We start from the raw sequence: 54823 nt of genomic DNA, 5'->3' as shown, positions 1-54823 counted from the left end.
TGTCAGTTGTTGCCCCGTGCCAGTGAAGCTCGTCCGGGGCGAACCATATTGCATCGCCGGTTCTGACTTCCTCGACGGGTTCACCCTCCCGCTGCACGACACCGACACCGGAGAGGACATAAAGAAGCTGGCCGCGCGGATGCGTATGCCAGTGTGTGACCGTGCCGGGATCGAGGGTTGCGCGCATGGCGGTGTTCTCGCCATCGATCTCACTGTCGAGCAGGATTTCGACCCAGAAGGGTGCATTCGAAATGCCTTCGGGAGAACGGACGGCACTGCCGGGACGGCGGATCGTCATCGTCCTCGGATTGGCGGTGCTCATGCCGGAACTCCCCTGGCGCGCGCTTCCCATCCGGGTTCGGCCATCTGCGCCAAGCCGTCGCCGAAGGACCATTCGTCCGGTTCGCTGGTCGAGATGACGATCATCACGTCTTCGGGGCGCAAGCCGGGCGATTGTTGGAGCAATTCGACGGTTCGGCGGAAGAGAGCCTTGCGCATTTCCGTTGTGCGCGGCTTGCCGGTCGTGATCGAAATCAGCACGAAATCATCCGAGCGCGGACCGGCAAGGTAGTTGCGATCGAAGATCAGCTCGCCCGGCTCGTGCTGGTGGATGATCTGGAAGCGGTCGGCCGGCGGCACATTGAAGGTCTCGACCATGGCCTTGTGGATATTGTCCGAGAGCGCACGCAGATAGTCCGGCGATTTGCCCTTCAGAAGGGAAATGCGAGCGAATGGCATTGGATGCCTCCTTGTTCTTTGTCTTGACAGGAGAAGCATGCCACGACACCATGGTGCGGAAAATCAGAATTTTATGGATGAATTATCCTGGAAATCGGGATCGTGAAATGCGACGGATTACATTCGACCTGGATGTCCTGAGGACATTCGCGACCGGCATGGATCTCGGCAATTTCGCCAGGGCGGCGGATCGCCTGGGGCGCTCGACCTCGGCGGTCAGCGCACAGCTTAAGAAGCTGGAGGAGCAGGCTGGCACGCCGATTTTCCGCAAATCCGGGCGCGGACTGGCGCTGACGGAAGCCGGAGAGATGATGCTTGCCTACGCCCGGCGATTGCTCGATCTGAACGACGAGGCAGTCGCTGCGATGCAGAGTGTCGAGCTGGAAGGCTGGGTGCGGCTCGGCCTGCAGGAGGACTTCGGTGAGAACTTGCTACCCGAGGTGCTCGGACGCTTTGCTCGAGCGCATCCGAAGGTGCGGATCGAAGCGCGTGTGGTGCGCAATGCCGAGCTTCTGGAACGGGTGACGACGGGCAAGCTCGATCTTGCGCTCGCCTGGAGCGCCGGCACTTTGACCGCCCATTGCGAGCATATTGCCGACGTGCCGATGCGCTGGATCGGCCCGGTGAATGGCTTGCCGACATGGGCGACTGGAAGCGGTGAGCCGATGCAGCTTGCCTCGCTCGAGGCGCCCTGCCTGCTCAGGAATGCCGCGACGAATGTGCTGGACGAGGCCGGTATCTCCTGGCGGCTGTCCTTCGTCAGTCCAAGCCTCAGCGGCCTCTGGGCGGCAACCGCTGCAGGACTGGGTATTACGGTGCGCACGCCTATAGGGCTGCCTGCCAAGGTGCGGATGCTGGCGTCAGGCGAAGCCGGCCTGCCGGAACTGCCGAAGCTGGGGCTGGTCTTGCATCGAGCGGAAGCGGAGCCGGATTCTGCAACGAGCCGGCTGGCGGAACTGGTGCTGCAGTCGGTGCACGAGGCAGTGCGAGATATTTCTATTCCCTCCGATCAGGAGAAGGCGCTGCGAAGGTTCGGGTGAAGTGTTGACCCTCCCCTTGGAAGCCGGTAGCCTCCCATCGCTATGAAAATGATCGCTCTCAATATCGCTACGGTCTTCTTCTTGAGCCTCTAAGGCTCTGCCCTCGGGCAAAGAGAAGGTGCGGCCGCTTCACCAGCCTCCTAGCTGGTACGTTGCCGTGGACTGTAACCACCCTGAATTCGGCCGATGGACCGTGCCGGCAGGGTTTGGCGATAGAGAGATATTTCATGACATCCACTGGTTACCCGCCGGCGCTGAGCGCCGTGCAGATCGAGCAATTCATCGAGGACGGCTTCGTACGTGTCGATGATGCTTTTCCCCGCGATGTGGCCGAGGAAGCCCGCGCCATCATGTGGCGGGATATTCCCTTCGATGCCGACGATCCGAAAAGCTGGGTGCGGCCGGTTGTGCGGCTTGCCGGCTATGGCGGCGGGCCGTTCGAAACGGCGGTCAACACGCCCCTGCTGCATTCGGCTTTCGATCAGCTCGTCGGCAAGGGACGCTGGGAGCCGCGCAGCGGTCTGGGCAGCTTCCCGGTCCGCTTTCCGCATCCGGACGATCCCGGCGATGCCGGCTGGCATGTGGACCTGAGCTTTCCGGGGGACGAAGGCGATCCGAATGAACAGCGGGATTTTTCCGTCTGGCGGGTGAACATCACCTCGCGCGGACGGGCACTCCTGATGCTTTTCCTGTTCTCTGATGTCGGGGAGAACGATGCGCCGACGCGTATCCGGGTCGGGTCGCACAAGGATATCGCGAAGCTACTGGAGCCGGCTGGCGAAGCTGGCATGGCGCATCTGTGGCTGGAGCATGTCGGTGAGGAGAGGCCGCTTGCTCTTGCAACGGGGCAGGCGGGCACGGTCTATCTGTGCCACCCGTTCCTGATCCATGCCGCGCAGATGCATCACGGCAAGGAACCGCGCTTCATGGCGCAGCCCGGCCTTGCGCCTTCAGAACCCTTGCGGCTTACGCGTGAGGACGGCGCCTACTCACCTGTCGAGATCGCCATCCGCAGGGCGCTTCAACAAGGCTAGGACAGAGAAGATGCATCCGGCTTTGCCGGGTGCATCACGCCAGCAGTTCCTGCTGTGCCGCCCGGCGAATCGCTTGTGGCGGCTGGCCAAAAGCCCGCAGGAAGGCGCGTCGCATGCGCTCGCGATCGGCAAAGCCGGTCTCGCGGGCGACGACCTCGATCGGATGGCGGCCCTGCTCCATCATCAGGCGGGCCGCCTCCAGCCGCAGGTTCTCGACTGCTTTAGCGGGGGACTGACCTGTTTCGGCGCGGAAGGTACGACTGAACTGGCGGGGGCTCAGATGTGCAGCCTCGGCCAGTTCCTCGACCGAGAGGGTGGATTTCAGATTGCTGCGGGCATGCGCAAGCGCCTTCTGGATGCGGTCGGATTTCGGCTCCAGTTCCAGAAGGGCGGAAAACTGCGACTGGCCGCCGGCGCGACGATGATAGACGACCAGCTTGCGGGCAACAGCGCGGGCGATCTCCAGGCCACGATCTTTCTCGACCATGGCCAGAGCCAGATCGACACCCGCCGTCATACCTGCCGAGGTCCAGACGGAACCGTCGATGATGTAGATGCGGTCCTCTTCCATCCTGATTTCAGGGTAACGGCTCTGCAGTTCGCGGGCGCGATACCAGTGGGTCGTGGCGCGGCGGCCATCAAGAACGCCGGCATCGGCAAGCAGGAAGGCGCCGGTACAGATCGAGGCGAGGCGGCGGACAGCGGGGAGGGCGGCGCGAATGAAATCCGCCTCGGCTTCGTTGGGCAGCTTGATGTCAGGCGCGCCGGCGACGATCAGTGTGTCGAAACCGGGATCGCCGAAGGCTTCCGTTTCGACGATCATGCCCAGCGAATTGGCGATGGGACCGCCGGTCTCCGAGAGATAATGGATGTCGTAGACTTTCTCGCCGATCTCGATATTGGCGAATTCGAAGGCCGAGACGGCGGCAAGGCTCATGATCTGGAAGCCGGGAAAGAGCAGGAAGCCGATTTGCTGCATGGTCATCGTGTCCTGAAAGTGGATGTCCTAAAAGGTGGTATATATGACATTTAGGACGTCGGCAATCGGGCGTAAAACTCTCCTCAAGCGCAAGGCATCGGGCCGGCGTACGAAATGGAGAAACGATCATGGCACATGAAGACAAGGGTACGGCACTGGTGACGGGCGCCTCTTCGGGCATTGGCGCGATCTATGCACACCGGCTGGCGAGGCAGGGCTACAATCTCATCCTCGTCGCCCGCAACGGTGATCGGCTGAAGGCACTGGCAAGCCGGCTGACCGATGAGACGGGCCGGACCGTAGAGACGCTGTCCGCCAATCTCGGCAAGAAGGACGATCTTGCCAAGGTCGAGAAGGTGCTGAAGGAAGATCAGAGCATTACCCTGCTCGTCAACAATGCCGGCTTCGGCGGCACGGCGCCGCTGCTCGCGTCCGACGTCGACAAGATGCAGGAAATGATCGAGCTCAACGTGACGGCATTGACGCGGCTGACCTATGCTGCGGTTCCAGGTCTCGTTGCCCGCGGTGGCGGCACAATCATCAACATTGCCTCGATCGTCGCAATCGCGCCCGAGGTCCTGAACGGTGTCTATGGCGGTAGCAAAGCCTTCGTGCTCGCCTTCAGCCAGTCGCTGAAGCACGAGCTTGCCGACAAGAATATTCGCGTTCAAGTCGTGCTGCCGGGTGCCACGGCTACCGAATTCTGGGGCATTGCCGGCACGCCGGTCGAACATCTGCCGGGCGAGATCGTCATGTCGGCGGAAAACATGGTCGATGCCTCGCTGGCAGGTCTCACCGAGGGAGAATTTGCGACGATCCCGGCGCTTGAAGATGCCGGCTTGCTTGCTGCCTATGAACAGGCCCGCCAGGCGTTGATGCCAAACCTGTCGCGTTCGGCTCCGGCTGCGCGCTACAAGATCGCCTGAAGACGATCGATAGCGAAGACATCGTCCGCGGCAGGTCGCTGCGGACGATGTTTTCTATTGGGGAAGATCCGTGCGGAAGGCCGCTGCGACATTCTCAGCGAGGCGATCGTGGATAGTGGCCCTGCTCGTTTCCCGGGGATCGTCACAGAGAGGTTCTTCACCTTCTTCCCGAAGGATCGCAGCGCCTCCCGGTTTGCATTCGCTGAAGGCACTATATTGCGAAGCATCGCCCAGGAGATCGTAGCGCGCGTTGGCTATAGCGTCCTCTAGGCCTGATAGCCGCAGCCCAGGCCAGATGGTCGCCGGCGTGCCGAGATTGGTGAGGCGGACCGGGATCGATATGCGCTTGAGGCTTTCGGGTGTGAAACTGGCGCCGAATTCAGGATCGATGACGACGACCGCCTTCACCCGCGTGTCTAGATGAGAGCGGCTGAGCTGCTGCCTGTCGACGGAGTGGAGATCGATACCGGCTCTGGCGAACTCGGCGCAGTCGACGCCGGCGCCATTGGGACCGCAGGAACGCGCAAAGCTTTCCGGATCCAGGCTGCCGCCCGCAAGCGAAAGTGCGGATGTTCCGCCGATGAGGAAGCCCAGCACGCCGATACGGTTTCGGTCTATCTTTGCAGGTAGTGTGCTGTCCTTCTCGATCGCGGTCAGGGCGGCTGAGAGATCGGCGGGCCGGAGCCAAATTTCATGAACGCTCTCCTCAGTCGTCATCGTCCGAGGATCCGGCTGGCGCATCATTGCCACCACGAAGCCTTTCGAAGCAAGGCGTGCTGCCATCCAGGCGCCGATGAACGGGCCGGATTTCAGACCGCCATGGGAAAGCAGGATCAGCGGATAGTCGCCGGCGACGGCCGGTGCGTCCCGTTGCGCGGTCTCGCCTTTGAAAAGCGGACTGTCTCCGATCAGGATGGGCGTTCCGCCTGCTAAGGCCGGATACCAGAGTGAGATCTCCATGGTGCCGTGGCGTTCGGGTACCGGAAGCGAAAGAAAGGACAGACCGACAGGGTCGGCCGCATGTGCCGGAGTGTTGACAGCAAGAAGGCAGGCCGACAGCAGCAGGGTGAGAAGATGTCTCATGGAAACCTCGGAACGAAGACCGCCATATGGCGGCGAGACGAGGTTTTCGCTGTTTTTCAGGTGAGCGAGACCCCGATCATGATCGAGGTCGTCGCCGATCGCGATCAGGGTCTTCGAGAGCGTTGTCGAGCGTTAGCCGAAGCGTTCGAGTGCAGTGGTGAACACGTCGGCGTCGATATTGCCGCCGGAGGTGACGACGACGGCCGTGTCGCTCTCCAGCTGGTTGCCGTGGAAGAGGGCGGCAGCAAGGGCAACGGCTCCGCCCGGCTCGACGACGATCTTGAGGCGGGTGAAGGCGAGGGCTACGGCGCGCAGCGCCTCATCATCCGTCACGACAATACCCTGTCCGGCCAGACGCTTGAGGATCGGGAAGGTAATGTTGCCCGGCTGCGGCGTGACGATCGCATCGCAGATCGACCCGCTCATGGTGGCGTTGCGCTCGATCTTGCCCGATGCAAGCGATCGCGTGGTGTCGTCGAAATTTTCTGGTTCGCAGGGACGGACACGGAAGCCCGGCGCACTCGCTTCCAATGCCAGCGCGATGCCCGAACTCAGCCCGCCACCACCGCAGGGAACGAGGACTTCGGCATTCCTGACACCTTCCTCCTCCGCCTGTTCGGCGATTTCCAGCCCGGTCGTGCCCTGGCCGGCAATGACCAGCGGTTCGTCGAAAGGCTTGATGAGAGTCAGTCCGCGTTCGGCCGAAAGTCTCGCGCCGATCTCGTCGCGGTCTTCATTGGCGCGGTCATAGAGCACCACTTCGGCGCCGAAGGCGCGCGTATTGGCAATCTTCAGCTTCGGCGCATCGCTTGGCATGATGATGACAGAGGGAACGCCGTGCATGCGTGCGGCCAGCGCGACACCCTGAGCATGGTTGCCGGAGGAGAAGGCGATGACTCCCTTCTTGCGCAGTTCGGGATCAATGCCCGAGACGGCAGACCAGCCGCCGCGGAACTTGAAGGAGCCGGAATGCTGCAGGCATTCGGCCTTCACGAGCACCCGCCGGCCGGCGATTTCATCGAGGAAGGGGGAGGAGAGAAGCGGCGTGCGCCGCGCATGTCCGCGCAGGCGGGCCCTGGCGGCAACGATCATTTCAATGGAGGCCATGGGAATCTCTTCTGCTTTAATGCCGCTCATGCATAGAGCGCGCATCTTTGCTTGTGAACGGCGACTTTGTCACGGTGACATGAATATGACATTGGACGCCGCGCCACCCGATTCCCGCGGGACGCGCCGCTTTCTGAATTGTGTGGGGTTTTCGCCATTCATGCGCGCGAATTCGCGATTGAAATTGGACTTGCTGATGAAGCCGGAGTCGAACATCACCTGCGTTATCGGATGATCGGTGCCGACCAGCTGCTCGCAGGCGGCGCGGATACGGAAGTCGTTCACATATTGCGAGACGCTCATGCCGTGGATGCGGTTGACGGCCGTGGAGACGCGCCGGGCCGGGAGATTCATCTTGCGGGCAATGCGGGTGAGATTGAGATCGGGATCCCGATAGAGTTGGCGGGCGCGCATCAGCGTATCGAGGGCAGCGGCGACGGCCTCGTCTTCTTCTGTTGCTGGCGGCGGCGGTGGCTCCTCAGATGTTGCTTCCATGCTGCTGCCGCTACTCGCCACCGAAGCAGCGGTGCCAAGGATCAGCAGCGCAATGACATTACCGAGTGCGACGATGGCGCCCGCATGAATGCCGCCGGTCTTGGTGAAATCGAAGCTGATGATGACGTCGGTGACGGCGGAGGCGATGAGGGCAAAGCCGGTTATCTGCAGCGAACGATAGGACAGCACTGCACCGTCGAGGCGGGAGGATACGAGAACATCAGGTCCATGCCGGGCAAGCCAGAGCAGCGCGCCGCCATAGAAGAGGAAGATCAGAATGATGGCGAGACTGATCGGCTCTGGATAGAGCGCGATCAAGACTGCGATTGCGGCTGTCGGCAGAAGATGTGGCCAGAAACGGGAAAGGGTGGGTTGCTCTTCCACAGCAAGCCCCTTGAAGCAGACCCAGGCGAGGGCCGCGATTGTTGTCGCGATCAACGATTGAATCGGCATGATCGCGATGACGTCGTAACCCCAGCGGATGCCGATCACTACGGATTGGAGGATGTAGAACCCGATCAGCAATAGGAAAGGCCGCTTTTCGGCAAGCGCCCCATCTCCCTGCCGCAGCATGCGGATCAGCAGGATGGCAAGCAGCAGAGCCACGACGAAGGGCAAGGGAACGAAGATCATCGGCGATATCCGGCAGCAACAATGATTCCAGAATGAACCCGATTGCGTTCGCGGTCGACCCGGATCGTGATCGAGGTCTCCAAATAGGGGCTGAAAATCCATCCTGAAAGTGTCCTCGACGGGAGGGCCTCATTCATGGACGGATTCCGATGATCATTCTTCTTGTCATGCCGGTGCTTCTGGTAGCTTCTGTAGCCGCTCTGCCGGACAAGGTGTCGACAACTGCAATTCCCGATCTTTCCGGCGTGCGTGCGATTGCCATCAGTGGTGACGCAAGCTCGATCAACATCACCACGCGAAGCGACCAGCCCTATGGCGCATCGCTCAGCGGGCGACGGAAGGGCTGGTTCTCGTCCTGGTATTCAAGCTGGTATTTTGCCGATTGCCGCGACAATAGCGACATGCGGGTGGAAGGCACGGTCTTGCATATCGATATCGCCGCATCGTCGTGGCTGGACCCGTCCGATTGCATGATCGAGGTCAATGCCAATGTGCCTGCTGGTGCTGCTCTCCGGATCGATCAGAGCGCTTTCACGGCGAGGCTCACTGGGCATTTTTCCGAGCTTGCGATTGCCGGAAAGGCGGCCGACATCACATTGGACGGCCATGCCGGGGGCATCGATATTCGCGCAGACGCCGTGCGGGCTTCCCTCGATTTCGACAGGGTCGAAGCGGACGAGAGAGTATCGATCCGCGCTCGTGCTCTCGACGCCTATCTTGGTTTCGGAGACAGCGCGTCGGTCGATTACAAGGTGACGGCAAAGGCTTCCTGGGTCGATGCCCTGAAGCCAAGCGTGTCGGGCGCGATGCCACGCGTCGAGATCGATGGCGATTTCGTTCGGGTCAGGATCCGCTAGGCGGCTGTTCAATAACCGTTGGCTGAGCCTTCGGTCGCGCGGTTGTCCATTGCGCCGTTGTAGCGGGCGCCGCCGCCCTTCTGGATGGCTGCAAGGCTCTTGCCACCGACGAGAATACCGGCGGCCTGCCCCCAGACCGGTGCATCATTTCCGCCATCAAGCTTGTAGCCCATTGCGGCGAGCGCCTTTTCGGTATCCGGCGAGAGCGCAAAAGGCTCCAGGTAGACGGTGTCCGGCTGCCACTGATGATGGACGCGCGGTGCGTTGACCGCCTGGCTGATGTTCATGCCGAAATCGACGACGTTGAGGATTGCTTCCAGGGTGATCGTAATGATGCGCGAACCGCCGGGGCTGCCGATCACCATGAAGGGCTTGCCATCCTTGGTGACGATCGTCGGACTCATGGAAGAAAGCGGCGTCTTCTTCGGCGCGATGGCATTGGCCTCGCCCTGTACGAGGCCATAGAGGTTCGGCACGCCGGGCTTGGAGGTGAAGTCGTCCATCTCGTTGTTGAGCAGCACGCCGGTGCCGGGTGCAACGACGCCAGCGCCGAAGGAGCCGTTCAGCGTATAGGTCACGGCGACTGCATTGCCCTCGTCGTCGATGATCGAATAATGGGTCGTCTCGGTGCTTTCCTTGCCGCCCAGCGGCTTCAGATTGGCCGAAGTGCCGGCCCTGTACGGATCGATCTTGGCACGAATTGACGCCGCATAACTTCTGTCCAGCAGTTTGGAGACGGGATTGTCGATGAAGTCAGGGTCGCCGAGTGCGGCGTTGCGGTCCACATAGGCATAACGCATGGCCTCGACCATGATGTGAACGGTTTCTGCCGATCCGTAGCCGAGATAAGAAAGCGGATAGCCTTCGAGGACGTTCAAGATCTCGCAGATGATGACGCCGCCGGAGGAGGGCGGCGGCGAGGAAATGATGTCATAGCCGCGGTAATTGCACTCGATCGGCTTCAGTTCCCGCACCTTGTACTGCTCGAAATCCTCCTTGGCGAGAATGCCGCCCTTGGCCTGGCTGGCATTGACGATTGCCTCGGCAGGCGCACCTTTGTAGAAGGCATCGGGGCCTTTTTCGGAGATGGATTGCAGGACAGCCGCAAGATCCGGCTGCACCAGCTTTTCGCCCGACGCATAGGGGCTGCCACCGGCCTTCAGGAAGATTTTGGCGGCCTCTTCATCCTTGGCGAGCCGTTTGGCGCTGGTCGCGAAAGTGGCTGCATCGCCCTGCTCGAGCGTAAAGCCTTCCTTCGCATATTTTAAAGCTGGGGCGATCAGTTCTTCACGCTTCCTGGTACCGTATTTCTCGCGGGCTGTCTCAAAGCCCATGACCGAACCCGGTGTGCCGACGGCGAGATAACCGTCGAGACTGGCGCGTGGGACAATGTCGCCTTTAGCATCGAGATACATGGTCTTGGTTGCCGCAAGCGGTGCGCGTTCGCGGAAATCAAGGAAGGTTGTTTTTCCATCCTTCATCCGGATCGTCATGAACCCACCGCCGCCAAGATTACCGGCTGTCGGATAGACAACGGCCAGCGCGTAGCCCACCGCGACCGCGGCATCGACGGCATTACCGCCACTCTTCAAGACATCGACGCCGACATCGGTTGCCAGATGCTGGGCGGTGACGACCATGCCATGCTCAGCTTCGACAGGTGCCGGCGAGGCGGCAAAAGCCGGCAACGGCGCAAGGCAAAGCGAAATGGCGGCGAGAATGGCGGCGGAGTGTCTGGGAAGGCGATCCATGAATTTCCCCTCAAAGGACGGCGATGGGAAAGATATGGCGTCGCTTCTGCGGCAGACAATGATCAGGCAAGAAGCTCGGCGAGTTTCCTGTTCGTGTCGTGTTCGTCGAGAGGCGTGTAGACGATCAGCTTCATATCCGGCTGGCTCATCAGCGTAAGGCCGGTATGTTCGAAAGACATCAGGCCCTTGACCGGATGGTTCAGGCGCTTCACGCCGGTGAGCGGAGCCACAACCTCATGGCGCGTCCACCAGGCGCGGAATTCCGGGCTTGTCTGCTTGAGCAGGGCGATGAGGCGCTCGAAATCCGGGTCGCCGGCATAGCGGGCGCTGTCGGCGCGGAACATGGCGAGCGAGACGCGGGCGACGGCCTCCCAGTCGACCAGCAGGCTGCGATGGAGATCATCGGCAAACAGCCGGTGCATGGTGTTGCGCTCGTCCGGCCCCAGCCGGTCATACCCGCCGAAGAGCAGATCGGCGGCACGGTTCCAGGCCAGCACGTCCCAGCGGCGACCCAGCACATAGGCCGGCTGCTGAGTCAGATTATCCAGCATCCGGCGCAGCGGCTCATCGACCACTTCCGCCGCTGACGAAAGCGGCTGCGGCGACTGGCGGCTGTTTAGGGTGAAGAGATGCAGGCGTTCGGCCTCATCAAGACGAAGCGCATCCGAGAGCGCATTCAGCACCTGCGGGGAGGGGCGGATGTCGCGCCCCTGTTCCAGCCAGGTGTACCAGGTGGTGCCGACACCGGCGATCATGGCGAGCTCTTCGCGCCTGAGCCCCGGCGTGCGGCGGCGAAAACCGTCGGGCAGGCCGACATCGGCCGGGCGGAGGCGCTCACGGCGCGAGCGCAGGAAGGCCGCGAATTCGCGACGGCGGGCTTCGAACGTGTCCAGCTTCTGATCCATCGCAACGATCATATCAGTATCGATACCAGGATAAAATCAGGCCTATTTGCGATTTTGGGACTCCGCAAGATGAGAGCGCACCCGGCAACGAAAGCCGGAAGTTCGATCATCCAAAGGAGTATTCTCATGTCATTGCAGCACGCAGTCGTTATCGGCGGCTCTTCCGGTATCGGCCTCGCCTCGGCGAGACTGCTTCTGGAACAAGGGTTTCGGGTCACCATCGCTGCACGGGACGAGGCGAAGCTCAAGGCATCGGCTGATCATCTTTCCGGCGAGATCGGAATGATCGCCATCGATGCCCGAGATCCCGTCGTGGTGAAGCAGGCCTTCGAAAGTCTCGGATCCTTCGATCATCTCGTGCTGGCGCTGGGCAGCGGCCATGGCGCCGGTCCCTTCGCGACGCTTGACATGGCCGACCTGGTTGCCGGCTTCCAGACGAAGCTCATCCCGCATGCGGCGACGGCGCAGGCGGCTCTGCCGTTCCTGCGGCCAGACGGCAGCATTACTTTCGTGTCCGCCGTTAGTGCGCAGGCCGCGATGCCGGGAACTGCAGGCCTTGCCGCCATCAATGCGGGGATCGAGGCGATGGTGCGGGTGCTTGCTGCCGAGTTGAAGCCACTGCGCGTGAATGGCGTTTCGCCTGGTGTGATCGATACGCCGTGGTGGGATTTCCTGCCAGCCGAACAGCGTCAGGCAGTGTTCCAGGATTTTGCCGGGCGCACGCCGGTCGGTCGCATCGGCCAGCCCGATGATGTCGCCAAGGCCGTCGCTTTCCTGGTCTCGAACGGCTTCGTGAGCGGTCACGTCCTGACCTGCGATGGTGGCATTCACCTCGCGGCTTGAACGCTCAGACAGTACCGTCGACGGCTTCCTCGGGTGCGAAAACCATGCCGGTCAGGTCCTTGTCCCTCAGGGTCGCCCATTTCAGCAGGGCGTCCAAAGCGGGGCAAAGGGCCTGACCCCAATCCGTCAGGCGATATTCCACCTTGGGCGGCACCTGATGATGGACGATGCGCAGCACGATACCGTCGTTTTCCATCTGGCGGAGCTGCTGGATCAGCATCTTTTGCGAGATGGCGGGAATGGCGCGTTCGAGATCGGAAAAGCGCAGCACCTTGCCGCCGAAGAGGTGGAAAAGAATGATGAGCTTCCATCGCCCTTCCAGAATCTTCAGCACGTTTTCGACGCCGGTCGCTGCGGAATAGGGTGTCATCGCAGTACCTTACTTTCAGGTAAGTACCTGACTTTTTTGTAGGTTCTTGTCATCTGGTAAGCCTATGCCCATTCTTTTCGCGAAGCAACCGAAGAGGAGTTTCCGAATGAGTATCGAGCTTCCGAAACCGCTGGCCGCCTATTACGCCGCCAAGAATCAGAAGGATATCGACGGCATGCTTGCCTGCTTTGCGGCAGATGCCAGCGTGCGCGATGAGGGCGACGACAGGCGCGGTCATGTCGACATCCGCGAATGGATGGAGGAGACGACGCGCAAATATGGTGTGACGGTCGATGCCAGGGAGATTTCCGGCGACGCAGACAAGCCGGTTGTGGCTGCGCTGGTCTCCGGGAATTTTCCGGGTAGCCCTGTCACACTATACTATCACTTCACGCTTGCCGGCGGCATAATCACGCATCTGGAGATCAGTGCATGACTGTCGTATCGGCATTTTCGTTCGATCCGAACGAGTTCATCGGCAAGCGTGTTCTTGTCACAGGCGGCACGAAGGGCATGGGTGAAGCGATCGTGCGGCGACTTTCCGCAGCCGGCGCACGGGTCGCGACGACCGCACGTTCGCCGCTGCCCGAGGGGCAGGTGCCGGCGCTCTTCATTCAGGCAGATATCGGCACGGCGGAAGGCGTGAATAGCGTCGCGTCGAGGGTGCTGGAGGTCTTCGGCGGTCTCGATGTTCTCGTCAACAATGTCGGCGGTTCATCGGCACCAAGCGGCGGTTTTGCTGCGCTGACGGATGCGCATTGGCAGGCGGATATCAATGCCAATCTGCTCGCGCCGGTGCGGCTCGACAGGGCATTCCTGCCCGGCATGATCGAGCGCGGCCACGGCGTCATCATCCATATTTCCTCGATCCAGAGGCGGCTGCCGCTATATGAAGCCACACTCGCCTATGCGGCGGCCAAGGCAGGATTGTCGAATTACAGCAAGGGATTGTCGAAAGAGGTCGGGCCGAAGGGCGTTCGGGTGAATACGATCGCGCCGGGTTTCATCGAGACCACGGCTGCCACCGCCCTGATCCGGCGCATCGCTGATGAGGCGGGCACCGATGAAGATGGTGGCCGCAGGCTGCTGATGGAATCGCTGGGCGGCATACCGATCGGCCGGCCGGGCCGCCCGGAAGAGGTGGCGGAGCTCGTGGCGTTCCTGGCCTCGCCCCGCGCCGCCTCCATTCATGGCGCGGAATATACGATCGACGGCGGTACCGTTCCAACCGTCTGATTGATGGAAGAGCCGGCAAGCCGCTCTTCCGCCTTGCGGGCAATCGCCGCAAGGTCACGCGCCTTGCCGGCAATCTTCTCCATGGCGGCAATGGCGACGTCGGTTGCAAGATAGTCAGGCTTGTGGCCGACGCCCCTGACCATGATAAGTTCCGCCCCCTTGATATCCCGCGCCAATCCACGCGAATGCAGATGCTCCCAGACGATCTCGTCCTTGTCACCGGTGATGATGACGGTTGGCGCTGAGATTTCGGAATAGTGTGGCGCGTTGGCCGTCAGATATTCATGGAGCCGTTTGAAGTCGGTGGCGTTGTTGTAAAAGGCGCGCGGCCGCAGCACCAGCGACGGACCAGTCTTGGCGACGTAATCGAGGGGTCGCGGATTGGGATGAAAGACGTTCAGCGTCCCGCGTTCCAACCGCTGCAGGCCGAGGGGCACGACGACCGCATGATTGAAGAGCCAGCCGACAAGCGGTGTTGTCGCGACATGATAATACCAGTCGATGCCGCCTGGCCATGGATGGGAGGCCGGCGCGAGGAACAGCAGGCCGGCTGTCTTGTCGGGATGGTGGACACCGAAGGCCGCGGCGATTGCGCCGCCGAAGGAATGGCCGATGATAACAGCCTTTTCGATGCCGCGCTTTTCCATCAGCTTGGCAATGGCATCGGCCTGGCCTGAGGGCAGCGCGTTTTCCGGCCCGCCACGTTCCGAGTAGCCGTGACCGGGTCGATCGACGAAGAGCATCTCGGCGCGGCCCTCCAGTGGTTCGCGGAAGGCGCCGGTCTGGTCTAGCAAATTGCCGCTTGCTCCATGAATGAAGACCAGCGGCGGAAGATCGGCAGTGTCTGGGCGCGGAACATGCACGGCATTCAAGCTATAGCCGCCGATATCAGTCAGTTCGCCGATATTGGGATAGGCGTGTTCGAACTGGCGGGCCTTGTAGGAGGAATAGCCGATGGCGGCGGCGATGGGGGCGAGGAGGGCAGAGATTTCGGCAAGCATGGCACTAACCGCACAGTGACGATATCATTGAGCTAAGATTGTGCGCCTTCCTACGCCGTCAAGTGCGCGCCGGATCTGTCAGGTGCGGCTGCCGGCAAGCTTTTCCGAGAGCGTGCTGACCTGCTCCTGCGCGGTGCGATCGGCGGGGTAGACATCCAGAACGCGCTCCCAGGCCTTGAGGGTGATCTGGTCATTGCCCGTGGTGGCGAGGATAGCCGCCATGCCTGACAGGGCGCCGAAATGGCGGGGCTCGATCTTCAACACCTGTTCGATATCGGCCATCGATTTGCGATAGTTGCCGAGCACGAAGTTCAGCGTTGCACGACGGTTCCAGCTTTCGGCATAGGTGGGTTTCAGGGCGATGGCTTCATCGAGAAAATCGAGCGCTGCCGGATTGCGCTTTTCCTCGATCGCCTTGTCGGCCCATTGCATCAGGAGATTGATCGTCGCGCTGTCGGAATCGTTCCATTCCATGCGGATCTGATTGGCGATGCTGCTTGCCTTGTCGGGGTCGCGCTCACGCTTCAGCTGCCCATAGAGCTGGTCGAGCCGTTGCTTGGGAGACGAATCGGAATCGGCCGGCTGTTCGACGATAACGTCCTTCTGCTGAGCCATAGCGGGAAGAGCAGGAGCGAACAGGGTGAGGGCAAGCGGCAGAGCCGCTGAGGTCAAGGCAAAAAAGCGCATGGCGGACATATTAGCCCGCCATCGCTGAAGATCAAACAAATTTGGCGTGATCACCGAAGCGACCAACCGATATGCCCGCCTGAGGGCAGGCAAACCGGATACGCGCAATCAGCCCTGACGAGCCTTGTAGCGCGGGTTCTGCTTGTTGATGATGTAGATGCGGCCCTTGCGGCGAACGAGACGGTTGTCACGATGACGCGCCTTGAGCGACTTGAGCGAATTCTTGATCTTCATTTTTCTGATCCGCGATGTTTCTGGGGGAATTCACATTCGCCCGTGTCTTTTAACAATCAAAAGCGCGCCGGCTGGGCGCGCTCTTTAGGTGGGGGAGCAGATAACCCGACCTCCGCCTTGTGTCAACCACGTGAAGGCTTTTTTCCGTGGGTTTCAGGTGCCGGCCGGGCAAACGGCTCAGCAGGCTTTGCCCGTCAGCGTCGTCACGTGGCCCATCTTCCGGCCGACGCGCGCCTCGGTCTTGCCGTAGAGGTGCACCAGCGTGTCGTCACGCTTCAGCCAGTCCGGAACGGCAAGGATATCGTCACCGATCAGGTTCTGCATCACGCAATCGGAATGGCGGCGCGGATTGCCGAGCGGCAGGCCGGCGACGGCGCGGATATGCTGCTCGAATTGCGAGACGATGCAGGCGGCTTCCGTCCAGTGGCCGGAATTGTGTACGCGCGGCGCCATCTCGTTGGCGATCAGGCTGCCATCGGCCAGCACGAAGAACTCAATGCCGATGACGCCGACATAATCGAGCGCGGTGAGAATCTGTTCGGCAGCCTTGCGCGCCGCATCGGCGGTGGCGGCGGAGATTGTCGCCGGAATTGTCGACGTATGCAGGATGCCGTTGCGGTGCACGTTTTCGGCCGGGTCGAAACAGAGCACAGTGCCGTCGGTGGCGCGGGCGGCGATGATCGAGACCTCGCGTTCGAAGGCGACGAAGCTTTCGAGGATGAGCGGCACCGAGCCAAGTTCCGCATAGGCGCCCTCAGCACTGTCGGCTGCTGACCGGAAGACCTTCTGGCCCTTGCCGTCATAACCGAGGCGGCGGGTCTTGAGTACGCCCTGGCTGCCGAAATCCGCTAGCGCCGAATCGAGATCGGCCTGACTGTCGATGGCATGGAAACGAGCCGTCGGGATGCCGCAACCATTGATGAAGCGCTTTTCGACGAGCCGGTCCTGCGCAGCTTCCAATGCCCTCGGCGGGGGATAGACGGGCACTCTCTTTGCCAGCATTTCGGCAGCGGCGACGGGCACGTTCTCGAATTCGTAGGTTACGACATCGCAGAGCCCAGCCAGTTCGGCGAGCGCTGATGGGTCATCATAGGCGGCGACGATCTGCTGGTTGGCGAGCTGAGCGGCAGGGCTGTCGGCCTGCGGCTCCAATATGATTGTGCGGAAGTTCAGCCGGGCTGCGGCCATGCCAAGCATGCGGCCGAGCTGGCCGCCGCCGATGATGCCTATTGTCCTGACCATCAGAGATCGTCCATCGGATATTCGGCGACGGAGGCGCTCTGGCGCTCGCGCCATTCGTCGAGGCGCTCTGCGATTTCCTCGTCCGAGAGGGCAAGGACTGCCGCAGCAAGAAGTGCTGCATTGATCGCGCCGGCCTTGCCGATGGCAAGCGTGCCGACGGGGATGCCGCCCGGCATCTGAACGATGGACAGCAGGCTGTCCTGGCCGGACATTGTCTTTGACTGCACGGGCACGCCGAAGACCGGCAGCGGCGTCATTGCCGCCGTCATGCCCGGAAGGTGCGCCGCGCCGCCTGCGCCTGCGATGATGATCTTGAAGCCTTCGGCACGTGCGCCCTTGGCGAAGGTTACGAGCCGGTCGGGTGTGCGATGAGCCGAGATAATGCGCGCATCATACTCGATTTCCAGCGCCTCCAGCGTATCGGCAGCATTCTTCATGGTTTCCCAGTCGGACTGGCTGCCCATGATAATGGCGACTGGTGGTCTGTCTGTCATCGTCACAATCGTTCCTTCAGGCGATGATATCAGGGATGATCTGGTCTTCTAATTTGGAGAGCTTGTCCTTGATGACCAGCTTCTTCTTCTTCATGCGCTGGATGCGCAGGGCATCGCAGCCCGTCTCAATCATGGCGTTGATCGCGGCGTCGTAATCCTCGTGCTCCTGGCGCAGACGCGCCACCATGAGCCTGATTTCCGCCTGTTCCTGATCGGCCATTTATATTCCCCATAGTCGTCTTCGGACCTTGTCCGGTCTGCCGATAATTTCCGCAAGCTCCTATCACCAAATAGAGGTAACGGGAAGTTAGTGTTGATCATGAATTTGCCGCTTAGTCTCCATCTTTTGGCCTTCGACAAGCCTTTAAAAATGTGTCACAGTCCGCTGGTTGACACCTTGGATCTCCAGCAATGGATGGCTGGGGAAGGGTAAGAGGAAGGAAGGGTCAAATGACTGTTCAAGCTCATCTTGAATCGCTCCAGAAAAAGCATGTCGCTCTCGAGGAGGAGTTGCATGCCCTGAGAACATCTCCCTCTATTTCCGATACTGAACTTGCCGAATGCAAGCGCCGTAAGCTGCGCATCAAGGACGAGATCGAGCGTCTCAAGTCATCCGTCCATTGATCTTTCCAGGCTATCGCCGGACATCTGTCTTGTGAAAGAAAAGGTAAATTCCCCAATTTTCTAGACCATCAAGCAAGACCCGGTGAATAACCGAAATCAAGCGCCAGTCCCTTGCATGCGGCATCGGGCTGGCGTTTTTACGATGAGGGGCGCCCTAGGCCCAGAACTGATCCAGCCAGAGATTGAGCTTGTCGAAGCCACGGTTATTGACCGTGTAAATGCGCTTCGTTCCTTCCGAGGTCACGGAAACGAGGTTGCTTTCGAGCAGCGCTTTCAGGTGTTGCGACACGGCAGGACGACTGATCGGTAGGCCCTCGGCAAGCTCATTGACCGTCTTCGGCGCGCGCCGCAATTCCTCCAGCAAGAACCGCCGGTTCGGATCGGCAATCGCAGCGAAGGGGTCCGTGTTCGACATCACAAAAAGCTACGTCAAACAGGCTCTTGCAGCAAGGAAATTGTGCATCGCAACGGAACACAACCCTATTCGAGCAAGCCTTCGCGCAGGATCAGGAAAGCAGCGATCAGCGCCATGACATACATGAAGGGGTAGAATATCTGCGGCTTCATGCGCCGCACACACCATGCACCGGCAATCGTTGCCAGCGGGGCGAAGGGCAAGAGCGTGGCAGAGGCCAGAAGGTTGCGGGTGTCGAGCTGGCCGAGCGCAAAATACGGAACGAGCTTTACAGCGTTCAGAATGGCGAAGAAGCGCACGCTGGTGCCGGTGAATTCGCGTGGCGGCAGCTTGAGCGGCAGGGCGTAGATCTGGAAAGGCGCGCCGCCGGCATGGGCAACGAAGCTGCCGTAACCGGAAAACGTGCCCCAAAGGCTTGCCAGCACCGGGCGCTGAGGTCGTGGCGGGATGACTATACCTTTGCCGGGGCCGAAATTGTTCCAGAAATAACGCAGACAGAAGGCAACGGTGACGGCGCCGATGAGAATGCGCAGCATGCTGCCCGGCACGAGAGCAGAGGTGGCCCAGCCGAAAGCAATGCCGAGAAGGGCGCCCGGCAGCATGATCTTCAGCGTCGTCCAGTCGCCGTGCTGGCGCCAGATGACCAGCGATATCATGTCCATGAAGACGAGGATGGGGAGCAGGATCGCGGCGGCTTCGACGGGTGCTACGACGAGGGCGAGAAAGGGAAGGCCGATCAGCGACAAAGCGTCGCCCATCCCGCCTTTGGCAAGCCCGACAAGAATGACAGCCGGGATTGCGGCGTAGTAGAATGACAGATCTTGCGGCATGCTTTTGAAGTTCCTCCCCTTGCAAGCCCCCTCTATCGGAATTACTCACTCAAAACGAGTGCGGATCCGCCATAGAGCAGGAAAAACCGCCGCAGATGGAAAGACTTCATGACCGAACCGGAAAACCGCTGCCGCCTTGTTCTCGTTGTGCCTGATATCGCCGATGCCGATGAAAGGGCGAAGATCGTTGCCGATGCGTTGAAGGGCGGCGATGTTGCGTCCGTTATCCTGCCGCAATACGGTCTCGATGACGGCAGCTTCCAGAGACACGCTGAAAAGCTCGTGCCCGTCATTCAGGATGCTGGTGCCGCGGCGCTGATCGCAGGCGACAGCCGCGTTGTCGGCCGTTCGAAGGCCGATGGCCTGCACATTGCCGGACCGGCAAGCGAGATTGCCGACGCGATCGATCGTTATGCGGACAAGCTGATCGTCGGCGGCGGCAATGCCGCCGACCGGCATACAGCGCTCGCAGTCGGCGAGGAACGGCCCGACTATATCTTCTTCGGCAAGCTCGACGGCGACATCAAGCCGGAGGCGCATCCGAAGAACCTGGCGCTTGCCGAGTGGTGGGCGTCGATGATCGAAATCCCGTGCATCGTCATGGGCGGCACTGATCCGGCTTCCGCGCTTGCCGTTGCGGAGACTGGGGCCGAGTTTGTGGCGATGCGCATGGGCGTGTTTGCCGAGCCGGCTCAGGCGCCCTCGATCGTGGCTCAGATCAATGCCTTGCTTGACGAAAAAGCGCCACGGTTTGAGGATTGATATCGCGCCTATGCCGATCCCCGCCCGCTTTTCGAGATGCGCTCTCCTTTGTATGACCGTCTTGCTGGCGGTCCGGCCGGAATTTGCGCCGGCGCAGGCAAATGAGGCGACTACCGAGCCCTCGGCGACACCCAGCCAGACATTCCGTACCGACCGAGCGCAGCCGCAGGGTATTGTGCCGTCTGATGGTGTCGGGGTTTTCGATCGCATGGGCGCGAAGCTGCCCGACCTGCCACCTGAAAAGGAATATAAGGGTCAAATCGACGAGGCGTTCGGCGCCTATCAGCGTGGCTATTATCTGACCGCTATGGACAAGGCGCTGCCACGGGCGCAACTCGGCGATCCAGCGGCCCAGACCCTGATCGCCGAAATCCTGTCGCAGGGCCTCGGCGTTAAGCGGGACATGAAGAACGCCGCCTTCTGGTACGGCAAGGCGGCGGAGGGCGGCGATCCGACTGCCATGTTCAAATATGCGTTGCTCCTCATGGAGGGCAATAACGTCACGCGCGACAAGGCGAAGGCCGACGAATATATGCGCAAGGCGGCCGATGCCGGAAATTCATCCGCAGAATTCAATTGGGCGCAGACGCTCGTTGCCGACAATCCCGGCGACAAGGGATTGAAACTTGCCCTGCCTTATTATGAAAAGGCGGGGGAGCAGGGCATCGCAGACGCGCAATATGCGGTAGCGCAGATCTATCAGCAGGTACCAGACCTGCCCGAAGACAAGAAGCAGCTGGCCCGCGAGTGGATGGCGCGCGCGGCGCGAGCGGGCTTCGATACGRCCCAACTCGACATGGGTATCTGGCTGGTCAACGGCGTCGGCGGGCCGAAGGATTACGTGCGCGGCTTCGAATGGCTGAAGATTGCCGCCAATAGGGGCAATGTCGCTGCACAAAACAAGCTCGCGCATCTCTACATCAATGCGATCGGTACGGCGCCAGATCCGGTCGAGGCTGCCAAATGGTATGTCCTGTCGCGGCGGGCAGGGTTGAGCGACCCGTCGCTCGAGGATTTCTATCTCGGCATCGAGGACGACCAGCAGAAGGCGGCGATTGAAGCGGCGAACAAGTTCCGCCGCATCAACTAACCCGCGGTCTTTCTAGAAAAGGGCGTCCTCGAACAGATCCTCGTCGCTCTGGGCCTTGGCGGGCTCAGCAGGAGCCGCTGCGGTTGTTTCCTCGGTGGCGGGAATGATGTCGCGATGGACATTTCGTTCCTGTACCATGGTGTAGAGCTTGAAGATCCTGCGGTCGAGCGGGGCGATTGCTTCGGCAATGTCGGAAATATCGGCGATCTGGTCGCCGGCCACGGTTTCCAGCACGTCGGCGCAGCGGGCGAGCACGTCGCCGAGATCATGCTGGAAATCGAGCTTGCCGATCAGCAGGTTGATCTTGGTCGCGACCTCGCGGCCATGTTCGGCAAGTACCTTGAGCTCGTCTTCCATGAGGTTGGCAGCAGCGCGGATCGTGCCGACGGCCGAGGTGAGGCTTTCGGCAAGGCCTCCATTCTTGGTGCCGGCAGCAGGGGCGACACGTCCGGCCGAAGCCTCGAGCGCCGGCAGGCCATTGACGATGGCATCGGCTGAATCATCGAGCTTGCCGGCAAAGATGCGCAACTCGGCGGTAACGACGTTGATCGACTTGCCTTCTTCACCGAGACGGCTGCAGCGCAGGTTGGTATTCAGCGCCATATAGTGGATATCAGTCTTGACCGCGCGGATCGCCTCGATGGACTGCAGAAGCGTTGCGGCCGTGCCGAGCGTCGACTGACTGACCTGGTCGGCTTGACGGCTTGCCGTATCGACCTGCTTGACGATCTCGTGGGCAGCAGAGACGCTTGATTCCAGCGCACGCATGAAATTGCCGCCGCTGCCGTCGCTCTGACCGCTCATCTGGTCGCGCAACCTCAGAATTTGTTGCGTATCCTGGCTGAAGCTCGCGATGGTCTTTACGACATTGCGGGAATCCCGTTGGAAGTCGGTGCACATGTCTGCCATCTGCGCGGCCGTCAGGTGGTGAATGACGTTCTGCAGCCGCTTGTGCGCATCGCCATCAAGCTTGGCGCCGTCTTCGCTCGCGAAGAAATCCTCCAGCAGCGAAAAGGTGTTCTGCACATGCTCGATGCGCTGACGGGTGATATCACCGATCTGCAGCGCCGAAAGCGTAGATGCGACCTTGCCCTGTACGCCGCGAGCGATGGCGCCTACGTCTCGGGCGATGGCGCCGAGGTTCTGGCGGTGATCGGCAATCTTCTTTGCGTCGTCCTTAAGCGCCCTGGCGACGGCAGGAACCGTGTCGGCATAGCTTTTGGAGAGACTGTTGCCAAAGGAGAGGGCGAGCTTAACCTCCTTCTGCAGGCTGTCGAGATGGGTGGCGAAGCGATTGACTTCGTCCGTCCCCGAATAGATGCGCTCGAGGATTTCCTGGGCGAAGCCCGCGAATTCGGCGAGGCCTGCACCCGTTATCTTTACCGTGACCGCGAAGGTGCGCAAATAGCGCATCGTTTCCTGCATATCCGCGACATGCCGGTGCAGTTCCGAGCCGGTCTGGGCAAGTGCCGCCAGAGCCTGCTGGCGGTTTTCCTCAGCGCCAGGAAGTTCGATCAGATTCTGGACGGTCGCATTGAGATCGGCGCTGGTGTCACTCGCCTCATTGTTGTCCAGCGCCTTGGTGATCTGATCCAGTGACGTCAACAGACGATTGAGGACATCCATCACGGACAGCAGGACGGTGCCACCTTCGAGGAAGCGTTCCTCGACCTGGGCGCGGGCCGATTCCAGGGTGCGGCTGATATCCGAACCTGATGCGTAGTGCGCAGTCTGTGCTGATGCCGTCGCGTTTGCCACTTTTGTACCTTTACTTATAAACACAGGCAATTTGACTCTATTTTTACGGGCAGGATGGAAACGGCAGGTAAACGCCACAGACTCGTAAACGTTGTGATTAACAACCTATGAAGGCATTCGGCAAGAATTGATAGGTTCTGCGGCGGGTCCAGCTTATCTATCTGTTTTTTCATGGTATTTTACCATATGAGAAAGCTTCAGTATAAGTTATCCTGGATGATAATTCAGGGAGTCCAGACTCGCGGTAATTGCACTTTCCTACAACCGCCGTTTACGCACTGTTAAGCCTGTCATGAGAGTCCTTTTATGGTCGTTAAGTATTTCTCCGACCATGGAGGCTGCATTGGATACTCAGGCACAATATTGTGAATCTATATCCCTTCCGGAAGTTCTGAGCATTCGTAATGCTTCGGAAGTATATTCGAATATTATTGATCGATTTCGCGGCAATAATAATATTACTCTAAGTCTTCCCGAAAACACGCAAGCGGATCTGAGTTTTCTTCAGCTCATCGAAGCCGCCCGCCGTCAGGCAAAGGCCGAAGGCAAGACTTTTACCCTTTCGGCTCCGGCCAGCGGTCCGCTTCTCAAGGTCCTTGAGCGGGCCGGATTTACCGAGGCCTTCGATGAAGAAGACAAGAAGTTCTGGTTGCATAAAGAGGTGACGTTATGAGCGCAAACATCCTGACCGTCGACGATTCCGCCAGCATCCGCCTGACTACCAAGGTCACGCTGACCAATGCCGGCTACACGGTCACCGAAGCCGTCAATGGCGCCGAGGGTCTGGCAACAGCCAAGAGCGGCAATTTCGACCTGATCGTCACCGACCTCAATATGCCTGTCATGGACGGGCTGACGATGATCGAAGAATTGCGGAAGCTGCCCGCTCAGGCCGGCGTGCCGATCATCTTCCTGACGACGGAATCCGATGCGGACCTCAAGGCCCGCGCCAAGGCCGCCGGTGCCACTGGCTGGCTCACCAAGCCGTTCGATCCGGAAAATCTCGTTAAGATCGTGAAGAAGGTTCTTGGCAGATGAGCTCGCTTGATCCAGTCGCAGTATTCCGTACCGAAGCGGCCGAATGCCTCGAGGCGATCGAAGCCGGCCTTCTCGACCTCAACCACGACCTCGAAAACAAGGACCTCGTCGACGCCGTGTTCCGCGGCCTTCATACGTTGAAGGGCTCGGGTGCGATGTTCGGCTTCGAGGCGCTTGCCGCTTTCACCCATCATTGCGAAACGGCCTTCGACCGTGTCCGCAAGGGTGAGGTTCCGGCAACCGCCGAGCTCGTCGCCGCCGTTCTTGCCGCGCAGGATCATATGCGCGCCCTCGTCGAACAGCCCGATGCCGATCACGGCGATACCGGCCACAAGCTGCTTGCCCAGCTCCAGGCCGCCGTCGGCGGCAAGGCCGAAGTCAAGGAGGCTGTCGCGCTTGCCGCTGCAGCCCCTGCCGTCGCCGCTCCCACCAAGAAGAAAACGACCTGGCGCATCCGTTTCAGCCTGCCGGCAAATTCCATGGCCAACGGCACCAACCCGCTCGGCCTTCTGGATGAACTGCGCGATCTCGGCGAATGCACAGTCCGTGCAAACACATCAGGCATTCCGCCGCTCGATAATCTGGTCCCGACTGAGCTTTACGTTTCCTGGGACGTCATTCTGACAAGCGAACAGGACCGTTCGGCCATCGACGACGTGTTCATCTTCGTCATGGATGACATGGAGCTCGACGTTCAGGAAATCTCCGGCCCGCAAGCCGCACCGGCCGAGACAAAGACGGACGTCGCTCCTGCTCCGGACGTTCCGGTTGCCGCAGCACCTGTCGCACCGGTGCCCGCCTCTGCTCCAGAATTCCGCCCGGTCGAGGCGGTTCCGGTGAAGCGTGAAACGCCAGCGCCTGTTCAGGCGGCAGCCCAGGCAAAGGCACAGGAAAACGTCCGCGTTCCGGCAGAGCGGCTCGACGAGCTGATGGACCGTGTCGGCGAACTCGTCATTGCCCAGTCGCGCCTCAGCCAGCTGGCAAGCTCCAGTTCGGATATTGCCCTACGCTCGGTTTCGGAAGAAATCGAACGTCTCTCCGGTGAGCTGCGCGACACGATGATGGTGCTGCGCATGGTGCCGGTCGGAACGCTCTTCTCGCGCTTCCGTCGCCTCGTACACGATCTCGCCCGCGAAACCGGCAAGGTCATCGAACTCGTCACCGAGGGCGAAACGACCGAAGTCGACAAGACCGTCATCGAGCGTCTTGCCGATCCGCTTGTCCATCTGGTCCGCAATTCGATCGACCATGGCCTCGAGCCGCCAGCCGAACGCCTTGGCGCAGGCAAGACGGAAGCCGGTACCGTGACGCTGTCCGCCCACCAGTCCGGCGGCGAAGTCATCATCTCGATCAAGGATGACGGCCGCGGCATCAACCGCGAGCGGGTTCGCGCCAAGGCGGAATCTTCGGGCCTGATTGCGCCCGGCCAGCCGCTTTCCGATCAGGAACTGCTGCAGCTCATTTTCGCGCCGGGCTTCTCCACTGCTGCAACGATCACCAATCTCTCCGGTCGGGGCGTTGGCATGGACGTCGTCAAGAAGACAGTCGAGGCGCTGCGTGGCGCGATCGAGATCGTCAGCCTGCCGGGGCAGGGCTCGGAAGTCTCTCTCCGCATCCCGCTGACGCTCGCCATCATCGATGGCCTGCTCGTTCGTGTCGGTTCCGGCCGTTACGTCATCCCGCTCTCGGCGGTCGAGGAATGCCTCGAACTGTCGCTGGAAGAAGACCTCCGCTCGCGTGGGCGCAGCTTCATCTCGCTGCGCGACAGCCTGGTGCCGTTCCTGAGGCTTCGCGATCTCTTCCGCACCGGCACCAAGCCGGACGTGCATCAGAAGGTGGTCGTCATCTCGACGGGCACCGAACGTGTCGGCCTCGTGGTCGATCAGATTATCGGCGACCACCAGACGGTCATCAAGTCGATGTCGAAATTGCACAACGACGTGGCGACCTTCTCTGGCGCCACCATTCTCGGCGACGGCAGCGTCGCCCTCATTCTTGACGTCGGGCATCTCGTTGCCGCGGGTCAGCAACAGGAGGCGCAATTGCGCGTGGCAGGATGAGCACAGCAGCAACAGCCGAAAAATTCGACAAGCACTGGAATTACGCCGACGAAATCGAAGTTCTGACCTTCGATCTCAATGGCGAAACCTTCGCGCTGGAAGCGGTCATAGTCCAGGAGATCCTGGATCTGCTTCCCGAGACTGCGGTGCCGGGCAGCCAGCCCTTCGTCGCCAGCGTCATCAACTTCCGCGGCAAGGTCATTCCGCTTGCCGATCTTCGTCTCGCCTTTGGGATGGAAGCTTCGGAAGCGACGATCGATAGCCGCATCATCGTCATCGAGGTCGATCTGCAGGGGGAGCAGACTCTCGTCGGAATGCGTACCGACAAGGTGAACGAGGTGACGACCTTGACGAAAGGCGCCAGCGAACCGCCGCCAAGCGTGGGTATGCGCTGGCGCGCAGATTACATCAACTGCCTGGTCAAGAGGGGGGGCGAGTTCATCATCCTTCCGAATTTGCAGGCGATTTTCTCATCGAGGCATGAGACGGCGGGGGCCGTCAACTAGCCGGGGGCCAATCATTGAGGGGTTAAGACGATGCGATTGACGATCAAGACCAAACTGGTGAGCGCGTTCACCTTCATCATTTTTATGCTGATAGGCACCGCTGCCTACGGTATCTTCAGCCTCGGTTCGCTGAACGATACGATCGGCAATCTTCTTGCAGGCCCCGCCGCGCGCCTGGACCTGGCGCAACAGATCAATATCGCCCAGCTCGAAGCCATCCGCCAGCAGAAGAACCTTCTGACAGCACGCAATGACGACGATGCTTCCGGTGCAATCGAAAAGGGCAACCAGGCCCGCAAGGACTTCGCCGATGCATTCGCTGCCGTGACGAAGCTTGCGACCKAGGAAGGCAAAGCGCGTTGGGAACGCGTTGCCGAACTCTCCAAGACATTCAATGACGCCGACGACCAGATCCGCGATTTCATCAAGGGCGGCAATACGGATGGTGCCAACACTGTCTCGGTCACGACGGCTCGCCAGGCAGCCAACGCGATCGACTCCACACTCGATGAAATTCTGGCGCTAGAAAAAAAGCGCATGCAGGATGCGGATGACAACGCCGAGCAGCAGTACGGCACGACGCGCACGATGATGATCGCGGTTGCCGCGACAGCGTTGCTGATTGCTGTCCTCACTGCCTTCTGGATTGCGAATACCATCAGCAAGGGTCTCAGCCGTGCCAACACCGTTGTCCGCGAAGTTGCCGAAGGCGACCTGACGAAGATGGCCGAAATCACCACGCATGACGAAATCGGCGAACTGCTCGGCAACGTCAATATCATGATCGAACGCCTTCGCGGTGTCGTCGCCGATGCCCTGTCTGCCGCCGACAACGTTTCTTCGGGCAGCCAGGAACTGTCGGCCAGCTCCGAGCAGGTTTCGCAGGGTGCGACCGAACAGGCGGCTTCCGCTGAAGAGGCCTCTGCTTCGATGGAGCAGATGGCTGCCAACATCAAGCAGAACGCCGACAACGCCGCTCAGACCGAGAAGATCGCCCGCCAGTCCGCCAAGGACGCGGAAGCTTCCGGCGATGCCGTCAACCGCGCCGTCGATGCAATGCGCACGATTGCCGAGAAGATCGGCATCGTTCAGGAGATTGCCCGCCAGACCGACCTGCTCGCCCTGAACGCCGCCGTAGAAGCCGCTCGTGCTGGCGAACACGGAAAAGGCTTTGCGGTCGTCGCCTCGGAAGTGCGCAAGCTCGCGGAACGCAGCCAATCGGCAGCCGCGGAGATCTCCTCCATGTCGAGCGACACGGTCAAGGCCGCCCGCGATGCCGGCGAAATGCTCGGCCGCCTGGTTCCTGACATCCGCAAGACTGCCGAACTGGTCTCCGAGATCAGCGCCGCCTGCCGCGAGCAGGATATCGGCGCTTCGCAGATCAACGAAGCGATCCAGCAGCTCGACAAGGTGACGCAGCAGAATGCCGGTGCTTCGGAAGAAATGTCGGCTACTTCGGAGGAACTTGCTGCTCAGGCCGAGGAACTGCAGGCTTCAATCGCCTTCTTCAAGGTCGATACGGCAGGCGCGACCCGTGCTGGCGTACGGAAGATCGCTGCAAAGACGGCTGCCAAGGTGGTCAAGGCTCCGGCCGCTGCCCCACGCAAGCCAGCTCCGGCTACGCAGAACCACAATCACGGCCACACCGTCGCTTCCCAGCAGGCACGTGCCAAGGGCTTTGCTCTGGATATGTCGATGGGCGGCCCCGACGCCGGTGACGACGATTTCCGCGAAAGCGCTTAAGCGGCTTCGCAGTCAACCGAAACTCTCCGCGGCCGCTTCGGCGGCCTTGGACCGAAATATCCCGCAACGTGTGTATGCGTTAGCGTCGTGATCACTAGATGTCCGACTGCTGRGAAGTGAATCACTCGCTGTCCCCCTTTTTTGGCTCTTCATTGGTTTTACTTACTGGCGATCTGCTCACGGGCCGCCTTGCGAGACAGTATTTTCCGCTTTCAGGGGATAGAGATGCGTTTCACCATTAAAATGAAGCTAGGTATTGCTTTTGGTCTCGTAATATTACTGGCGCTTGGGATGGCAGGTCTTGCCATTTCCAATCTTTATTCACTCAATGCCGCCATCAGCGATATCGTTGCTGGTCCTGCCAAGAACCTTTTGAATTCGGGCGGGCTTTCTGATGCGGTCGCCGCATCGATCCGCGCCGAGAAGAATGCCGTTATGAACACGGATCCGGCTGCCATCACCGGATATCGGGACACGGTCGCGCAGGAACGGAAGACTATCGACGACCGGCTGGCCGAGCTCGACAAGGAGACCAATCCGGCAGTCGTCAGCAAGCTTGCAGAATTCCGTTCGGTCTATCCGAACTGGACACGGATGCAGGACCAGATCCTTGATCTGGCGACCCAGAACACTGCTGAAAGCAACGCGCATGCCGCTCAGATTTCCATGGGCGAAGGTGCCAAGATCACCGATAATCTCCTGAAGATCCTGGGTGAACTCAACAATCATATCGTTGAAGATCTTCACGCCACCGATGTAGCGACGAATGTCCAATACGACAATTCCAGCAGTGCCCTGATCGGCATGGCGGTGGTGCTGTTCGTTTTCTCGACGGCCATCGCGGTCTGGATCGCTTTCGGTATCAACCGTGGCCTGAAGAAGGTTGCCTTCATCGCGGAAGCCGTCTCGAAAGGCGATCTCGAGCAGAAGGTCGAGATCAAGACCAATGATGAGATCAAGGATCTGATCGACACGGTCAACATCATGACCGCCAACTTGCGCAGCACTGCGGCCCTTGCCGACAAGATCGCCATGGGGGACCTCTCGATCGACGCAAAGCCGCTGTCGGACAAGGATGCTCTCGGCATCGCCATGCAGAGCATGGTGACCAACCTGCGCACAACTGCCGAAGTGGCCAACCAGATCTCGAACGGCGACCTGACCGTTTCACCGAAGCCGCTTTCGGAAAAGGATGTGCTCGGCACTGCGCTCGAGCAGATGGTCGAGCGCCTGCGCGGCGTCGTTGCCGATGCGATTTCGGCTGCCGAGAACGTCTCTGCGGGCAGCCAGGAACTCTCGGCAAGCTCCGAGCAGGTTTCTCAAGGTGCGACGGAGCAGGCCGCCTCCGCCGAAGAGGCTTCGGCCTCGATGGAAGAGATGGCCTCAAACATCAAGCAGAACGCCGACAATGCCGCCCAGACCGAGAAGATCGCCCGCCAGTCGGCCAAGGATGCGGAAGCCAGCGGCGAAGCCGTCTCCCGCGCCGTCGACGCCATGCGCACGATCGCGCAGAAGATCGGCATCGTCCAGGAGATCGCCCGCCAGACCGACCTTCTCGCGCTGAATGCCGCCGTCGAAGCGGCGCGTGCCGGTGAGCACGGCAAGGGTTTTGCGGTCGTCGCCTCGGAAGTGCGCAAGCTTGCCGAACGCAGCCAATCGGCCGCCGCTGAAATCAGCGCCATGTCCGGTGATACGGTGAAAGCCGCCCAGGAGGCGGGCGATATGCTCGGCCGCCTGGTGCCGGACATCCGCAAGACGGCGGAGCTGGTTTCCGAGATCAGCTCGGCGTGCCGCGAGCAGGATATCGGGGCTGCCCAGATCAACGAGGCGATCCAGCAGCTCGACAAGGTGACGCAGCAGAATGCCGGTGCCTCCGAGCAGATGTCCGCAACCTCGGAAGAGCTCGCCTCCCAGGCCGAGGAACTGCAGACGTCGATCGCCTTCTTCAAGGTGGACATGGCCGGCAACCGCCAGTCCCGCGTGCTGGCCGCCAAGGTCACGGTCCGCAGCCCGGCTCCGGCAGCAATCCGTAAGCCTGCCGGCAAGAAGACCACTGCCGCCAATACGGTTGCCGCCCAGCAGGCACGCGCCAAGGGCTTTGCCCTGGATATGTCGATGGGCGGCCCGGACGCCGGCGACGATGATTTCCGCGAAAGCGCCTGAGCGCTTTCTCGCTCCAATACCGTCAGGGACCAGGCTTATGGCCCCTGACCACAAGCATTCGGTGCCCAGGAACGCCGGACGCAAGATCGCAATTTCTTCGATAACTGTCTTCGCCTCCGGAATGTTTTTGCTGCGTGACGCCGCGCCCAGGAAACCACCGGTCCACACTTATTCCGTCGCTTTCAAATAGGGGTATTGCGATGCGTATCACGATCAAGCTCAAGCTCGCAGCCGCGTTCGGCTTTGTCATATTGTTGCTAGTGGGTAGTGCAGTCTTTGGAATTATCAGCCTCAGCTCGCTGAACGATGCCGTCGGCAACCTGATCGCAGGTCCTTCAAAAAGACTGGAGCTGGCGCTGGAAGCCAAAGCTGCCGAACTCGATGCCATCCGGTGGCAGAAGAACGCCCTTTTGGAAATGGATCCTGAAGCAGCCAAGAAACACTTCCAAAACTCGGCAAAGAGCATGGATGAAATGCTCACATTCGCGACAGGCGGCCAGCAGCTTGCAACGGCTGACGGCAAGCCGACGTGGGATAGGCTGGTCGAGCTGAGCAAACGTTTCGTGGAAGGTTCCAACAAAGTTGCCTTGATCCAGGAAAGTGGCGACAGGGCAGCGGCCACGGCCTATTCCGGTGGAGAGGTTCGCGCCATCGTCACGGAGCTGGAAGACGTCTTTACGGCGCTCGTCGCGCTTCAGCAGAAGTCGATGACCCAGGCCGACGACGATACGGAAATCCTCTACGGCAACACCAGAAATTTGCTGATCGGCATCGCCATCGGCGCTTCCGTCATCGCTTTTGCTGCCGCGCTCTGGATCGCGCTCGGCATCAACAGCGGCCTGCGCAAGATCATGAACGTCGCCAGCGCCGTTGCCATCGGCGATCTGAACCAGAAGGTCGAGATCAAGAGCAACGACGAGATCAAGGATCTGGTGAACACGATCAACGTCATGACGGATAATCTGCGCAATACCGCTGGCATCGCAAACGAGATTTCGAACGGTGACCTCAGCGTCACGCCGAAGCCGCTCTCCGACAAGGATACGCTCGGCATCGCCATGCTCGGCATGGTGAACAACCTGCGCGCCACCGCCGATGTTGCCAACCAGATCGCAGAAGGCGACCTCTCGGTAGAGGTCAAGCCGCTTTCGGCGAAGGATACGCTCGGCATTGCGATGCAAAGCATGGTCGCCAACCTTCGCATCACTGCCGATATTGCTACGCAGATTGCTGCCGGCGACCTGACGGTGTCTCCGAAGCCGCTTTCGGCCAAGGATACACTTGGCACTGCGCTCGAACAGATGGTGGAGCGTTTGCGCGATGTCGTCGCCGACGCAATTGCAGCCGCCGAGAATGTTTCGGCCGGCAGCCAGGAGCTTTCGGCGAGCTCGGAGCAGGTATCGCAGGGCGCGACCGAGCAGGCTTCGGCGGCCGAGGAAGCCTCCTCCTCGATGGAAGAGATGGCAGCCAACATCAAGCAGAACGCCGACAATGCCGCCCAAACGGAAAAGATCGCGCGGCAATCCGCCAAGGATGCGGAGATGAGCGGAAGTGCTGTTTCCCGCGCGGTCGAAGCCATGCGTACGATCGCCCAGAAGATCGGCATCGTTCAGGAAATTGCCCGCCAGACCGACCTTCTTGCCCTCAACGCCGCGGTGGAGGCGGCCCGTGCCGGCGAACACGGGAAGGGTTTTGCGGTCGTCGCTTCGGAAGTGCGCAAGCTTGCAGAGCGCAGCCAGTCGGCGGCAGCGGAAATCAGCGCCATGTCGAGCGATACCGTCACTGCCGCCCAGGAAGCCGGGGACATGCTCGGCCGCCTAGTGCCTGACATCAGAAAGACGGCGGAACTCGTGGCGGAGATCAGCTCTGCATGCCGCGAGCAGGATGTCGGTGCGTCGCAGATCAACGAGGCGATCCAGCAGCTCGACAAGGTAACCCAGCAGAATGCGGGTGCTTCCGAGCAGATGTCTGCAACCTCCGAAGAGCTCGCTGCCCAGGCCGAGGAACTGCAGACGTCTATCGCCTTCTTCAAGGTGGATACGGCGGGTGGCAAGGCAATCGCAACGAGTGCCCGCCAGGGCCGCGCACCGGCTGCCAAGGTGACCACACGCAGCCCGGCTCCATCCGCAGCTCGCAAGCCGGCTGTCAAGGCGGCTGCCGCCAACGGCGTTGCCGCTCAGCAAGCCCGCGCCAAGGGTTTTGCCCTGGACATGTCCATGGGTGGACCGGACACGGCGGACGATGATTTCCGGGAAAGCGCGTAAGCGCTTCCCGGCGGACAGGCATTGGGGCCGCGGCAACAGCGGCCCCGTTACGGCCGGCGCATGGAAGCGCCGGGGCACACCGGCTCGGCCGGCAACGCATGAAGCGTTTTTACGGCGGCACAATGTGTCATTTCGCGGGATATCCGCTGCAGTCCTAAAGGGGTCTTGGAATGCGCTTCACGATTAAACTCAAACTGGGCCTGGTGTTCGGTTTCATCGTTCTCCTGACCTGCGCGATGGCCGGTCTTTCGATCTACAATCTCTCGTCGCTGAATAGCGACATCTCGGTCATGGTTGCCGGTCCGGTCGCCAATCTGCGCGATTCCGGTGATCTCTCCGATGCCGTGATGCGTTCCATCCGCGCCGAAAAGGATGCGATCATCAATACCGATGCGACCAAGATCGCCGGCTATGTCGATGAGATTTCGCAGCAGCGCGAGCAGATCAAGACACTGCAGGCTCGCCTTGCCGCTTCGGAAGACCCTGACATCAGGAATGGCATGGCTCAGTTCGGCGATCTCTACGGCAAGTGGACGGCGCTGCAGGATCGTGTTGCCGACCTCGCCAAGCAGAACACCACCGAATCCAACACCCAGGCCGGCGTCATTTCGATGGGCGAAGGCCAGGCGGTGACGACCCAGCTTCTCGGCATTCTCACCAAGCTGAACGACACCGTGACCGGCAATGTCGCCGAAACCGACGCCGCTACCAACGACCAGTATGCCCAGTCGCGCAACATGCTGGTGATGATGACGATAGGTCTGATCATCATATCCTCTGCTGCTGCCATCTGGATCCTGCTCAATATCTCCCGTGGCCTCAAGCGTGCAGTCCAGCTCGCGGATGCCGTCAGCATCGGCGAGCTCGAACAGGACATCGAGCATAAGAGCAATGACGAAATCCGCGACCTGGTCAATTCCATGACGAGGATGACCGGCAACCTGCGTAACACGGCGCAGATCGCCAACCAGATCTCGAACGGCGACCTTACCGTGTCTCCGAAACCTCTGTCCGAAAAGGATACGTTGGGTATCGCTCTGGAGCAGATGGTGGAGCGTCTGCGTGGTGTCGTCGCTGATGCAATCGCCGCTGCGGAAAACGTCTCGTCCGGCAGCCAGGAACTGTCAGCCAGCTCCGAGCAGGTCTCGCAGGGCGCAACCGAACAGGCGGCTTCGGCTGAAGAGGCTTCTGCTTCGATGGAGCAGATGGCCTCAAACATCAAGCAGAATGCCGACAACGCCGCCCAGACCGAAAAGATCGCCCGCCAGTCCGCCAAGGATGCGGAGAATTCCGGCGATGCCGTCAACCGTGCGGTGGCTGCGATGCGCACGATTGCCGAGAAGATCGGCATCGTTCAGGAAATCGCCCGCCAGACCGACCTGCTCGCCCTGAATGCCGCCGTCGAAGCTGCGCGTGCCGGTGAACACGGCAAGGGCTTTGCGGTTGTCGCCTCGGAAGTGCGCAAGCTTGCAGAACGCAGCCAGTCGGCCGCCGCTGAGATCAGTGCGATGTCCGGCGATACAGTCAAGGCAGCGCAGGAAGCCGGCGACATGCTTGGTCGCCTGGTTCCTGACATCCGCAAGACTGCCGAACTGGTCTCCGAGATCAGCTCGGCGTGCCGCGAGCAGGATATTGGTGCAGCCCAGATCAACGAAGCGATCCAGCAGCTCGACAAGGTGACCCAGCAGAATGCCGGCGCTTCCGAAGAGATGTCGGCGACCTCCGAAGAGCTGGCGACCCAGGCTGAGGAACTGCAGGCCTCCATCGCCTTCTTCAAGGTGGACATGGCCGGCAACCGCCTGTCCCGCGCTCCGGCTGCCAAGGTCACGGTGCGCACGCCCGCTCCGACCGGAGGCCGCAAGCCGGTCGGCAAGAAGACCACGGCCGCCAATTCGGTCGCCGCCCAGCAGGCCCGCGCCAAGGGCTTTGCTCTCGACCTCTCCATGGGTGGCCCTGATGATGGGGATGCCGAGTTCAAGGAAAGCGCCTGAGCATCCGGGTCCTTTCAATATGTTAACAGGCGTCTCCGATAATCGGGGCGCCCGAATCCAAGGAAAGCGGTTGATCATGGCAACAACATCTCTGGAAGCCCAATTCGTGACCTTCAGCCTCGGCGAGGAGATCTTCGCCGTTCCGGTGGAGGTGGTGCGCGAAATCCTCGACTATGCGGAAGCATTCAAGATTCCGAATGGTCCCGACTATCTGCTCGGCCTGCGCGACGTGCGCGGCCAGGGCGTTCCGACGATCGATCTGCGCCTGAAGCTCGGCATGTCGAAGACAGTGCCGACGCCGCACACGCGGGTGCTGGTTCTCGACGTTCCGATGGAAAATCGCCTTCTGACGCTCGGCCTCGTTGCCGACCGCGTTTTCGAAGTGACGCCCTTCCGTCGCGATCAGATCGAGTCTGCACCCGATATCGGCGTACGCTGGCGGTCGGATTATATTGCTGGTGTCGTGCGCCGCGAGAACGGCTTCGTCGTCATCGTCGACCTCGCCCGGCTTCTGTCGCGCGAGGATGCAACTGTCCTGCAATCGGCCGCCTGAGGCCCTCAAGACCTGTTCGGAGCGTCGCGTTTTATGAGTATGGCAGCGGTAGAAACCCAATTGCCGGGTGACAGGATCAGCAAGCGTAATTTCGACAAGCTGGCACGGTTCATCTATGACTATAGCGGCATCAAGATGCCGCCGACGAAGCTGACGATGCTGGAGGGCCGGCTGCGCCGGCGTTTGCGCGCCACGCGCCATGCGAGCTTCGACGACTATTGTGATTTCCTGTTCAACGAGGATGGTCTCGACCAGGAGACTGTCTACCTGATCGACGTCGTGACGACCAATAAGACCGACTTCTTCCGGGAAGCCAAACATTTCGAATATATGCAGATGGTCGCCCTACCGACGCTCGCCGACAGCGGCCTGCGGACGATCCGCACATGGAGTTCTGCCTGCTCGACGGGTGCAGAGCCCTATACGATGGCTATGGTGCTGGCCGAGTTCGTCGAGAACCGCAGCGATGTCTCCTACAATGTGCTGGCGACGGATCTCTCCACCGATGTGCTACAGACAGCGCGCAAGGGCATTTATGCGGAAGATCTGGTCGCTCCGGTGCCGCGTGATCTGCAGAAGAAATATGTCATGGTGGCCAAGCAGCAGGGCCGCCGCGAGGTTCGCATCTCGCCGAAGCTGCGCAGCCGTGTCGGCTTCGCCCGCATGAACCTGATGGATGAGAAATATCCTGTTGGCGACATGATGCACCTGATCTTTTGCCGCAACGTGCTGATCTACTTCGACAAGCAGACGCAGGCCGGAGTGCTCACCCGTCTCTGCAATTGCCTCGCGAAGGGCGGTTACATGTTTATCGGTCACTCGGAATCGATCACCGGCTTCGACCTTCCCTTGAAGCAGGTTTCGAATACGGTGTTCCAGCGCATCTGAGGGGATCCTATGGCCAAAAAAGTCCGCGTCCTCATCATCGACGATTCCGCCAGTGTCAGGCAGACGCTGGCTCGGGTTCTGGAAGAAGACCCGGAGATCGAAGTCATGGCCGTGGCTTCCGACCCGTTCATGGCGGCGCGCAAGATCCAGGAAGAGATCCCTGATGTCATCACGCTCGATGTCGAGATGCCGCGCATGGATGGGATCACCTTCCTGCGCAAGCTCATGTCGCAGCGGCCGATCCCGGTCGTCATGTGCTCCTCGCTGACAGAGGCGGGTTCGGAAACTCTGCTTCAGGCGCTTGAGGCGGGTGCCGTCGACGTCATCCTGAAATCCAAGATCGGTGCGGCGGATAGCCTGGCCGATGATGCCATGCGCATCCGTGAAGTGGTCAAGAGCGCCTCGCATGCGCGGCTTACCAATGTGCGCCGCGCTGCAGGCAGCATCCGTTCGGCTTCGGCGGAAGGGCCGGCCAAGAAGCTGACGGCCGATGCGATGTTGCCGCCGCCAACCGGCCGGGCAATGGCGAAGACGACGGAAATGGTCGTCTGCGTCGGCGCTTCGACGGGCGGAACGGAAGCCCTGCGCGAATTTCTGGAAGCGCTGCCGGCCAACGCGCCAGGCATGGTCATCGTTCAGCACATGCCGGAAAAATTCACAGCGGCTTTTGCCAAGCGCCTCAACGGTCTTTGCGAAGTCGAGGTCAAGGAAGCGGCCGACGGCGATCCGGTGTTGCGCGGTCATGTGCTGATTGCGCCCGGCGACAAGCATATGTTGCTGGAGCGTCAGGGGGCGCGTTATTACGTGTCCGTCAAGCCGGGGCCGCTGGTTTCCCGCCACCGTCCGTCCGTCGATGTGCTCTTCCGTTCCGCTGCCCGTTCGGCCGGCTCGAACGCGATGGGCATCATCATGACCGGAATGGGAGACGACGGTGCGCGCGGCATGCTGGAAATGCATCAGGCCGGTGCCTATACCGTCGCGCAGGATGAAGCGACCTCGGTTGTTTTCGGCATGCCGAAGGAAGCGATCGCCAAGGGCGGTGTCGACCGTATTCTGCCGCTCGACCAGATCGCCCGCGAAGTGCTGATCACACAGCAGAAATCCTGAGTTTCGGACATTAAGCAGTGGAACGGCGGCGTATCTGCGCCGCCGTTCCATTGTCTGCATCAGGCCAGATAACCGCCGTCGATCGTAAGGCTGGCGCCGGTGATGAAGGAGGCTTCGGGGCTGGCGAGATAGGCGGTGAAGCTAGCGATTTCCTTGTCCTCGCCGATGCGGCCGAGCGCCATCAACTGTTTCAGCATCTCATGGCTGGCTTCGTTCGAGTTCATGTCCGTTGCCGTCGGGCCTGGCTGAATAGTGTTGACCGTGATGCTGCGCGGGCCGAGATCGCGGGCAAGGCCGCGTGTCATGGCGGCCACTGCACCCTTTGTCATGGAATAGACCGAGGAGGTCGGGAAACCGCTCCGCTCGGCGACGATGCTGCCGATGGTGATGATGCGCCCGCCTGCTTTCATGTGGCGCGCGGCCGCTTGCGTACCGGCAAAGACGGCGCGGACATTGACCGCAAACATGCGGTCGAAGTCCTCGAGGGGGAAATTCTCTACTGAATTCAACATGAGAATTCCGGCGCTGTTGACGAGAATGTCGATGCCACCGAACGTCGAGACGGTCTCATCGACCGCATCCTGAACGGCCTTCGGATCAGCGCTGTCTGCCTTGATGGCCAGCGCGTTCGCACCCTTCGCCTCTATTTCGGCAACGATGGCCTTCGCCTTGTCGCCAGAGGCGGAATAGGTGAACGCAACGGCCGCGCCGTCGCTGCTGAGGCGGCGGACAATTGCGGCACCGATACCGCGCGAGCCACCGGTTACGAGGGCGATCTTGCCGGAGAGTGGTTGGGACATTGTGGGTTTCTTCCTTTTTTGGACTGTTTAGTCTGGAATTGGACACGCGAAATCGGGTTTGGACTTCCAGTTTTTACCGGAGGCTTCGAACGGCGAGGCGGGCTATCCCGCGAAGTGCTTCGGGGGGGGCGCCGTTGCGGGCGCTGACCTTCATGCCTGACAGGGTCGAGCCGAGGAACTGCACGGCATCGGTGGTATTGACATCATCCGCGACCTCGCCCCGCTTCTTGCCTTCCTCAAGGATTGTCTGCACGGCGGATGAAAGCAGGCGGGATGCCTTGTCTGTCAGATCAGAGACCGCACTGTCCGTGCGGCCGAACTCGCATACGGCGCTGACGCCAAGGCAGCCACGGCCGGCTTCGGTTTCCGGACGGGAGGCAAAGGCGATGAGCGTCTCTTCCAAAGCTTTCAACGGTGTCGTATCGCGGTGCAGATCGGCCACGAGTTGAGAGACGCTGTCGAGATTGTAGCGGTCGAGCGCTGCCAGATAGAGGCTGCGCTTGTCGCCGAAAGTATCGTACATGCTTTGCCGGCTGATCTTCATGGCCGAGAGCAGCGCATCCGTGGACGTGCCCTCGTAGCCGTGTTCGGTAAACACGGTGATGGCAGCCTTGAGTGCGGTGTCGCGATCGAATTCCTTATGCCTTGCCATGACGCCTCAATAAGGTTTCCAGACTGATCTGTCCAGAATAATTTAGGAACTATCCTTTCCTGCTGCAACCCTGCCATGCGGCATTCCCCTTGAAATTTCCCTGATTTTGTGGTCTTGAGGCCGCCAATCTATGCAGCGCTGTCGCTTCCGGCGTTCAGGGACATATCCCGCCCCTGACAGCGCGTCCCGTATTATCCAAGGAAAATGCCCACATGGCCCGTTCAGCTCTTCTCAATGTCATGGTTCAGGCTGCCATCAAGGCAGGCAAGTCGCTGGGGCGTGATTTCGGGGAAGTGCAGAACCTGCAGGTATCCGTGAAGGGACCGGGCGACTTCGTTTCGAATGCCGACCGCAAGGCCGAGAAGATCGTCAAGGAAGAGCTTCTCAAGGCTCGTCCGACCTATGGCTTCCTTGGCGAAGAGAGCGAAGAGATCAAGGGTACCGATGGTGCGCACCGCTGGATCGTCGATCCGCTCGATGGCACGACCAACTTCCTGCACGGTATCCCGGCCTTTGCCGTTTCCATTGCACTCGAGCGCAACAATGAGATCGTCGCAGGCGTGGTCTTCAATCCGGCGACGGACGAGCTTTACACTGCCGAGCGTGGCGGCGGCGCGTTCCTCAACGATCGCCGCCTGCGCGTCGCCTCGCGCCGGGTGCTTTCCGACAGCGTCATCGGCTGCGGCGTGCCGCATCTCGGCCGCGGCAATCACGGCAAGTTCCTGATCGAGCTGCGCCATGTCATGGGCGAAGTTGCCGGCATCCGCCGCATGGGGGCAGTCTCGCTTGATCTTGCCTATGTGGCCGCCGGTCGTTTCGACGGCTTCTGGGAAGTGGCGCTGTCGCCCTGGGACATGGCGGCCGGCATTCTGCTCATCCGCGAAGCGGGTGGTTATGCCACTGACTGGGACGGGGGGGCGTCAATTCTGGAGACCGGTGCGATCATTGCCGGCAACGAGCACATCCACAAAGCGCTCACGGAAGTCGTCAAGCGGCCGGTTCCGACCAAGTGACGATCTGGGCAACAGCCTGTTGTAAAGTCCGGCTTTTCGCCTGCGCATACTTCAATTCGGCACAATGTTGATCTAGTCTTCGGCTGTAATGAGTCCGGAGGCCGAGGAACCTATGGAAAATGTGAATGTGGCCGAGTTCGGCTCGACCGAGAAGACGGCCGGTGGCTACACTTACAAACTCTCCAGCCCCATGTCGTTCTTCTGGACGATGGTGTTGTTCCTCATCATCGTGGGCTTCATCGCGGCGATCCTGTTCCGGCAGACGCAGACTGCCTTCATGCATAATCCGGGCCTGAACGGTCTCATCGTCGGCGTTCTTGCCGTTGGAATCATTCTCGTTTTCAATCATGTCCTGTCGCTTCGCCCGGAAGTACGCTGGTTCAATTCTTTCCGTGCTGCTGGCAGTGCCGACAAGGTGAACCGCCATCCGCGGCTGCTTGCGCCGATGCGGGCGCTGATTGGAAATCGTAGCAGGTCCGGGGTTGCATTATCGACCACCGCGCTGCGCTCCATTCTGGATTCGATTGCCAACCGCCTCGACGAATCGCGTGACGTTTCCCGCTATCTTATCGGCCTTCTCGTCTTCCTCGGCCTGCTCGGCACCTTCTGGGGCCTTATCGGCACGATCGGCTCCATCAGCTCTGTCATCCAGTCGCTCGATGCCGGCTCGAATGGCACGGGCGATGTGCTTTCGACGCTGAAGGAAGGGCTTGCGATGCCGCTTTCCGGCATGGGCCAGGCTTTCTCGTCCTCGCTGCTCGGTCTTTCGGGCTCGCTGATCCTCGGGTTCCTCGATCTGCAGGCCGGACGTGCCCAGAACCGTTTCTATACGGAGCTGGAAAACTGGCTCTCCTCGGTTACCGATGTCGGCTCCGACATTCCGGTGCCGGCGCTGGATGGCGTTTCTGGTGGCTCATCGGAAGATATGAAGGCCCTGTCGGAATATCTGCGAAAGGTCGCCGAAGGGGACGGCGCGTCCAGCCAGCGGTCGGTCGCCGCCATGGCAAGCCTTGCCGAAGGCATTCAGGGTCTCGTCAAGAACATGCGCAACGAGCAGCAGATGCTGCGCGACTGGATCGAGGTCCAGCAGGACGAGGCAAAGGCGATGCGCCGCACGCTCGATCGTCTGGCTGAACGCATCGGTGTGCAAGACCGCGGCAGCGACAGAGCGCGCGAACGGTCCGGCCAGGTCGAAAAGAGCGAGGGCAAGTAAGCCATGCCTCTTGGCCGCAACCGCCGCCAACGCGCGGTGGACTACTGGCCGGGCTTCGTCGATGCTCTATCGACGCTGCTCATCGCCATCATGTTCATCCTCACGGTTTTCGTTGTCGGCCAGTTCATTCTCAGCCGCGAAATCAGCGGTCGTGACGAGGTGCTGACGCGTCTGAACGGTCAGATCAACGAGCTCACGCAGTTGCTGGCGCTCGAGAAGGGCAGCAATCAGGATCTTCAGGATTCCGTCGCCAATCTGCAGGCGTCGCTTGCGAGTGCCGAGGGCGAGCGTACGCGGTTGCAGGCGCTTCTCAGCGCCGGTACCGGCGGCCAGAATGCGGCAAAGCAGCAGATCGGAACGCTGACGCAGCAGCTCGATGAGCAGAAGCAGGTCAGCGACCGCGCCCTCAGCCAGGTCGAGCTCCTCAACCAGCAGATCGCGGCGTTGCGCAGCCAGATCGCTGCTGTCGAGGCAGCACTTCAGGCTTCCGAGGAGAAGGATCAGACTTCGCAGACGAAAATCGCCGACCTCGGCCGCCGCCTGAACGTGGCGCTGGCTGCGCGTGTGCAGGAACTCAATCGCTACCGCTCGGACTTCTTCGGCCGCTTGCGCGAAATCCTGTCCGATCGCGAGAACATTCGCGTCGTCGGCGACCGTTTCGTCTTTCAGTCGGAAGTGCTGTTCCCGTCTGGCGGAGCCGACCTCAATCCGGATGGCCAAACGGAAATGGCAAAGCTTGCCGCCGCCTTGCTCGACCTTGCCAAGGAAATTCCGCCTGAGATCAACTGGGTGCTGCGTGTTGACGGGCATACGGACAATGTCGCGCTGTCGGGCTCAGGCCGCTACCGCGACAACTGGGAGCTTTCATCCGCCCGCGCGATTTCGGTCGTGAAGTTTCTGATCGCGCAGGGTGTGCCCGCAGACCGGCTCGTTGCGGCAGGTTTTGGCGAATTCCAGCCGATCGCACCCGGCGATACGCCGGAAGCGCGCGCCACCAACCGCCGTATCGAGCTCAAGCTGACCGAGAAATAACGGCCTGAAGTTTGCTGGTGAGGAAGGTGCGGACGGCGGGACTGTCGCTGAGGCCGATCGCTATCCTGTAGGCTTCTGCCGCGGCATCGCTTTCGCCAAGGTCTGCCAGCAGATGCGCCCGCACCGCCCAGTAAGGCTGGTAGCTGGCGATGCCCGGTTGTTCCAACCCGTCCAGCAGGGCGATGGCTGGGGCCGCGCCGTCGACCCTGCCAATGACGGCGGCATGGCTGACCTTTGAACCGAGTGTCGGTTTCATCGCGATGAGCGCTCGGTAGAGGGTGACGAGCGCCTTCCAATCCGTCGCGCCCGTCCGGCGGCGCGTGGTGTGGACGGACTGGATCGCCGCCTGGCACTGGAACGGACCGAAGCGGTCGAAAGTGCCCGCCTTGCGCAGCAACACGTCGGCTTCGGCCATCATGATTTCGTTCCAGAGACCGGTATCCTGCTCCTCAAGCGGTATGTAGGCGCCCTCGCCATCACGTCGCGCGTGTCTTCTCGCCTCGCAATAAAGCATCAGTGAGAGCAGCCCGATGACCTCCGGCTCCTCGGGCAGAATGGTCATGAGGGCGCGGCCAAGCCAGATCGCCTCATCGGTTAAGCCCGTGCGACTGTCTCCTTCACCATCGAGACCGTCCCAGCCGAGCCCGTAGGCGGCATAGATTGCCGAGAGCACGCCTGCCAGCCGTTCCGTCAGAACCTGCCGCTCGGGAATGGCGAAGGGAATGCCGGCGTCGCGGATCTTGACCTTGGCGCGTACTAGGCGCTGGCTCATGGTATCCGGCAAGACGACGAAGGCCTGTGCGATTGTCTTCGCATCAATGCCGAGTACGGTCTGAAGCATCAGCGGCGTATGAATGGACCGGTCAATTGCCGGGTGCGTGCAGGCAAAAAGCAGCTTCAGCCGTTCATCGGAAAAGTCGGCGTTTCGTGCATCGTTCATACGCTCCTCGGCTTCCTCGACGGCCAGCGCAATCGTTTCGCTGGCATTGTCGCGGACAGTTCGATGGCGGGCCGCCTGTATGAGGTTGCGGCGGGCTGCAGTCAGCAGCCAGCCTTCGGGATTGTCGGGAATGCCACGCTCGGGCCAGACCCGCAACGCGGCCGCCAGCGCATCAGACAGGGCGTCCTCCGCCGCCGGAACATCGCGAGAGCGGGCGGCAAGGAAGGCGATGAGCTTGCCGTAGGATTGCCGTGCCACCTTCTCGGCGGCACGGCCCACATCTGATGTCACAACGGCCTCACGCGACCTGCAGCCGGGGCCGTATTTCCACCGAGCCCTGTTCGGAGACGGGAACGCGCGTGGCCCATTCGAGCGCCGTATCGAGATCGGGCACGTCGATCACGTAGAAACCGCCGAGCGATTCCTTACCTTCTGGGTAGGGTCCATCCTGTACATCATGGTTCTCGCCCTTGCGACGCACGATCGTGCCTGTCTCAGGCGGGGTCAGGCCGGCACCAGCGGTCAAGATCCCGGCTTGCACCAGTGCCTTGGTATAGGCCGTCCAGCCGTCGCGGTAGGCAGGGTCGCTGCGGCGGACGAAGTCTTCTGCGGATTCACGGATGATAAGTGCGTATTGCATCGGAAACTCCTGATCCTCTAGGGGCGTTTGACCGGGCAGACAGCATCTAAAGCCGAATTCGCCCATGCTGCAATGCTCCGGTGGCGCGGCCTCAAGCCGTTCCGAAACAATGAGGTCTCAGTCGTCCTCATTTCGACATTGCGGTCGAAAAAAATCGATCAGATGGAAATGCGTGCGAAAAATACGCTGAGCGGAAAGTGCTGGAGGCGACTAATGCCGCCTCCGCTTCCAGTCAGGCTTCCGCCTTTGTCTGATCCACTACCTCAGCGCCAGGCGAATTCTTCTTGATGGATTCGATGGCGTTCATTGCGGATGCCTTCGCCTTGTAGCCTTCGGACGAGAACATGGTCTCGCCGTTCGACGCCTTGAAGCGGAAGCGGAATTCACCGGCCTTATCCTTGTAAACTTCAAATCTGTACATGGATCCCTCCTGGTAAGCTGAAATCATGCATCAGCCTTCCGAAAGCTAGCCCAGAATTGCGAGCTTTTCCACTACCTTAATTAGAATTCAATTGCATGATGTCCAATTGCCGCCGGTTGGATCGGGCGCGGGAGAAGGGGCTAACGGCACGCTGGTGCTCATTCCATCTGGATATGGGCGCCGTCCACGACCGGTTTCCATTTCGCAAGCTCGGCCTTCACGTGGGCGCCGAGTTCTTCCGGCGTGGAGCCGACGATCGTTGCGCTGAATTCCTTCATCCGCTCGGCAACGGCCGGATCGGTCAGCGCCTTCTTGGCGGAGGCGTTGAGGCGGGTGATCACATCGGCCGGCGTATTGGCCGGTGCAAAGAGCGCATTCCACGTATAGGTCTCGTATCCCGGGATACCGGATTCCGCGATGGTCGGAATATCAGGGAAGGATGACGCGCGTTCGGCGGTCGTTACGGCGAGTGCCCGCAGCGTGCCGGCCTTGATGTGGCTAGACGACGAGGGCAGGTTGTCGAACATGATCGGCACCTGATTGCCGATGACGTCGTTCAGTGCCGGTCCAGCGCCCTTGTAGGGAATATGCTGCATATTCACGCCCGCCATGCTTTTAAAAAGTTCGCCGGAAAGATGCAGCGGCGTGCCGTTGCCGGATGAGGCGTAACTGTATTTGTCCGGATCGGCCTTCAGCAGCGCGATCAATTCCTGCACGTTCTTTGCGGGCAGTTCCGGATTGACGACCAGCACATTCGGAACGACCACGAGCAACGAGATCGGCGCGAAATCCTTCTCGGCATCATAAGGCGTCGATTTCAGGATCAGCGGATTGAGCGCGTGGGTGGCGACAGTGCCCATCAGGATCGTATAGCCGTCCGGCGCAGCACGCGCGACGTTGTCAGCGCCGAGATTGCCGCCGGCTCCCGCAACATTCTGCACGATGACCTGCTGGCCGAGATCTTCGGACATTTTCTGCGCGACGATACGTGCGACGACATCGGTCGAGCCTCCGGCCGCGAAAGGCACGATCATGGTTATGGATCGGTCAGGAAAGCTCTGAGCCGATGCGGCCGTGCCTGTGGCGGCTGCGAGCAGGCCAAGGCCGAGCGCCAGGCTCATGCGACGGGTAATATCAGAAAGCGCCATTCGAATCTCCTCCCACAGATTTCAACAGCAAGGGCCCTACCTCGGGCATAGGGAGGTTAGGGCAGGTTGCCGCAAAGGCAACCGCGTCCGGGGAGCTATGCGATCAGACTTTAGTCGCGATGACGTATGAGGCAGCTATTTGGCGGCTGCCAGCACATCCTCGTTGGCTGCATCGAATTGCAGGCTGGCGAGCTTTGCATAGATGCCGCCGTGCCGGATCAGGCTCTGATGTGTGCCTTCCTCGACGACACGGCCCTGATCCATGACGAGAATGCGGTCGGCCTTGAGAACAGTGGCGAGACGGTGGGCGATGACAATCGTAGTGCGGCCATGCATAAGCCCGTCAAGCGCCCTCTGCACAAGCGTTTCGCTCTCAGCGTCAAGGGCCGAGGTCGCTTCGTCCAGAAGCAGGATAGGTGTGTTCTTCAGGATCGCGCGGGCGATGGCGATGCGCTGGCGCTGGCCACCGGACAGCGTGATGCCGCGTTCGCCGACCTGTGTATCGTAGCCTTTGTCCAGCCGATTAATGAACTCATCGGCCTGGGCCGCGATCGCAGCGGTGCGTACCTGCTCGCGCGTGGCGCCTTGAACACCGAAAGCGATGTTGTCGTGGATCGAGGCGACGAAGATGGTGACATCCTGCGGTACGATAGCAATGCGCTGTCGCAACGCGTCCGGATCTGCCTGGCGGGCGTCGATACCGTCGATCTTCACGCTACCCTGTTGCGGATCGTAGAAGCGCAGCAGCAGCGAGAAGACCGTGCTCTTGCCGGCGCCGGATGCACCGACGATTGCCACCGTTTCTCCTGGCAGCACCGTGAAATCCAGTCCGTGCAGGGCCGATTTGCCTGGACGAGACGGATAGGCGAAGTGCACGCCGTCGAATTCCACGCGGCCCTGGGCAGGCGAGGGCAGTGGCTGCGGATTTGCGGGGGCGGTGATCGGCGAGACTTCGTCGAGAAGCTCAGTCAGGCGGTCAGCTGCACCTGCTGCCTGCGAAAGCTCGCCCCAGACTTCCGAGAGCGCACCGAGCGAGCCGGCTGCGATGACCGCATAGAGCAAAAATTGCCCGAGCGTGCCGGCCGAAAGCGTGCCGGCGAGGACACTATGGGCGCCAAACCAGAGAACGGCGACCACGCTGCCGAAGATCAGGGTAATGGCGATGCCTGTCAGCAGGGCGCGGGAGGAGACGGCGGAACGTGCGGCCTGATAGGCGGATTCGACAGCCGAGCCGTAACGGTCCGCTGCGGCGGTTTCGGCGTTGAAGGCCTGCACGGTGCGGGTTGCAGCGATCGTCTCATTAGCGAAGGCGGAGGCCTCTGCCAGCATATCCTGTGCCGCGCGGGAGCGCTTGCGCACCGATCGTCCGCCGGCGACCAGCGGAAAGACGATGATCGGGATTGCGACGATGACGAGGCTCGAGAGCTTCGGCGAGGTGATGATCATCATACCGAGCGCACCGATACAGAGGATCAGGTTGCGGAGCGCCACGGAAGCCGTGGCGCCGACGGCGGATTTGATTTGCGTGGTGTCGGCCGTCAGCCGCGAGACGATCTCGCCCGACTGGTTGACGTCGAAGAACGAGGGTGAGAGCCGTGTGACATGCGCAAAGACGTCACGGCGCAGATCCGCAACGATGCGTTCGCCGATGGTAATGACGAAATAATAGCGAAGAGCGCTGGCGACGGCGAGCACGATGGCCATGATCATCAGCATGGCAAAGTAGCTGTTGATGAAGGTACCATCGGCCTGGGTGAAGCCGTGGTCGATCATGCGGCGCACGGCAAGCGGTATAGCAAGCGATGTGACGGCGGCGAGCGCCAGCGAAACCAGAGCGCCCGCGACTAGGCCGCGATAACGCGCCACATAAGGTGTCAACCTGCCGAGCGGCCTTAGCGAACGCGACTTCTTTTCCCCAAGCTCTGCCTGCTCTGCCAAATCGTCTCCGATCGCCCTCAAAGACCGCGTATTGCGGCTCCTTGGCCCTTGTTATCCCGGCGCCCTTCATGTATAGGCACCGCATCCTAATGGGAAGCCGTAGCCTTCACGACTGCGGCTTCATTTATTCAATCGGTTCTTTCCCCGCAACTGTCTGCGGCAAATTGAACCCCGGCATCGCAGGAAGATTGTCATGAAGGAAGGCATCCATCCCGACTACCACGTCATCAAGGTAGTCATGACCGATGGCACCGAGTACGAAACCCGCTCGACCTGGGGTTCGGAAGGCGCTGTCATGAACCTCGAAATCGACTCCAAGTCGCACCCGGCCTGGACCGGCGGTAACCAGCAGCTGATGGACCGCGGCGGTCGTGTTTCGAAGTTCAACAAGCGTTTCGGCGGCCTCGGCCTCTAATTCGCTTCCGCTTGGCGGAATATTCAAAAGCCCGGCCTTGTGCCGGGCTTTTTGTTTTCCGGGCCTATACCGGTGAGCAAACAAAAAACCGGCCGCGTTGCCGCGGCCGGCTTCATGAAATTCTATGATGCAAGATCAGTTGTTGCCGAAGGCCGTCTGCAGCAGGGAAAGCTGAGCCTGGACGCTGTTCTGGTTATCAGGAACGATCGCAGCTTCTGTCGGGCGATAGATTTCGCGGTCGAGCAAGGCGATGCGGTTCTGCAGGCGGAGCGAGCGCTCTACGAGATCGCGGAAGGATTCCGGCAGGTCACCCCAGCCCGGAGCGTTGCGGTCGACATTAAAGCCGTCGAGCCGAACCTTATTCTTCTCTGCCAGAACCTGATCGCGGGACATTTCGCCATTGTTGACGGCGCGCTGCAGGAGCAGCCAGGAAGCCATCTGCATGAGACGGGTGGTCAGGCGCATCGATTCAGCCGCGTAAAGGACCGAGGCCATGCGCGGCAGCACCTTAGCGGCTGCGCGGCCCTGGCCGTCGAGGTAGGATGCGGTTTCTTCGACCAGCGACATGCCCTCTGCATACAGCGTCTTGAACTGCGAGGATGCGGCAGCGCGGCCCGCAAAACTGATTGTATTCAATCCAAGTTCCGACATCGAAAGAATCCCTGTTGCACGCATCTACTATCAGGTAACGCCGGTTTCCGCGGAAAAGTTTCCCAGGCCGGTCTTTATGATTTCAAGATGGTATCTTTAGCCTAATTGCGCAAGCCGTTTCTTAAGAAAAGGTTAATCTCCACAGTTTCGTGGAAAGGTCTAAGGCAGCGCAAAAAAGAAGAGCCGCAAAAGCGGCTCTCAAGGTAAAACAGGGAGAAAAATCAGACCAATTCACCGCTTGGAAAACTGTCTGAGGTTCAGAAGGATCTGAACAGCTTGAGTAATATCTTATAAAGCTTAATTTTTTATTAATGTCGTTCCAATTTAAGACTTAACGAAAGTAATTTCGAAGCAATAGTTGCTCGTTCACAGTCTTATGATCGGAAAAGGCTTTYGGCGGCTAATCTGCCGGAAGCCTTCTTGGTCGCCTCGGCTTCGAGCCGCGCGATCTCGGCTTTCAAGAGTTCCACGCGCGCCTTCAGCTCGTCCACCGAAAGCAGGGAGAGATCGGAGCCGATCTCGTGTGCAGTCTTCTTCTGAGGCCTGTCGTCATCCATCAAGCTCATTGTCGCTCCTCCTTTAAACCGTGTCGCGATCTTTCAGATTCGCCTCCACGCTTTAAGTCTCCGTTTCCGGCATGTCGTTATCGCAAAACCGCTGCACAGTTTGCGCAACATGCGTCAGTTCGTCAGCCGAACTTTACAGCAGGATCGCCGGTTTCGGGAGACTTGTTGGAGCCGCGATCGGCAAGCGACATGCTTTGCGGCGTGAGCGTAGGAGATGTTGCTGTCGGGATCGTCGTGTAGGCATCGCGGTCGCTTGCCGGAATGGCTGCGCGAATACGGCTCCTGACGATGGCATAGCCGGTGATCAGAAGATGGGCGAGCGCCGTCACCAGGAAGAGCGCATGCGGGCTGATGATCGACATGACCGGACCGCCGATCGTCGGACCGATGACGGTGCCGATGCCGTAAAGAAGCAGCAGGCCGCCCGAGACCTTTACGAAATCCTCCGATGCGGCAAAGTCGTTCGCATGGGCGACGGCGATCGGATAGAGCGTATTGGCGACGGCGCCGTAGAGGATGACGAGGCCGATCAGGAAGACAGGGGACGAGGGGTGCAGCACGAAGATCAGGAGGCCGGCGAGCGCTGCGATGGCTGACATGGCCGCCAGCACATAACGGCGGTCGATGCGGTCGGAGAGGCGCCCAGCCGGAAGCTGCATGATGGCACCGGCAAAGATGGTGGCACTCATCATCACCGCAATCGAGGTGTCGGAGAGGCCGGCACCCGCGCCGAAGACGGCGCCGAGTGTACCGTAGGCACCGTTGGCGATGCCGACGAGCAGGATGCCAAGGCAGGAGACGGGCGAATTGCGATAGAGCGCAGGCAGATCGAGTTTCACCGCTTTCAGTGGCTGCGGCGAAGCGGCGGTCGAGAGCGTCGTCGGCAGCATGGCGATGCAGTAAAAGATGCCGCAGATCATGAAGAGCACTGGTGTGCGCACGTCTTCCAGCGGGATCATCAACTGGCCGCCCACGACGCCAAGAAGGGTGATGCCGATATAGAGCGAGAAGATCGCACCGCGGCTTTCATTGTTCGCCCGCTCGTTCAGCCAGCTTTCGATGATCATCGAGGTGCCAGCGGTTGAGAAGCCGGTGACAGCGCGCAGGATGACCCACCAGACCGGGTCGATAATGATGCCGCTGACCAGCGCGATGATGGCGATAATGGCAATGAAGCCGGAGAAGGCGCGTACATGGCCGACGCGGCGCACCATCTTCGGGGCGACAAGGCAGCCGATGACGAAGCCCGCCGCCCAGGAGGTGCCGAGCAGGCCCAGTGTGGTCGTTGCATAACCTTCGAGATTTCCGCGTACGGGAAGCAGAATGCCCTGCAGTCCGTTGCCCATGAAAAGGAAGAGCGTGCCAAAGAGCAGCGCAGCGACGGACAGCAGATTTCTTGTCATATCCCCACACTCGGCGTGTTCGCTTTGAAAAAGGACATAAGGCGAGACCTGTATCTGCCCAGTCCATAAGAATGTTGATTGTGTCCCGGAATGCCTTTACGGCGAGTAGATATTCTCTGTTCGCGTGAAAAAATGTCCGTCCTGTGACATTCTGATAGATGGAAAAAATAAAGCCATGACAAAGCTGATAGCTTTGCTACTCATCCTTGCCATGGCAATCCAGATCATCAAGCCGCTCGGCTATCCGGGGCTGCGCCGCCGGATGGATTTCTGGAGAATCGCGCTGATTGCTTTTGCTATCTGGGCGGTGGCGCTGCTGGTGCGCGATTTCCTGGTGCAATAGGACTGGTTCAGTCCCGCAGGATGATCTCGCCTTTCATGACCGGCACGCAGGTTCCCGAGATCGTCACGTCGGTGACTGTGCCGGCCTTCTTGACCACATCAAGTTCGATGATGCTGCGCCGGCCCATTTCCACGCCCTGTTCGATGGTCACGTGCCGGCTGATGTCCGCCTCCGGCAGGAGTGAGACGAGATAGGCGGAAAGGGCTGCCGAAGCGCTGCCGGTCGCCGGATCTTCGATGACGTTGTCCAGCGGCGCGAACATGCGGGCGCGGATCTTCCATGGCGTAGCGGCGGGACGAACGTAGAGAAACAGGGAGAAATCATGGCTGCCGGTTACAGACCTGGCCGCAGCCTGGAAGCCGTTGATATTAGGGCTTGCCGCGGCCAGAGCCTCGAGGCTTTCGAGTTCGGCAACGGCAAATTTCAGGCCGACTGAGACGAAAACCGGGACATGCGTGTCCTTGCGGATCGACGCCGGGTCGATGGAGATGCAGCCGGCAATGACCGCATCGGGTATCGTGTCTTCTACTTCAAGCGGTCGTGGAGCGCGGATCGTCGCTGCGGTGACACGACCTTCGCTGCGCTGCAGAGCGACCTCGACGAGGCCGGCCTTCTCCTCGAGCCGCAACGTATCGCCGATGGGGCGGCCGAAGATTTCGCTCTGCTGGCCGAGTACATAGGCAGTGCCGACATTGGGATGACCGGCAAAGGGTATCTCCATCGTCGGCGTGAAGATGCGCACCCTTGCCGTGTTTTGAGGGTTTTCCGGAGGAAGCACGAAGGTGACTTCTGAATAGCCGAATTCGGCGGCGATCTTCTGCATTGCCGCGTCGCTGATGCCCCCGGCGTCGCTCATGACCGCGAGCGGATTGCCCTCGAAGCGGGTGGAGGTGAAGACGTCGACGGTGATGTAGGGCAGGCTGTTCATGGCGGCTCCAATGGTTAAGGCGCCATGATTAGCGAGGCCAGCGATTGCGGCGAAGGATTATCTTGTCGCCATGACAAATCGCCTTCGCGACGGGCAAGCGCAAATAAAACGGGCGGCGAAGATGTTCGCCGTCCGTCTCATTTTCTCAAATATCAAAAGGCTCATGCAGCCTTTTCGAGTTCGGCCTTCCAGTTGCCCTTGGCGGCGAGACTGTTCATTTCGGCGCGATGAGAGAATTCGCGCTGGCCGGCGGCGACGTTTTCCTGCTTGCCGTTCCAGGCCTTGAGCGCGCTGTCCTGCAGGGCGCGGCCGTAGGAGAAGGTGACAAACCAGGGCAGCTCATAACCGGAGTTGATTGCGGAGAGATGGGCGGTGGCCTCTTCCGTGGTCTGGCCGCCGGAGAGGAAGGCAATGCCCGGAACCGATGACGGGACCGTGCGCTTCAGGACTTGGACGGTACGCTCCGCAACTTCGGCGACGGAGGCCTTGCGGGCATTCTTGCCGTCGATGACCATGTTCGGCTTCAGGATCATGCCCTCGAGGCTGACACGGGCGTCGGCCAGTTCCTCGAACACGATGCGCAGCGTGGCCTCAGTCACTTCGGCGCAGCGGTCGATATTGTGGTCGCCCGGCTTGCCGTCCATTAGGCATTCCGGCTCGACAATCGGTACGATCTTGGCTTCCTGGCAAAGCGCCGCATAGCGAGCCAGCGCCTGGGCGTTGGCGCGGACGGACCCGCGGCTCGGCAGGGTCTGGGAGATGGCGATGACGCCACGCCACTTGGCGAAGCGGGCGCCGGCCTCATAATATTTGGCGAGGCGGTCTGCGAGGCCGTCGAGGCCTTCGGTGACGGTTTCACCCGGGTATTTTGCCATCGGCTTGGCGCCGATATCGACCTTAATGCCTGGAATGCTATCGACGGTCCTGATGATGTCGACGAAGGGCGTGCCGTCGGCCGCCTTCTGGAAAAGGGTTTCCTCATAGAGAATGACGCCGGAGATGTACTTCTTCATCGCTTCGTCGGAGCGGAAGAGCATCTCGCGATAATCGCGCCGGCTGGTTTCCGTCGATTCAAGATTGATCGCGTCGAAACGCTTCTTGATGGTAGCGGTCGATTCATCGGCTGCAAGCAGGCCCCGGCCACCAGCAACCATCTTAACTGCAATGTCTTCCAGTCGTTCGCTCATCTCGTTCTCTCCACAATGAAACCCGGTAGAATTTGATAATATAGAACCCGGATAACAGAAGTTTATAGGGAGAAAAAAGGGAGTGCTAAGTCATTGAAACGATTGAAATGATTTCAATCGTTTGAAAGTTCGGGAATTTTTTCTCTTCTTGGGCAAAAGACCGCGGAAGCGTTTGCTCCGCGGTCTATCCTGCTGGAATATCTGCCGAATCGGCTTATCGGTTAGCGGAGAGAACGGCCACACCCGGCAACTCCTTGCCTTCCATCCATTCAAGGAAGGCGCCGCCTGCGGTCGAAACATAGCTAAACTCTTCGGCAACGCCGGCATGGTTCAGCGCCGAGACCGTATCACCACCGCCTGCGACTGACGTGAGCTTGCCGGCTTTGGTGCGCTCGGCGGCATATTTCGCGGCGGCGACGGTCGCTGCGTCGAAGGGCTCGATTTCAAAGGCGCCGAGCGGACCGTTCCAGACGAGTGTAGTGGCGCGTTCGATCCAAGCCTTGACGGCATCGACCGACTTCGGGCCGACATCGAGGACCATGGCATCATCAGGAATGGCTTCGATGGAGACGATCTCATTGGCGGCACCTGCCTTGAACTCACGGGCGACGACACCGTCTTCCGGCAGAACGATGGCGCAGCCGGCAGTGGCGGCTTCGATCATGATCTGCTTGGCGGTATCGGCGAGATCATGCTCGCAAAGCGACTTGCCGACATCGGTGCCGCGGGCGGCGATGAAGGTGTTGGCCATGCCGCCGCCGATGACGAGCGCGTCGACCTTCTTCACGAGATTCATCAAAAGGTCGATCTTGGAGGAGACCTTGGCACCGCCGACGATTGCGACGACCGGACGGACCGGGTTGCCGAGGCCCTTTTCCAGTGCCTCAAGTTCGGCCTGCATGGTGCGCCCCGCATAAGCCGGTAAATGATGGGCAAGACCTTCGGTGGAGGAGTGGGCGCGGTGCGCGGCCGAGAAGGCGTCGTTCACATAGATATCGCCGTTTGCGGCGAGCGCCTTGGTGAAATCAGGATCGTTCTTTTCCTCGCCCTTGTGGAAGCGGGTGTTTTCAAGGAGCAGGATATCGCCATTGTTCATCTTCGCGACGGCGGAAGCGGCTGCCTCGCCGATGCAGTCGGATGCTGTCAACACGGCATGGTCAAGCACCTGCTCGACGGAGGGGGCAACCAGCGAAAGCGAGAATTCTGCCGAGGGGCCATCCTTCGGGCGGCCGAAATGGGCGAGCAGGATGACCTTGGCGCCCTTTTTCGACAGTTCAAGGATCGTCGGCGCGACGCGCTCGATGCGGGTCGTGTCCGTAACCTTGCCATCCTTGACCGGGACGTTGAGGTCGACGCGGACGAGAACGCGCTTGCCGGCGATATCGTTGAGGTCGTCGAGGGTCTTGAAAGCTGCCATGGGAGGATCCGTTCGTGGTTGGCGTAAATTGCGCCGACCATAGCAAGGATCGGGGGAGACGCAAGGCAGTCGGCGGCCGTTTTAGCGCGGGCTTTCGTCACGTCCGGCAGCGCTTTCCGCAGCCGTTGCCTCATGCTTTTTGCGGCCCTTCATACGCTCGCGGGTGCGCTGGATAATCTCGTGCAGATTGATGAAGATCGGCAGCGTAATGGCAGGCTCCACTGCCTCCAACGACATGCCGACGGAGGTGATGTGATCCTGGTCGTCGAGATCACGGACGATGAGGATGAGTGAGCCGAGACGGACGCGATCGGCATAGTCCGCCTTGCCGCCGAGGCGCTGTTTCATCAGTTCGGCGATCGTCAGACCCTTCTCGGATTCATTGAGAAGGCCTGGACCATAGGCAGCATCGAGATCGGCGGCGGGACGGGCCGGCGACAGCGCGAAGGCGCCGAAGAATTCCGCGTCGTCCTCATCAACAGGTGCGCGGCTGGCGAAGAGCCGGTCGAGCAGGCGCGAATAGCTGGGTGCGATGAAAAGGTAGACGAGATCGTTTTCCCTGAGGCGGCCGGCATATTGATAACGCATCGACTTGCCGTCTCGGATCACGAGCGAGGGTGCTGCCCAGCGCGGGATGCGCTCGCCGCGAAGAACCGGGCTGTCCTTGAC

57 protein-coding genes and 1 pseudogene (1 of these 58 cut by a window edge) are annotated in these 54823 nt (G+C 60.5%); 26 read left to right on the top strand and 32 right to left on the bottom strand.

Annotation, left to right across the window (positions count from 1 at the left end; all coding sequences use genetic code 11):
* Both AC1DTN_RS05845 and AC1DTN_RS05840 read right to left on the bottom strand, forming a co-directional pair.
* Positions 1-322 carry the 5' portion of a cupin domain-containing protein gene (locus AC1DTN_RS05845; protein ID WP_442206400.1) on the bottom strand. It extends 77 nt beyond the left edge of the window, so the window shows 322 of its 399 coding nt (coding positions 1-322); the start codon lies at positions 320-322; its stop codon lies off the left edge, out of view.
* On the bottom strand, positions 319-738 hold the full coding sequence (locus AC1DTN_RS05840) for a tautomerase family protein (RefSeq protein ID WP_113320911.1): 420 nt from the start codon (positions 736-738) through the stop codon (positions 319-321). Before AC1DTN_RS05840 ends, AC1DTN_RS05845 begins: the two co-directional genes overlap by 4 nt.
* 107 nt (positions 739-845) lie before the next feature.
* Between AC1DTN_RS05840 and AC1DTN_RS05835 the strand changes: the two genes are divergently transcribed.
* On the top strand, positions 846-1778 hold the full coding sequence (locus AC1DTN_RS05835) for a LysR substrate-binding domain-containing protein (protein WP_442206399.1): 933 nt from the start codon (positions 846-848) through the stop codon (positions 1776-1778).
* Between the two features lie 227 nt (positions 1779-2005).
* Positions 2006-2812, top strand: a complete 807-nt coding sequence (locus tag AC1DTN_RS05830) for a phytanoyl-CoA dioxygenase family protein (protein ID WP_442206398.1) — start codon at positions 2006-2008, stop codon at positions 2810-2812.
* 34 nt (positions 2813-2846) lie between these two features.
* Here AC1DTN_RS05830 and AC1DTN_RS05825 read toward each other — a convergent pair whose 3' ends face one another.
* A complete protein-coding gene (locus AC1DTN_RS05825; RefSeq protein ID WP_442206488.1) occupies positions 2847-3791 on the bottom strand; it encodes a GlxA family transcriptional regulator in 945 nt (314 codons plus the stop codon).
* Between the two features lie 128 nt (positions 3792-3919).
* Between AC1DTN_RS05825 and AC1DTN_RS05820 the strand changes: the two genes are divergently transcribed.
* Entirely contained in the window at positions 3920-4717 is a 798-nt protein-coding gene (locus tag AC1DTN_RS05820; RefSeq protein ID WP_442206397.1) for an SDR family NAD(P)-dependent oxidoreductase, read from the top strand.
* A gap of 54 nt (positions 4718-4771) precedes the next feature.
* Here AC1DTN_RS05820 and AC1DTN_RS05815 read toward each other — a convergent pair whose 3' ends face one another.
* The 3 genes from AC1DTN_RS05815 to AC1DTN_RS05805 form a co-directional block, all read right to left on the bottom strand.
* Complete coding sequence (locus AC1DTN_RS05815; protein ID WP_442206396.1) at positions 4772-5800, bottom strand: alpha/beta hydrolase family protein; 1029 nt, start codon at positions 5798-5800, stop codon at positions 4772-4774.
* 132 nt (positions 5801-5932) lie between these two features.
* The gene (locus AC1DTN_RS05810; protein WP_442206395.1) at positions 5933-6907 is read right to left on the bottom strand and encodes a threonine ammonia-lyase; all 975 of its coding nucleotides are present in this window, start codon (positions 6905-6907) and stop codon (positions 5933-5935) included.
* A gap of 69 nt (positions 6908-6976) precedes the next feature.
* Entirely contained in the window at positions 6977-8035 is a 1059-nt protein-coding gene (locus AC1DTN_RS05805) for an AraC family transcriptional regulator (RefSeq protein ID WP_442206394.1), read from the bottom strand.
* Positions 8036-8184: 149 nt separating this feature from the next.
* Between AC1DTN_RS05805 and AC1DTN_RS05800 the strand changes: the two genes are divergently transcribed.
* Positions 8185-8892 carry a hypothetical protein gene (locus AC1DTN_RS05800; protein WP_113320905.1) on the top strand — a complete coding sequence of 236 codons (708 nt, stop codon included), beginning with the start codon at positions 8185-8187 and terminating at the stop codon, positions 8890-8892.
* 8 nt (positions 8893-8900) lie between these two features.
* Here AC1DTN_RS05800 and ggt read toward each other — a convergent pair whose 3' ends face one another.
* Both ggt and AC1DTN_RS05790 read right to left on the bottom strand, forming a co-directional pair.
* A complete protein-coding gene (gene ggt / locus AC1DTN_RS05795; RefSeq protein WP_113320904.1) occupies positions 8901-10643 on the bottom strand; it encodes a gamma-glutamyltransferase in 1743 nt (580 codons plus the stop codon).
* A gap of 62 nt (positions 10644-10705) precedes the next feature.
* Complete coding sequence (locus AC1DTN_RS05790; RefSeq protein ID WP_442206393.1) at positions 10706-11560, bottom strand: helix-turn-helix transcriptional regulator; 855 nt, start codon at positions 11558-11560, stop codon at positions 10706-10708.
* Positions 11561-11674: 114 nt separating this feature from the next.
* Between AC1DTN_RS05790 and AC1DTN_RS05785 the strand changes: the two genes are divergently transcribed.
* Positions 11675-12391 carry an SDR family oxidoreductase gene (locus AC1DTN_RS05785; RefSeq protein ID WP_442206392.1) on the top strand — a complete coding sequence of 239 codons (717 nt, stop codon included), beginning with the start codon at positions 11675-11677 and terminating at the stop codon, positions 12389-12391.
* Positions 12392-12395: 4 nt separating this feature from the next.
* On the opposite strand, the gene AC1DTN_RS05780 is transcribed toward AC1DTN_RS05785, so the two are convergent.
* Entirely contained in the window at positions 12396-12761 is a 366-nt protein-coding gene (locus tag AC1DTN_RS05780; protein ID WP_439016525.1) for a winged helix-turn-helix transcriptional regulator, read from the bottom strand.
* 106 nt (positions 12762-12867) lie between these two features.
* Between AC1DTN_RS05780 and AC1DTN_RS05775 the strand changes: the two genes are divergently transcribed.
* Both AC1DTN_RS05775 and AC1DTN_RS05770 read left to right on the top strand, forming a co-directional pair.
* Positions 12868-13197 carry a nuclear transport factor 2 family protein gene (locus AC1DTN_RS05775; protein ID WP_439016524.1) on the top strand — a complete coding sequence of 110 codons (330 nt, stop codon included), beginning with the start codon at positions 12868-12870 and terminating at the stop codon, positions 13195-13197.
* On the top strand, positions 13194-13997 hold the full coding sequence (locus AC1DTN_RS05770; RefSeq protein ID WP_442206391.1) for an SDR family oxidoreductase: 804 nt from the start codon (positions 13194-13196) through the stop codon (positions 13995-13997). Before AC1DTN_RS05775 ends, AC1DTN_RS05770 begins: the two co-directional genes overlap by 4 nt.
* On the opposite strand, the gene AC1DTN_RS05765 is transcribed toward AC1DTN_RS05770, so the two are convergent.
* The 6 genes from AC1DTN_RS05765 to AC1DTN_RS05740 form a co-directional block, all read right to left on the bottom strand.
* A complete protein-coding gene (locus AC1DTN_RS05765) occupies positions 13949-14998 on the bottom strand; it encodes an alpha/beta fold hydrolase (RefSeq protein WP_477920088.1) in 1050 nt (349 codons plus the stop codon). The two genes, AC1DTN_RS05770 and AC1DTN_RS05765, sit on opposite strands and share 49 nt — an antisense overlap.
* Positions 14999-15076: 78 nt before the next feature.
* A complete protein-coding gene (locus AC1DTN_RS05760; protein ID WP_442206389.1) occupies positions 15077-15694 on the bottom strand; it encodes a tetratricopeptide repeat protein in 618 nt (205 codons plus the stop codon).
* A 99-nt stretch (positions 15695-15793) separates the two neighbouring features.
* Positions 15794-15919 carry a type B 50S ribosomal protein L36 gene (ykgO, locus tag AC1DTN_RS05755; protein WP_007826467.1) on the bottom strand — a complete coding sequence of 42 codons (126 nt, stop codon included), beginning with the start codon at positions 15917-15919 and terminating at the stop codon, positions 15794-15796.
* A gap of 177 nt (positions 15920-16096) precedes the next feature.
* Positions 16097-17164 (bottom strand): 5-(carboxyamino)imidazole ribonucleotide synthase, encoded by a 1068-nt coding sequence (locus tag AC1DTN_RS05750; RefSeq protein WP_442206487.1) that lies wholly within the window; start codon positions 17162-17164, stop codon positions 16097-16099.
* Positions 17161-17655, bottom strand: coding sequence for a 5-(carboxyamino)imidazole ribonucleotide mutase (gene purE / locus AC1DTN_RS05745; RefSeq protein ID WP_162728560.1), 495 nt, complete (start codon positions 17653-17655; stop codon positions 17161-17163). The genes AC1DTN_RS05750 and purE overlap by 4 nt, the downstream gene beginning before the upstream one ends.
* A gap of 16 nt (positions 17656-17671) precedes the next feature.
* Positions 17672-17875 (bottom strand): YdcH family protein, encoded by a 204-nt coding sequence (locus AC1DTN_RS05740; RefSeq protein ID WP_007826473.1) that lies wholly within the window; start codon positions 17873-17875, stop codon positions 17672-17674.
* A 230-nt stretch (positions 17876-18105) separates the two neighbouring features.
* Between AC1DTN_RS05740 and AC1DTN_RS05735 the strand changes: the two genes are divergently transcribed.
* The gene (locus AC1DTN_RS05735) at positions 18106-18279 is read left to right on the top strand and encodes a YdcH family protein (RefSeq protein WP_007826474.1); all 174 of its coding nucleotides are present in this window, start codon (positions 18106-18108) and stop codon (positions 18277-18279) included.
* 154 nt (positions 18280-18433) lie between these two features.
* Here the strand turns inward: AC1DTN_RS05735 and AC1DTN_RS05730 are convergent, their stop codons facing one another.
* A complete protein-coding gene (locus tag AC1DTN_RS05730; RefSeq protein WP_025669780.1) occupies positions 18434-18694 on the bottom strand; it encodes an ArsR/SmtB family transcription factor in 261 nt (86 codons plus the stop codon).
* A 65-nt stretch (positions 18695-18759) separates the two neighbouring features.
* Positions 18760-19524: a sulfite exporter TauE/SafE family protein gene (locus AC1DTN_RS05725; RefSeq protein ID WP_442206388.1), complete on the bottom strand. Its 765-nt coding sequence runs from the start codon at positions 19522-19524 to the stop codon at positions 18760-18762.
* A gap of 108 nt (positions 19525-19632) precedes the next feature.
* On the opposite strand from AC1DTN_RS05725, the gene AC1DTN_RS05720 reads away from it, so the two are divergent.
* Positions 19633-20286: a thiamine phosphate synthase gene (locus AC1DTN_RS05720; RefSeq protein ID WP_113320896.1), complete on the top strand. Its 654-nt coding sequence runs from the start codon at positions 19633-19635 to the stop codon at positions 20284-20286.
* Between the two features lie 10 nt (positions 20287-20296).
* Complete coding sequence (locus AC1DTN_RS05715) at positions 20297-21376, top strand: tetratricopeptide repeat protein (protein WP_477920086.1); 1080 nt, start codon at positions 20297-20299, stop codon at positions 21374-21376.
* Positions 21377-21388: 12 nt separating this feature from the next.
* Here AC1DTN_RS05715 and AC1DTN_RS05710 read toward each other — a convergent pair whose 3' ends face one another.
* Complete coding sequence (locus tag AC1DTN_RS05710) at positions 21389-23134, bottom strand: chemotaxis protein (protein ID WP_113320894.1); 1746 nt, start codon at positions 23132-23134, stop codon at positions 21389-21391.
* A 343-nt stretch (positions 23135-23477) separates the two neighbouring features.
* On the opposite strand from AC1DTN_RS05710, the gene AC1DTN_RS05705 reads away from it, so the two are divergent.
* From AC1DTN_RS05705 to AC1DTN_RS05655, 11 genes are all read left to right on the top strand, one after another.
* A complete protein-coding gene (locus tag AC1DTN_RS05705; protein WP_113320973.1) occupies positions 23478-23807 on the top strand; it encodes an STAS domain-containing protein in 330 nt (109 codons plus the stop codon).
* Entirely contained in the window at positions 23804-24172 is a 369-nt protein-coding gene (locus AC1DTN_RS05700) for a response regulator (RefSeq protein ID WP_112544064.1), read from the top strand. The genes AC1DTN_RS05705 and AC1DTN_RS05700 overlap by 4 nt, the downstream gene beginning before the upstream one ends.
* Positions 24169-26232 carry a chemotaxis protein CheA gene (locus AC1DTN_RS05695; RefSeq protein WP_442206387.1) on the top strand — a complete coding sequence of 688 codons (2064 nt, stop codon included), beginning with the start codon at positions 24169-24171 and terminating at the stop codon, positions 26230-26232. The genes AC1DTN_RS05700 and AC1DTN_RS05695 overlap by 4 nt, the downstream gene beginning before the upstream one ends.
* The gene (locus AC1DTN_RS05690; RefSeq protein WP_113320892.1) at positions 26229-26738 is read left to right on the top strand and encodes a chemotaxis protein CheW; all 510 of its coding nucleotides are present in this window, start codon (positions 26229-26231) and stop codon (positions 26736-26738) included. Before AC1DTN_RS05695 ends, AC1DTN_RS05690 begins: the two co-directional genes overlap by 4 nt.
* A 30-nt stretch (positions 26739-26768) precedes the next feature.
* Positions 26769-28481, top strand: a complete 1713-nt coding sequence (locus AC1DTN_RS05685) for a methyl-accepting chemotaxis protein (protein ID WP_477920083.1) — start codon at positions 26769-26771, stop codon at positions 28479-28481.
* A gap of 225 nt (positions 28482-28706) precedes the next feature.
* A complete protein-coding gene (locus tag AC1DTN_RS05680) occupies positions 28707-30644 on the top strand; it encodes a HAMP domain-containing methyl-accepting chemotaxis protein (RefSeq protein WP_442206386.1) in 1938 nt (645 codons plus the stop codon).
* 200 nt (positions 30645-30844) lie between these two features.
* Complete coding sequence (locus AC1DTN_RS05675; RefSeq protein ID WP_442206385.1) at positions 30845-32908, top strand: HAMP domain-containing methyl-accepting chemotaxis protein; 2064 nt, start codon at positions 30845-30847, stop codon at positions 32906-32908.
* A gap of 170 nt (positions 32909-33078) precedes the next feature.
* A complete protein-coding gene (locus AC1DTN_RS05670; protein WP_113320888.1) occupies positions 33079-34899 on the top strand; it encodes a methyl-accepting chemotaxis protein in 1821 nt (606 codons plus the stop codon).
* 76 nt (positions 34900-34975) lie between these two features.
* A complete protein-coding gene (locus AC1DTN_RS05665; protein ID WP_113320887.1) occupies positions 34976-35452 on the top strand; it encodes a chemotaxis protein CheW in 477 nt (158 codons plus the stop codon).
* Between the two features lie 33 nt (positions 35453-35485).
* Entirely contained in the window at positions 35486-36340 is an 855-nt protein-coding gene (locus AC1DTN_RS05660; RefSeq protein WP_113320886.1) for a CheR family methyltransferase, read from the top strand.
* Between the two features lie 9 nt (positions 36341-36349).
* Entirely contained in the window at positions 36350-37447 is a 1098-nt protein-coding gene (locus AC1DTN_RS05655) for a protein-glutamate methylesterase/protein-glutamine glutaminase (protein WP_310383529.1), read from the top strand.
* Positions 37448-37506: 59 nt separating this feature from the next.
* Here AC1DTN_RS05655 and AC1DTN_RS05650 read toward each other — a convergent pair whose 3' ends face one another.
* On the bottom strand, positions 37507-38247 hold the full coding sequence (locus AC1DTN_RS05650; RefSeq protein ID WP_113320884.1) for a 3-oxoacyl-ACP reductase family protein: 741 nt from the start codon (positions 38245-38247) through the stop codon (positions 37507-37509).
* A 73-nt stretch (positions 38248-38320) separates the two neighbouring features.
* Positions 38321-38899, bottom strand: a complete 579-nt coding sequence (locus AC1DTN_RS05645) for a TetR/AcrR family transcriptional regulator (protein ID WP_113320883.1) — start codon at positions 38897-38899, stop codon at positions 38321-38323.
* 212 nt (positions 38900-39111) lie between these two features.
* Here AC1DTN_RS05645 and AC1DTN_RS05640 point away from each other — a divergent pair, with 212 nt between their 5' ends.
* The 3 genes from AC1DTN_RS05640 to AC1DTN_RS05630 all read left to right on the top strand — a co-directional run bounded on the left by AC1DTN_RS05640 (position 39112) and on the right by AC1DTN_RS05630 (position 42157).
* Positions 39112-39912 carry an inositol monophosphatase family protein gene (locus tag AC1DTN_RS05640; protein WP_113320882.1) on the top strand — a complete coding sequence of 267 codons (801 nt, stop codon included), beginning with the start codon at positions 39112-39114 and terminating at the stop codon, positions 39910-39912.
* A 112-nt stretch (positions 39913-40024) separates the two neighbouring features.
* Positions 40025-41125 (top strand): MotA/TolQ/ExbB proton channel family protein, encoded by a 1101-nt coding sequence (locus AC1DTN_RS05635; RefSeq protein WP_113320881.1) that lies wholly within the window; start codon positions 40025-40027, stop codon positions 41123-41125.
* 3 nt (positions 41126-41128) lie between these two features.
* A complete protein-coding gene (locus AC1DTN_RS05630; protein ID WP_113320880.1) occupies positions 41129-42157 on the top strand; it encodes a peptidoglycan -binding protein in 1029 nt (342 codons plus the stop codon).
* Here the strand turns inward: AC1DTN_RS05630 and AC1DTN_RS05625 are convergent.
* From AC1DTN_RS05625 to AC1DTN_RS05605, 5 genes are all read right to left on the bottom strand, one after another.
* A complete protein-coding gene (locus tag AC1DTN_RS05625; RefSeq protein ID WP_113320879.1) occupies positions 42138-43388 on the bottom strand; it encodes an RNA polymerase sigma factor in 1251 nt (416 codons plus the stop codon). The genes AC1DTN_RS05630 and AC1DTN_RS05625 overlap by 20 nt on opposite strands.
* Positions 43389-43395: 7 nt before the next feature.
* Positions 43396-43737, bottom strand: coding sequence for a YciI family protein (locus AC1DTN_RS05620; protein WP_113320878.1), 342 nt, complete (start codon positions 43735-43737; stop codon positions 43396-43398).
* Between the two features lie 232 nt (positions 43738-43969).
* The gene (locus AC1DTN_RS05615; RefSeq protein WP_113320877.1) at positions 43970-44158 is read right to left on the bottom strand and encodes a YegP family protein; all 189 of its coding nucleotides are present in this window, start codon (positions 44156-44158) and stop codon (positions 43970-43972) included.
* A 158-nt stretch (positions 44159-44316) separates the two neighbouring features.
* A complete protein-coding gene (locus AC1DTN_RS05610; protein WP_113320876.1) occupies positions 44317-45306 on the bottom strand; it encodes a Bug family tripartite tricarboxylate transporter substrate binding protein in 990 nt (329 codons plus the stop codon).
* 135 nt (positions 45307-45441) lie between these two features.
* The gene (locus AC1DTN_RS05605; RefSeq protein ID WP_113320875.1) at positions 45442-47244 is read right to left on the bottom strand and encodes an ABC transporter transmembrane domain-containing protein; all 1803 of its coding nucleotides are present in this window, start codon (positions 47242-47244) and stop codon (positions 45442-45444) included.
* A gap of 193 nt (positions 47245-47437) precedes the next feature.
* On the opposite strand from AC1DTN_RS05605, the gene rpmE reads away from it, so the two are divergent.
* On the top strand, positions 47438-47659 hold the full coding sequence (gene rpmE / locus AC1DTN_RS05600) for a 50S ribosomal protein L31 (protein WP_007826526.1): 222 nt from the start codon (positions 47438-47440) through the stop codon (positions 47657-47659).
* A gap of 135 nt (positions 47660-47794) precedes the next feature.
* Here the strand turns inward: rpmE and rcdA are convergent, their stop codons facing one another.
* The 3 genes from rcdA to AC1DTN_RS05585 all read right to left on the bottom strand — a co-directional run bounded on the left by rcdA (position 47795) and on the right by AC1DTN_RS05585 (position 50279).
* A complete protein-coding gene (gene rcdA / locus AC1DTN_RS05595) occupies positions 47795-48310 on the bottom strand; it encodes a protease adaptor protein RcdA (protein ID WP_037103737.1) in 516 nt (171 codons plus the stop codon).
* Positions 48311-48684: 374 nt separating this feature from the next.
* Positions 48685-48876 carry a DUF1192 domain-containing protein gene (locus AC1DTN_RS05590; protein ID WP_477920079.1) on the bottom strand — a complete coding sequence of 64 codons (192 nt, stop codon included), beginning with the start codon at positions 48874-48876 and terminating at the stop codon, positions 48685-48687.
* Between the two features lie 122 nt (positions 48877-48998).
* Complete coding sequence (locus AC1DTN_RS05585) at positions 48999-50279, bottom strand: MFS transporter (protein WP_113320874.1); 1281 nt, start codon at positions 50277-50279, stop codon at positions 48999-49001.
* A 175-nt stretch (positions 50280-50454) separates the two neighbouring features.
* On the opposite strand from AC1DTN_RS05585, the gene AC1DTN_RS05580 reads away from it, so the two are divergent.
* Positions 50455-50622, top strand: coding sequence for a hypothetical protein (locus tag AC1DTN_RS05580; RefSeq protein WP_439016506.1), 168 nt, complete (start codon positions 50455-50457; stop codon positions 50620-50622).
* A 7-nt stretch (positions 50623-50629) separates the two neighbouring features.
* On the opposite strand, the gene AC1DTN_RS05575 is transcribed toward AC1DTN_RS05580, so the two are convergent.
* The 4 genes and pseudogenes from AC1DTN_RS05575 to AC1DTN_RS05560 all read right to left on the bottom strand — a co-directional run.
* The gene (locus AC1DTN_RS05575; protein ID WP_113320873.1) at positions 50630-51550 is read right to left on the bottom strand and encodes a PhzF family phenazine biosynthesis protein; all 921 of its coding nucleotides are present in this window, start codon (positions 51548-51550) and stop codon (positions 50630-50632) included.
* 161 nt (positions 51551-51711) lie between these two features.
* On the bottom strand, positions 51712-52737 hold the full coding sequence (locus tag AC1DTN_RS05570; protein ID WP_113320872.1) for a class I fructose-bisphosphate aldolase: 1026 nt from the start codon (positions 52735-52737) through the stop codon (positions 51712-51714).
* Positions 52738-52951: 214 nt separating this feature from the next.
* Complete coding sequence (locus AC1DTN_RS05565; protein WP_037103765.1) at positions 52952-54154, bottom strand: phosphoglycerate kinase; 1203 nt, start codon at positions 54152-54154, stop codon at positions 52952-52954.
* An 81-nt stretch (positions 54155-54235) separates the two neighbouring features.
* Positions 54236-54823 (bottom strand): annotated as a pseudogene (locus tag AC1DTN_RS05560) (potassium/proton antiporter); the annotation flags it as partial.

This window comes from Rhizobium sp. 01T444, from assembly GCF_056398305.1.
Note: the sequence above shows the minus strand (reverse complement) of the source record. Positions and strands in the feature narration are given on the sequence as shown.

Bases quoted from the DNA above. Each gene is read 5' to 3' on its own strand.
- AC1DTN_RS05840 (WP_113320911.1), bottom strand. From the start codon at position 738: ATGCCATTCGCTCGCATTTCCCTTCTGAAGGGCAAATCGCCGGACTAT.
- AC1DTN_RS05835 (WP_442206399.1), top strand. From the start codon at position 846: ATGCGACGGATTACATTCGACCTGGATGTCCTGAGGACATTCGCGACC.
- AC1DTN_RS05830 (WP_442206398.1), top strand. From the start codon at position 2,006: ATGACATCCACTGGTTACCCGCCGGCGCTGAGCGCCGTGCAGATCGAG.
- AC1DTN_RS05825 (WP_442206488.1), bottom strand. From the start codon at position 3,791: ATGCAGCAAATCGGCTTCCTGCTCTTTCCCGGCTTCCAGATCATGAGC.
- AC1DTN_RS05820 (WP_442206397.1), top strand. From the start codon at position 3,920: ATGGCACATGAAGACAAGGGTACGGCACTGGTGACGGGCGCCTCTTCG.
- AC1DTN_RS05815 (WP_442206396.1), bottom strand. From the start codon at position 5,800: ATGAGACATCTTCTCACCCTGCTGCTGTCGGCCTGCCTTCTTGCTGTC.
- AC1DTN_RS05810 (WP_442206395.1), bottom strand. From the start codon at position 6,907: ATGGCCTCCATTGAAATGATCGTTGCCGCCAGGGCCCGCCTGCGCGGA.
- AC1DTN_RS05805 (WP_442206394.1), bottom strand. From the start codon at position 8,035: ATGATCTTCGTTCCCTTGCCCTTCGTCGTGGCTCTGCTGCTTGCCATC.
- AC1DTN_RS05800 (WP_113320905.1), top strand. From the start codon at position 8,185: ATGATCATTCTTCTTGTCATGCCGGTGCTTCTGGTAGCTTCTGTAGCC.
- ggt (WP_113320904.1), bottom strand. From the start codon at position 10,643: ATGGATCGCCTTCCCAGACACTCCGCCGCCATTCTCGCCGCCATTTCG.
- AC1DTN_RS05790 (WP_442206393.1), bottom strand. From the start codon at position 11,560: ATGATCGTTGCGATGGATCAGAAGCTGGACACGTTCGAAGCCCGCCGT.
- AC1DTN_RS05785 (WP_442206392.1), top strand. From the start codon at position 11,675: ATGTCATTGCAGCACGCAGTCGTTATCGGCGGCTCTTCCGGTATCGGC.
- AC1DTN_RS05780 (WP_439016525.1), bottom strand. From the start codon at position 12,761: ATGACACCCTATTCCGCAGCGACCGGCGTCGAAAACGTGCTGAAGATT.
- AC1DTN_RS05775 (WP_439016524.1), top strand. From the start codon at position 12,868: ATGAGTATCGAGCTTCCGAAACCGCTGGCCGCCTATTACGCCGCCAAG.
- AC1DTN_RS05770 (WP_442206391.1), top strand. From the start codon at position 13,194: ATGACTGTCGTATCGGCATTTTCGTTCGATCCGAACGAGTTCATCGGC.
- AC1DTN_RS05765 (WP_477920088.1), bottom strand. From the start codon at position 14,998: ATGCTTGCCGAAATCTCTGCCCTCCTCGCCCCCATCGCCGCCGCCATC.
- AC1DTN_RS05760 (WP_442206389.1), bottom strand. From the start codon at position 15,694: ATGTCCGCCATGCGCTTTTTTGCCTTGACCTCAGCGGCTCTGCCGCTT.
- ykgO (WP_007826467.1), bottom strand. From the start codon at position 15,919: ATGAAGATCAAGAATTCGCTCAAGTCGCTCAAGGCGCGTCATCGTGAC.
- purE (WP_162728560.1), bottom strand. From the start codon at position 17,655: ATGACAGACAGACCACCAGTCGCCATTATCATGGGCAGCCAGTCCGAC.
- AC1DTN_RS05740 (WP_007826473.1), bottom strand. From the start codon at position 17,875: ATGGCCGATCAGGAACAGGCGGAAATCAGGCTCATGGTGGCGCGTCTG.
- AC1DTN_RS05735 (WP_007826474.1), top strand. From the start codon at position 18,106: ATGACTGTTCAAGCTCATCTTGAATCGCTCCAGAAAAAGCATGTCGCT.
- AC1DTN_RS05730 (WP_025669780.1), bottom strand. From the start codon at position 18,694: ATGTCGAACACGGACCCCTTCGCTGCGATTGCCGATCCGAACCGGCGG.
- AC1DTN_RS05725 (WP_442206388.1), bottom strand. From the start codon at position 19,524: ATGCCGCAAGATCTGTCATTCTACTACGCCGCAATCCCGGCTGTCATT.
- AC1DTN_RS05720 (WP_113320896.1), top strand. From the start codon at position 19,633: ATGACCGAACCGGAAAACCGCTGCCGCCTTGTTCTCGTTGTGCCTGAT.
- AC1DTN_RS05700 (WP_112544064.1), top strand. From the start codon at position 23,804: ATGAGCGCAAACATCCTGACCGTCGACGATTCCGCCAGCATCCGCCTG.
- AC1DTN_RS05695 (WP_442206387.1), top strand. From the start codon at position 24,169: ATGAGCTCGCTTGATCCAGTCGCAGTATTCCGTACCGAAGCGGCCGAA.
- AC1DTN_RS05690 (WP_113320892.1), top strand. From the start codon at position 26,229: ATGAGCACAGCAGCAACAGCCGAAAAATTCGACAAGCACTGGAATTAC.
- AC1DTN_RS05680 (WP_442206386.1), top strand. From the start codon at position 28,707: ATGCGTTTCACCATTAAAATGAAGCTAGGTATTGCTTTTGGTCTCGTA.
- AC1DTN_RS05675 (WP_442206385.1), top strand. From the start codon at position 30,845: ATGCGTATCACGATCAAGCTCAAGCTCGCAGCCGCGTTCGGCTTTGTC.
- AC1DTN_RS05670 (WP_113320888.1), top strand. From the start codon at position 33,079: ATGCGCTTCACGATTAAACTCAAACTGGGCCTGGTGTTCGGTTTCATC.
- AC1DTN_RS05665 (WP_113320887.1), top strand. From the start codon at position 34,976: ATGGCAACAACATCTCTGGAAGCCCAATTCGTGACCTTCAGCCTCGGC.
- AC1DTN_RS05660 (WP_113320886.1), top strand. From the start codon at position 35,486: ATGAGTATGGCAGCGGTAGAAACCCAATTGCCGGGTGACAGGATCAGC.
- AC1DTN_RS05655 (WP_310383529.1), top strand. From the start codon at position 36,350: ATGGCCAAAAAAGTCCGCGTCCTCATCATCGACGATTCCGCCAGTGTC.
- AC1DTN_RS05650 (WP_113320884.1), bottom strand. From the start codon at position 38,247: ATGTCCCAACCACTCTCCGGCAAGATCGCCCTCGTAACCGGTGGCTCG.
- AC1DTN_RS05645 (WP_113320883.1), bottom strand. From the start codon at position 38,899: ATGGCAAGGCATAAGGAATTCGATCGCGACACCGCACTCAAGGCTGCC.
- AC1DTN_RS05640 (WP_113320882.1), top strand. From the start codon at position 39,112: ATGGCCCGTTCAGCTCTTCTCAATGTCATGGTTCAGGCTGCCATCAAG.
- AC1DTN_RS05635 (WP_113320881.1), top strand. From the start codon at position 40,025: ATGGAAAATGTGAATGTGGCCGAGTTCGGCTCGACCGAGAAGACGGCC.
- AC1DTN_RS05630 (WP_113320880.1), top strand. From the start codon at position 41,129: ATGCCTCTTGGCCGCAACCGCCGCCAACGCGCGGTGGACTACTGGCCG.
- AC1DTN_RS05620 (WP_113320878.1), bottom strand. From the start codon at position 43,737: ATGCAATACGCACTTATCATCCGTGAATCCGCAGAAGACTTCGTCCGC.
- AC1DTN_RS05615 (WP_113320877.1), bottom strand. From the start codon at position 44,158: ATGTACAGATTTGAAGTTTACAAGGATAAGGCCGGTGAATTCCGCTTC.
- AC1DTN_RS05610 (WP_113320876.1), bottom strand. From the start codon at position 45,306: ATGGCGCTTTCTGATATTACCCGTCGCATGAGCCTGGCGCTCGGCCTT.
- rpmE (WP_007826526.1), top strand. From the start codon at position 47,438: ATGAAGGAAGGCATCCATCCCGACTACCACGTCATCAAGGTAGTCATG.
- rcdA (WP_037103737.1), bottom strand. From the start codon at position 48,310: ATGTCGGAACTTGGATTGAATACAATCAGTTTTGCGGGCCGCGCTGCC.
- AC1DTN_RS05585 (WP_113320874.1), bottom strand. From the start codon at position 50,279: ATGACAAGAAATCTGCTGTCCGTCGCTGCGCTGCTCTTTGGCACGCTC.
- AC1DTN_RS05580 (WP_439016506.1), top strand. From the start codon at position 50,455: ATGACAAAGCTGATAGCTTTGCTACTCATCCTTGCCATGGCAATCCAG.
- AC1DTN_RS05575 (WP_113320873.1), bottom strand. From the start codon at position 51,550: ATGAACAGCCTGCCCTACATCACCGTCGACGTCTTCACCTCCACCCGC.
- AC1DTN_RS05570 (WP_113320872.1), bottom strand. From the start codon at position 52,737: ATGAGCGAACGACTGGAAGACATTGCAGTTAAGATGGTTGCTGGTGGC.
- AC1DTN_RS05565 (WP_037103765.1), bottom strand. From the start codon at position 54,154: ATGGCAGCTTTCAAGACCCTCGACGACCTCAACGATATCGCCGGCAAG.